The organism is Leptospirales bacterium, assembly GCA_019694655.1.
Lineage (GTDB): Bacteria > Spirochaetota > Leptospiria > Leptospirales > Leptonemataceae > SSF53.
Window position 1 is genome coordinate 1 of sequence record JAIBBN010000002.1, and the last position, 57,671, is coordinate 57,671.

At 59.7% G+C, this 57,671-nt stretch carries 43 protein-coding genes and 1 riboswitch (1 of these 44 running past the window's edge); of the genes, 30 read left to right on the forward strand and 13 right to left on the reverse strand.

Going from position 1 to position 57,671, the window contains the following annotated elements; genetic code table 11:
- Nucleotides 1–6 precede the first annotated feature (6 nt).
- From K1X75_03270 to K1X75_03280, 3 genes are read right to left on the reverse strand one after another with little or no spacing between them, the layout of a single operon-like run.
- A complete protein-coding gene (locus tag K1X75_03270) occupies nt 7–912 on the reverse strand; it encodes a transglutaminase family protein (protein MBX7057060.1) in 906 nt (301 codons plus the stop codon).
- Between the two features lie 8 nt (nt 913–920).
- A complete protein-coding gene (locus tag K1X75_03275) occupies nt 921–3,407 on the reverse strand; it encodes a circularly permuted type 2 ATP-grasp protein (protein ID MBX7057061.1) in 2,487 nt (828 codons plus the stop codon).
- A gap of 4 nt (nt 3,408–3,411) precedes the next feature.
- Nucleotides 3,412–6,648, reverse strand: coding sequence for a transglutaminase family protein (locus tag K1X75_03280; GenBank protein MBX7057062.1), 3,237 nt, complete (start codon nt 6,646–6,648; stop codon nt 3,412–3,414).
- Between the two features lie 323 nt (nt 6,649–6,971).
- Between K1X75_03280 and K1X75_03285 the strand changes: the two genes are divergently transcribed.
- The 6 genes from K1X75_03285 to K1X75_03310 all read left to right on the forward strand — a co-directional run bounded on the left by K1X75_03285 (nt 6,972) and on the right by K1X75_03310 (nt 12,916).
- Nucleotides 6,972–8,357 carry a circularly permuted type 2 ATP-grasp protein gene (locus K1X75_03285; GenBank protein ID MBX7057063.1) on the forward strand — a complete coding sequence of 462 codons (1,386 nt, stop codon included), beginning with the start codon at nt 6,972–6,974 and terminating at the stop codon, nt 8,355–8,357.
- 12 nt (nt 8,358–8,369) lie between these two features.
- Nucleotides 8,370–9,335: an alpha-E domain-containing protein gene (locus tag K1X75_03290; protein MBX7057064.1), complete on the forward strand. Its 966-nt coding sequence runs from the start codon at nt 8,370–8,372 to the stop codon at nt 9,333–9,335.
- 75 nt (nt 9,336–9,410) lie between these two features.
- On the forward strand, nt 9,411–10,778 hold the full coding sequence (locus tag K1X75_03295; GenBank protein ID MBX7057065.1) for a PAS domain S-box protein: 1,368 nt from the start codon (nt 9,411–9,413) through the stop codon (nt 10,776–10,778).
- Nucleotides 10,723–11,187 carry a response regulator gene (locus tag K1X75_03300; GenBank protein ID MBX7057066.1) on the forward strand — a complete coding sequence of 155 codons (465 nt, stop codon included), beginning with the start codon at nt 10,723–10,725 and terminating at the stop codon, nt 11,185–11,187. Before K1X75_03295 ends, K1X75_03300 begins: the two co-directional genes overlap by 56 nt.
- 7 nt (nt 11,188–11,194) lie before the next feature.
- The gene (locus K1X75_03305; GenBank protein MBX7057067.1) at nt 11,195–12,235 is read left to right on the forward strand and encodes a response regulator; all 1,041 of its coding nucleotides are present in this window, start codon (nt 11,195–11,197) and stop codon (nt 12,233–12,235) included.
- Between the two features lie 33 nt (nt 12,236–12,268).
- Nucleotides 12,269–12,916: a response regulator transcription factor gene (locus tag K1X75_03310; GenBank protein MBX7057068.1), complete on the forward strand. Its 648-nt coding sequence runs from the start codon at nt 12,269–12,271 to the stop codon at nt 12,914–12,916.
- 18 nt (nt 12,917–12,934) lie between these two features.
- Here the strand turns inward: K1X75_03310 and K1X75_03315 are convergent, their stop codons facing one another.
- The 5 genes from K1X75_03315 to K1X75_03335 form a co-directional block, all read right to left on the reverse strand.
- Nucleotides 12,935–14,032 (reverse strand): hypothetical protein, encoded by a 1,098-nt coding sequence (locus tag K1X75_03315; protein ID MBX7057069.1) that lies wholly within the window; start codon nt 14,030–14,032, stop codon nt 12,935–12,937.
- Nucleotides 14,033–14,133: 101 nt separating this feature from the next.
- Nucleotides 14,134–14,919, reverse strand: coding sequence for a hypothetical protein (locus K1X75_03320; GenBank protein MBX7057070.1), 786 nt, complete (start codon nt 14,917–14,919; stop codon nt 14,134–14,136).
- A 59-nt stretch (nt 14,920–14,978) separates the two neighbouring features.
- Complete coding sequence (locus tag K1X75_03325) at nt 14,979–16,181, reverse strand: sigma 54-interacting transcriptional regulator (GenBank protein ID MBX7057071.1); 1,203 nt, start codon at nt 16,179–16,181, stop codon at nt 14,979–14,981.
- A 49-nt stretch (nt 16,182–16,230) separates the two neighbouring features.
- On the reverse strand, nt 16,231–18,759 hold the full coding sequence (locus tag K1X75_03330; protein ID MBX7057072.1) for a sigma 54-interacting transcriptional regulator: 2,529 nt from the start codon (nt 18,757–18,759) through the stop codon (nt 16,231–16,233).
- A 36-nt stretch (nt 18,760–18,795) separates the two neighbouring features.
- The gene (locus K1X75_03335; protein MBX7057073.1) at nt 18,796–19,062 is read right to left on the reverse strand and encodes an acylphosphatase; all 267 of its coding nucleotides are present in this window, start codon (nt 19,060–19,062) and stop codon (nt 18,796–18,798) included.
- Between the two features lie 106 nt (nt 19,063–19,168).
- Here K1X75_03335 and K1X75_03340 point away from each other — a divergent pair, with 106 nt between their 5' ends.
- The 8 genes from K1X75_03340 (at nt 19,169) to K1X75_03375 (ending at nt 26,745) form a co-directional block, all read left to right on the forward strand.
- Complete coding sequence (locus tag K1X75_03340; protein MBX7057074.1) at nt 19,169–21,001, forward strand: CHAT domain-containing protein; 1,833 nt, start codon at nt 19,169–19,171, stop codon at nt 20,999–21,001.
- Nucleotides 21,002–21,063: 62 nt separating this feature from the next.
- Entirely contained in the window at nt 21,064–21,702 is a 639-nt protein-coding gene (locus tag K1X75_03345; protein MBX7057075.1) for a hypothetical protein, read from the forward strand.
- Between the two features lie 13 nt (nt 21,703–21,715).
- On the forward strand, nt 21,716–22,357 hold the full coding sequence (locus K1X75_03350) for a threonylcarbamoyl-AMP synthase (GenBank protein MBX7057076.1): 642 nt from the start codon (nt 21,716–21,718) through the stop codon (nt 22,355–22,357).
- A gap of 56 nt (nt 22,358–22,413) precedes the next feature.
- A complete protein-coding gene (locus K1X75_03355) occupies nt 22,414–23,175 on the forward strand; it encodes a YebC/PmpR family DNA-binding transcriptional regulator (protein MBX7057077.1) in 762 nt (253 codons plus the stop codon).
- A 70-nt stretch (nt 23,176–23,245) separates the two neighbouring features.
- Nucleotides 23,246–23,761, forward strand: a complete 516-nt coding sequence (locus tag K1X75_03360) for a crossover junction endodeoxyribonuclease RuvC (GenBank protein ID MBX7057078.1) — start codon at nt 23,246–23,248, stop codon at nt 23,759–23,761.
- On the forward strand, nt 23,758–24,372 hold the full coding sequence (locus K1X75_03365) for a hypothetical protein (protein MBX7057079.1): 615 nt from the start codon (nt 23,758–23,760) through the stop codon (nt 24,370–24,372). The genes K1X75_03360 and K1X75_03365 overlap by 4 nt, the downstream gene beginning before the upstream one ends.
- A gap of 40 nt (nt 24,373–24,412) precedes the next feature.
- Nucleotides 24,413–25,861, forward strand: coding sequence for an APC family permease (locus tag K1X75_03370; GenBank protein MBX7057080.1), 1,449 nt, complete (start codon nt 24,413–24,415; stop codon nt 25,859–25,861).
- Nucleotides 25,858–26,745, forward strand: a complete 888-nt coding sequence (locus K1X75_03375; GenBank protein ID MBX7057081.1) for a prolyl oligopeptidase family serine peptidase — start codon at nt 25,858–25,860, stop codon at nt 26,743–26,745. The genes K1X75_03370 and K1X75_03375 overlap by 4 nt, the downstream gene beginning before the upstream one ends.
- On the opposite strand, the gene K1X75_03380 is transcribed toward K1X75_03375, so the two are convergent.
- Both K1X75_03380 and K1X75_03385 read right to left on the reverse strand, forming a co-directional pair.
- Complete coding sequence (locus K1X75_03380; GenBank protein MBX7057082.1) at nt 26,746–28,194, reverse strand: beta-lactamase family protein; 1,449 nt, start codon at nt 28,192–28,194, stop codon at nt 26,746–26,748.
- Between the two features lie 38 nt (nt 28,195–28,232).
- Nucleotides 28,233–29,405 (reverse strand): beta-lactamase family protein, encoded by a 1,173-nt coding sequence (locus tag K1X75_03385; GenBank protein ID MBX7057083.1) that lies wholly within the window; start codon nt 29,403–29,405, stop codon nt 28,233–28,235.
- A gap of 331 nt (nt 29,406–29,736) precedes the next feature.
- On the opposite strand from K1X75_03385, the gene K1X75_03390 reads away from it, so the two are divergent.
- From K1X75_03390 to thiC, 3 genes are all read left to right on the forward strand, one after another.
- Nucleotides 29,737–29,946, forward strand: coding sequence for a hypothetical protein (locus K1X75_03390; protein ID MBX7057084.1), 210 nt, complete (start codon nt 29,737–29,739; stop codon nt 29,944–29,946).
- A 2-nt stretch (nt 29,947–29,948) separates the two neighbouring features.
- A complete protein-coding gene (locus K1X75_03395) occupies nt 29,949–31,706 on the forward strand; it encodes an acyl-CoA dehydrogenase family protein (GenBank protein ID MBX7057085.1) in 1,758 nt (585 codons plus the stop codon).
- A 45-nt stretch (nt 31,707–31,751) separates the two neighbouring features.
- A riboswitch (TPP riboswitch) is annotated at nt 31,752–31,872 on the forward strand.
- Nucleotides 31,873–31,916: 44 nt separating this feature from the next.
- Complete coding sequence (gene thiC, locus K1X75_03400; GenBank protein ID MBX7057086.1) at nt 31,917–33,572, forward strand: phosphomethylpyrimidine synthase ThiC; 1,656 nt, start codon at nt 31,917–31,919, stop codon at nt 33,570–33,572.
- On the opposite strand, the gene K1X75_03405 is transcribed toward thiC, so the two are convergent.
- Nucleotides 33,527–35,362: a DUF115 domain-containing protein gene (locus tag K1X75_03405; GenBank protein ID MBX7057087.1), complete on the reverse strand. Its 1,836-nt coding sequence runs from the start codon at nt 35,360–35,362 to the stop codon at nt 33,527–33,529. The two genes, thiC and K1X75_03405, sit on opposite strands and share 46 nt — an antisense overlap.
- A 146-nt stretch (nt 35,363–35,508) precedes the next feature.
- On the opposite strand from K1X75_03405, the gene K1X75_03410 reads away from it, so the two are divergent.
- Complete coding sequence (locus K1X75_03410) at nt 35,509–38,265, forward strand: AAA family ATPase (GenBank protein MBX7057088.1); 2,757 nt, start codon at nt 35,509–35,511, stop codon at nt 38,263–38,265.
- A 127-nt stretch (nt 38,266–38,392) separates the two neighbouring features.
- Complete coding sequence (locus tag K1X75_03415; GenBank protein MBX7057089.1) at nt 38,393–39,790, forward strand: PEGA domain-containing protein; 1,398 nt, start codon at nt 38,393–38,395, stop codon at nt 39,788–39,790.
- A gap of 64 nt (nt 39,791–39,854) precedes the next feature.
- Here K1X75_03415 and K1X75_03420 read toward each other — a convergent pair whose 3' ends face one another.
- Nucleotides 39,855–40,712 (reverse strand): 1-acyl-sn-glycerol-3-phosphate acyltransferase, encoded by an 858-nt coding sequence (locus tag K1X75_03420; GenBank protein MBX7057090.1) that lies wholly within the window; start codon nt 40,710–40,712, stop codon nt 39,855–39,857.
- Between the two features lie 155 nt (nt 40,713–40,867).
- On the opposite strand from K1X75_03420, the gene K1X75_03425 reads away from it, so the two are divergent.
- The 9 genes from K1X75_03425 (at nt 40,868) to K1X75_03465 (ending at nt 54,181) form a co-directional block, all read left to right on the forward strand.
- A complete protein-coding gene (locus tag K1X75_03425) occupies nt 40,868–41,455 on the forward strand; it encodes a hypothetical protein (GenBank protein ID MBX7057091.1) in 588 nt (195 codons plus the stop codon).
- Nucleotides 41,434–42,438 carry a fructose-bisphosphatase class II gene (locus tag K1X75_03430; GenBank protein MBX7057092.1) on the forward strand — a complete coding sequence of 335 codons (1,005 nt, stop codon included), beginning with the start codon at nt 41,434–41,436 and terminating at the stop codon, nt 42,436–42,438. The genes K1X75_03425 and K1X75_03430 overlap by 22 nt, the downstream gene beginning before the upstream one ends.
- 41 nt (nt 42,439–42,479) lie before the next feature.
- A complete protein-coding gene (locus K1X75_03435; GenBank protein MBX7057093.1) occupies nt 42,480–43,799 on the forward strand; it encodes a polysaccharide biosynthesis C-terminal domain-containing protein in 1,320 nt (439 codons plus the stop codon).
- Between the two features lie 20 nt (nt 43,800–43,819).
- On the forward strand, nt 43,820–46,330 hold the full coding sequence (locus K1X75_03440) for a PBP1A family penicillin-binding protein (protein ID MBX7057094.1): 2,511 nt from the start codon (nt 43,820–43,822) through the stop codon (nt 46,328–46,330).
- Nucleotides 46,331–46,551: 221 nt separating this feature from the next.
- Nucleotides 46,552–48,588, forward strand: a complete 2,037-nt coding sequence (locus tag K1X75_03445) for a cytochrome C oxidase subunit II (GenBank protein MBX7057095.1) — start codon at nt 46,552–46,554, stop codon at nt 48,586–48,588.
- Nucleotides 48,589–48,715: 127 nt separating this feature from the next.
- Nucleotides 48,716–49,741 (forward strand): hypothetical protein, encoded by a 1,026-nt coding sequence (locus K1X75_03450; protein MBX7057096.1) that lies wholly within the window; start codon nt 48,716–48,718, stop codon nt 49,739–49,741.
- Nucleotides 49,742–49,776: 35 nt separating this feature from the next.
- Nucleotides 49,777–50,490, forward strand: a complete 714-nt coding sequence (locus K1X75_03455) for a hypothetical protein (GenBank protein MBX7057097.1) — start codon at nt 49,777–49,779, stop codon at nt 50,488–50,490.
- A gap of 54 nt (nt 50,491–50,544) precedes the next feature.
- Complete coding sequence (locus tag K1X75_03460; GenBank protein MBX7057098.1) at nt 50,545–51,639, forward strand: VWA domain-containing protein; 1,095 nt, start codon at nt 50,545–50,547, stop codon at nt 51,637–51,639.
- Nucleotides 51,620–54,181: a hypothetical protein gene (locus K1X75_03465; protein MBX7057099.1), complete on the forward strand. Its 2,562-nt coding sequence runs from the start codon at nt 51,620–51,622 to the stop codon at nt 54,179–54,181. Before K1X75_03460 ends, K1X75_03465 begins: the two co-directional genes overlap by 20 nt.
- Before the next feature lie 36 nt (nt 54,182–54,217).
- Here the strand turns inward: K1X75_03465 and K1X75_03470 are convergent, their stop codons facing one another.
- Nucleotides 54,218–54,553, reverse strand: coding sequence for a hypothetical protein (locus tag K1X75_03470; protein ID MBX7057100.1), 336 nt, complete (start codon nt 54,551–54,553; stop codon nt 54,218–54,220).
- A gap of 138 nt (nt 54,554–54,691) precedes the next feature.
- Between K1X75_03470 and K1X75_03475 the strand changes: the two genes are divergently transcribed.
- Both K1X75_03475 and K1X75_03480 read left to right on the forward strand, forming a co-directional pair.
- Nucleotides 54,692–55,747, forward strand: coding sequence for a sensor domain-containing diguanylate cyclase (locus K1X75_03475; GenBank protein MBX7057101.1), 1,056 nt, complete (start codon nt 54,692–54,694; stop codon nt 55,745–55,747).
- An 85-nt stretch (nt 55,748–55,832) separates the two neighbouring features.
- Nucleotides 55,833–57,671 carry the 5' portion of a hypothetical protein gene (locus tag K1X75_03480; protein MBX7057102.1) on the forward strand. The gene runs 759 nt beyond the window's last position, so the window shows 1,839 of its 2,598 coding nt (coding positions 1–1,839); it begins with the start codon at nt 55,833–55,835; its stop codon lies off the right edge, out of view.

The window sequence follows — 57,671 nt, forward strand, 5'->3', positions numbered from 1 at the left end:
CCGCGGCTACTGTCGCGTCACGTCAACAGCGACCTTGACGCTGTGCTCGCCGCCGCCAAAGATTACGCCCTTCAGCGGCGTAATGTCGGCGTAGTCGCGTCCCCAGGCCAGGGTGATGTGTTGTGTGGACGGCATCAGGTTGTTGGTCGGATCAAAATCGAGCCACTGTCCGCCGGGAAAGAGCGCCGCCGCCCAGGCGTGCGATGCATCGGCGCCCTGCAGTTTTGTCTTTCCCGGCGGCGGAGAGGTTTCCAGGTAGCCGCTGACGTAGCGTCCGGCAAAGCCCAGCGAGCGCAGACAGGCCAGAAAGAGGTGCGCAAAATCCTGACAGACGCCGCGACGGTGCTCAAAGACCACGTCCAGCGGCGTTGAAACATTGGAAAAGCCGCTCTCGTATTTGAAATCGGCGTGGATGCGCGCATTCAAATCCTGGCAAGAATCGAGCAGGGCGCGACCGGAAAGAAAGCTCCGTAGCGCATACTCACGGTACTCCAGCCCCGCGGCGGCCATTGGCGAATCCAGGCGAAACTCGCTGAAGACAAAGCTGTCGGCGTGCGGCCCTTGCAACGCACGCAAGGCCTCCTCCCACGGCGGGTTGTGCGCGGGGGGCGAGGGCGGCCGCAGTTCGACAATGCTCTCGGCCACGGCTTCCAGGCGGCGGTGCGGTCGCTGCAGCGCAAAGTAGCTAACGCGATTTCCAAAATAATCGCTGCGCTCCATGCTGAAATCGGCGCCAGGTTGGATGCGCAAGCTGGCCTGCAGCGTGCGCTGGCGGTCCAGGTCTCTGGGCAGCAGCCGACCTTCGCTATGGCAGAGGTTCACATCCTCTTTATACTCGTATATAGTTTGATGACGCACACGATAGCGCGTCGTCCCAGCGTTCTCCGGCGTCGAGTCTTCCGTGTATTCCATGGTTCGACCTACAATTGCTGCAACGGCGCGGAGTGTACGAAATAGCGCGCGGCGAGGGCCTCGGAAAAGCTGCGCATCGAATCGGAGAGGCCAAGCAGGAGTTCGCCCAGGCTCTGTTGGTCGCTGAGCGCAGCATCGGACTCCTGCATCTGCAGGGCATTCCAGGCCTGCAGCGCCAGGCGTCTTTCCAGGGAGCGCCGGCGCTGGCCGTCGCTTTCATTCAGCGCCGCCACGTGCTCATCGATGCGCTGCAGCTGGAAGGCCGCCGATTGTGGATTGCTTTCATCGAAGAGCAGCAGATCAAGAGCGCCGCGGATCTGGAAACGGGCGTGGTAGCGGCGGCGGTAGGTGCGCAGGCTGTCGCGGGCCAGCAGCAAGGACTCGATGCTGGCCTCGTCATCCGTGGCGTCGCTCCAGACGAAGTAGGCTTGCAATACCGCAAAGCTTCCCAGCGCTCGCTCCACGCGCCGACCGATGTCCAGAAAGCGCCAGGCTGGACCGCGGCTCATGCTTTCGTTGGCGACGCCGGCAAATGCTGAAAGCGCCACCAGTACGCTGTCCAGCGCAGGCAGGGCGTCGCCCAGCTGCAGCGGGCGCAGGCTCAATCGGTCGCGCAAAGTATTCAGGAAACGCCAACCATCGTCGGACAATCGATCCTGTACGGAGCGTCCGGCCTGCAGCGCGTTCTCGATATTGAAACGCAAGCTGCCGCCGGCGCCGGCCTCATAGATCAGCTGCATCAAGGCCAGATCGAGCTGAGCGGCCTCCTCGAGGTCCAGCTGCGCCAGATGCAGGCCGCCGCTCAGCGCGTCCACGGCGCGGGCCAGCGGCCGCTGCGCTTCGCTCAAGCCGCGCGTTTCGCCGGCATCCACTTCGCGAATGCACTGGCGCAAGGCGCGGGCCTGCATCTCCGCCCTTTCGGCGTAGCGGCCAAGCCAGTAGAGATTCTCGGCGACACGGCTGGCCACCGAACCGCTGGCGCGATTGATTTCAACGGGCGTCGCCGAGGAACGCAAGAGCGTGGTCTCACGCAGTCGCTCCGAGGCCAGCACCCAGGTGTCTTTGGAGATGCCGCCCTTCTGGTTGGAAACCAGGGTGCTGTCCGGACTGCTGGAAACGCGCGTCAGCCCGCCTGGCATCGCCATGTAGTCCTCGCCGCGCGACAGGGCGTAGCTGCGAAGGATCATTGGCCGCGATTCCAGTCCGCGCTCGGAAAGGTGCGGTACGCGTGACAGTGGTACAATCTCCTGCGCCACATAGCCCCAGGGATTGGCGCGAATGCGATCGCAGAGTTGACGGCGCGCATTCTCCGATATCTGGGCCGGAAAGATCGCCCGTTTGCCCGGTCGCGGAAAAGTTGGCTTTACTATAATAGTTTCCAGATTGGCCAGAACATGCTGGCGCGAGTCCTCATCGCCGCACCACCAGGTCTGCACCGAAGGCAGGTAAAGGTCCTGACCCAGAAGCGCGCGACAGATGCGCGGCAAATAAGGAAAAAGCGCCGGATTGTCGAGTACGCCGGCCCCGGCCGGATTGGCCAGGGTGACATTGCCCAGACGCGCCGCCTGTAGCAAGCCTGGCGCGCCCAGCAGCGAATCCGGTCGCAGTTCCAGAGGATCGCAGAATACATCGTCCAGTCGACGCAGGATGACATCCACCTGCTCCAGCCCGTCAAGGGTGCGCAGGAACACGCGCCCATCACGCACCGTCAAATCATCGCCTTGCACCAGGGTGATGCCCAGATAGTTGGTTAGAAAGGCGTGTTCGAAGTAGGTCTCGCTGTCTGGACCTGGCGTCAACAATGCGACGCGCGGATCGTCTCGACCGGGTGCCAGTTCAGCCAGGCTGTTGCGCAGCGTGCGAAAATAGCCGGCGAGGCGATGCACCTGCGCGTCGCGGTAAATGCTGGGCAGAAAGCGCGACAGCGCGATACGATTTTCCAGCGCATAGCCGGCGCCGGAGGGCGCCTGAGCGCGGTCGGCCACGGCAACCATGGCGCCGCCTGGCAGCCGCGCAAGGTCTACGGCCAGCAAGAAAAGGCGATGAGCGCCGGCCTGAGTCATGCCGCTGCAGGCGCGCAGAAATCCGGGATGGGAAAGCACCGTTTCGGCCGGCAAGAGTCCGCGACGAATCAGGTCGCGCGGTCCGTAAAGGTCGCGCAGCACAAGGTCAAGAAGCTCTGCGCGTTGCAACAGGCCGCGCTCAATGCGATTCCATTCCCGCGAATCGTAGACGACCGGCACCAGATCCAGCGACCAGGCGCGCTCGCGACGTTGCGATTCGTCGTTGACGTTGTAGGTGACGCCGCTTTCACGCAGGCTGCGCTGCAACTCGTCCTTACGCTGTAACAGGTCGCCAAGCGGCAGCGCATCCAGCGAACGCAGCACAAAGTCCCAGTGCTGGCGCACGCCCTCCGGACCGATCATCTCATCCCAGGCCCCGCGCTTTGGCTGGTAGGCGGCGAAGGATCCAACAGCGGCGCTCAGGGCAGGCATGATCTCAGCTTGGACCGTGATCGCGCTGGCGTCGCAGATCAAGGGTCATGGGCGATTCTGGATTACGCTCCGCAGCTGGAATCTCAATTTTTCCCGGCGTATGACCGAGTCGCGTAAATCGGGACTGGCGCCGCGACTCCGCCTCGGCGGCGTTGACCGGCAATGCCTCGTAGGCGCGGCCCCCGGGATGGCTCACATAGTAGCTGCAACCGCCTGCAGAGCGGCCGCGCCGTAGATCGACCAGATCGAAGATCAGCGGGCTTTGCGCCGGAACGCAGGGATGCATCGTGTTTGGCGGATTCCAGGCCTTGTAGCGTACGCCGGCCACATATTCCCCGGAGGCGCCGCCGGGAGAGAGCGGCAGGCGGCGCATGTTGCAGAGTACGGCATAGCGATCAGGATCCAGCAGGCGGGCGCGCAGCTCCAGGCGTTCTACCGCCGAATCGACGGGACGCGATACGGCGCCCTGCCAGCTGATTTCGCCCAGCACCGGCCAGGGTTCGAGGGCCATGCGCAACTGTAGCTGGACGCCCTCAATCTCGGTTTCACCGTAGAGCGGAAAGCGAAACTCAAAGAAGGGTTCGAAATGCTCTTCCTGCAACGCAAAGCCGGCCTCGCGCAAGTCGCCCAGGACAATGTGAAAATCCTCGCGCAGGAAATGGGGCAGCATGAAGCGATCGAAGAGCTCCACACCCCAGCGTCGCAGCCGACGCGGCGGTCGCGCCGAACTCAGCATCGCTGTCAGCGCTCGCACCAGCAGCTGCTGGGCCAGATACATCTGTGGATGCGGCGGCATTTCAAAGGCGCGCAGTTCCACCAGGCCCAGGCGTTGCTGCCAGCGGTCGGGCGGGAAAAGCTTGTCGATGCAGAACTCGGCGCGGTGGGTGTTGCCGGTGATGTCCGTCAGGAGGTTGCGCAGCAGACGGTCCAGCAGCCAGGGCGCAGCCGCTTGATCAGATTTCTGGGATAGTTGTTCCAGTGCAATTTCCAGTTCGTACAAACTTTCATGACGAGCTTCATCAATGCGCGGCGCCTGGCTGGTCGGACCGACAAAAAGTCCGCTGAACAGGTAGGAGAGCGAGGGATGTCGTTGCCAGTAGCAGAGCATTGCCGGCAGCAGCGCCGGCCGCGCCAGAAAGGGGCTTTCCGCCGGCGTGGCCCCGCCCAGCGTGATGTGTGCGCCGCCGCCGGTTCCTGTCGGACGTCCATCCAGCAAAAACTTTTCAGAATGCAACTTCTCAATGGCCGCCGCCGCATAGAGCGTTTCCACGCTGCCTTGCAGCTCGTTCCAGTTTTTGGCCGGAGGAACGTTGACCTCCAGTACGCCAGGATCGGGAGTTACGGCCATGCGCTGCAGCCGGCGGTCAGGCGGCGCTTCGTAACCCTCCAGAAAGGCGCGTAGCTTGAGAACGCTCAAGGCGCGCTCGACTACTGCCATCAAGTCGACGTAGGCCTCAGCCTCCAGCGTTGGCGGCAGGAAGATGTGCAAGGCGCCGTCGCGCAATTCGATGGCCGCCGCCGTATGAAACATCCACGCCGGATCAAGCGGCGGCGCGGCGCCAAGAGCGCGCTGCTGAACGCGCAGGACTGCATCTGGCAAGGCCGGCGCCTCGGCCCCTGGATCGTGCAAATGTGGCGCAAGATCCTCCGGCCCCGTTTCGGGAGGCAGACGATTCAGGGGCAGCCGGTAACCGATAGGCGAGTCGCCTGGCGTGAGATAGAGTCCCTCCTCAGGCGCAGGCCAGATGCAGCTCAGCCAGCATTGCCGCGTCGAATGCCAGCGCAGGGGGAGTATCAATCCGCGCGGCGTCTGTTGCGCGGGCGTGGCGGCCAGGGCTGGAAGCATGGCCTGGAAGCTGCGGCGATAGAATTCGCCGCTTTGCCAGCGCTGGTAGTAGATGTCTTCCAGCGCCGGACGGAGTGCTGCGCGCGATACGCCGGCGCCATCGGCCAGGGCCTCGGCCAGCTTCTGGAGCTGGCTCCATTCCGCATTCGCGCTTTCTCCGGCGCGCATCAATAGATCCGGATTTTGCCACAGGGCGCGGCCGTCGGCGCGCCAGCAGGCCTGAATGGCCCAGCGCGGCAAGGGCTCTCCGGGATACCACTTGCCCTGTCCGTGGATGGCAACCGCCCCCGGCGCCAGATTCTCGCGCAGTCGAAATAACAGACGCGATGCGATGGCGCGTTTCTCGCCGCCATCGGCCGCCAGATTCCACTCTGGAGCATCGCGATCCTCCATCGAAACAAAGGTGGGCTCTCCGCCCATGGTCAATCCCAGCTCCGCCTTCGCCAGACGCAGTTCTACCTGTGCAGCGACGTTCTCGATCTGGCGCCATTGCGCCTCGCTGTAGGGACGCGAGGATCGCGGACCTTCATCGATGCGCTCCACCGTCATTTCAAATTGAAACTGTGAGTCGCAGGGTTCGGAAAATCCGCTGATCGGCGCTGCCAGCAAGGGCGCGGCGCTGCAGGCCAGGGGAATGTGTCCCTCGGCCGCCAGCATGCCCGAGGTTGAGTCCAGCCCAATCCAGCCGGCGCCTGGCAGATATACCTCCGTCCAGGCGTGCAAATCGCAAAAATCCTGGAGCGGGCCTTCGCCTGCCGTATCAGGGCGAAGCTGAATCAGATAGCCGGAAACAAAGCGCGCCGCCAGACCCAGCTGGCGCAGGGCCTGCACCATGGTCCACGCTGAATCGCGACAGGAGCCGCTGCCGAGCGCAAAAGTTTCAGCTACGGACTGCACGCCCGACTCCATACGTACTACGTAGTGAATTTGCTTTGCCAGCGCCTGGTTTACCTGGACCAAAAAATCGACGCTGCGCTGTTCGTTCATCGAGCGAAAAGGCTTCAAGAAATCGAGCAGCGCCGGCGGCGGCGTTTCCAGCTCCAGGTAGGGGCCAAGTTCATTGCGCTCCGCTTCCGAATAGGAAAAGGGAAAGAATTCCGCCTCCGGCTCTACGAAGAAGTCAAAGGGGTTGATGGCGGCCAGATCGGCCAGCAGGCTCACCTTAACCTGAAACTCGCGCGTCCGCTCCGGAACAGTAACGCGCGCCAGAAAGTTGCCGGAGGGGTCCTGCTGCCAGTGTAGAAAATGTTGGCCGGGCTTCACTTCCAGATGGTAGGCCAGAATGCGCGTGCGGCAATGCGCCGCCGGGCGCAGGCGAATGATCTGCGGCCCAAGATTGACGGCGCGATCGTAGCGATAGGAGCTCAAATGGTGGAGAGCTACGCGTATCGCCATGAGTTTTGAAGAAGCAAGAGCTGTGCCTGGCTTTGAGCCGGTCGGCCGCAGTGGGAGCGCATGATCTGCCCGGGAGGGCGTTTGCCGCCGCAAGCTTTGCAGGCGTTCTGCCTGATTCTCGGGCGCCGGTAGATGCATATTGTTGGAAAGAAGTTAGATTGTGAGTGAATCAAAGGCGCTTCGGCCCTGAATTCGCCCTGCCACAGGCGGCACGCGAATTGCAATGGAAGCTGCGCATTGCTGCCAGAGGCTGCGCAGCGGCGCCAGGAGTTGCCATGCCGGTGGAACTGGAAAAGTACGAAGTCGGACATTATTACGATGAAATGTTCACGGCCGAGCACGGTATCCGGCCCGGCTGGGCCAAGCTGGGCGAGAACATCGGCCGCATGTCAGCCGAGGACCTGGTGCGTCGCAAGCACTCCATCGAGCGGGCGCTTTACCGCATGGGCATCACCTTCAATCTCAATGGCGAGGGCGGCGAGCTGGAGCGCATTTTGCCCTTCGATATTATTCCGCGCATCATCCAGGCGCGCGAGTGGGAGAGCCTGGAGCAAGGCCTGCGTCAGCGCGCCCTTGCCCTGAACCTCTTTCTGGAGGATATCTACAACGATCAGAAGATCTTGCGCGACGGCGTCATTCCGCGCGCCATCATCGAATCCAGCAAGGGCTACCTCAAGCAATGCGCCAACCTTCGCCCGCCGCGCGGCGTCTGGTCGCACATCTCCGGCACCGATCTGATTCGAAATACTGACGGTCATTTTTATGTGCTGGAAGACAACATGCGCTGTCCCTCCGGCGTGTCCTACGTCCTGGAAAATCGCGAAAGCATGAAGCGCACATTTGCCGATATGTTCAATCGCATTGGCGTGCGTCCGGTTTACGACTATCCGATGCGTCTGCTGGAAACGCTGCGTTACATGTCCGACCTGGAATCGCCCTCCGTGGCCGTGCTCACGCCAGGCGTGTACAACTCCGCTTACTTCGAGCACAGCTTTCTGGCGCGGCAAATGGGCGTGCCGCTGGTGGAGGGCAAAGATCTGGCCATCATCGACGGTTATGTTCAGATGCGCACCACGCGCGGCTTTCAGCGCGTCGATGTCATCTACCGGCGAATCGACGATACTTTCCTTGATCCGGCGGCCTTCAACCCGGATTCGATGCTTGGCGTGCGCGGCCTCTTTGAAGCATATCTCAAAGGACGCGTGGCGCTGTGCAACGCGCCGGGAACCGGCGTCGCCGATGACAAGGTTGTCTATGCCTATGTGCCGCGGATCGTTAAGTACTATCTCGGCGAAGAGGCCATCATTCCCAATGTGCCTACTTACATTTGTGAAGATGAAAGCGATCGCAAGTATGTGCTGGACAATATTGACCAGCTGGTTGTGAAAGCGGCCAATGAAGCCGGCGGCTATGGCATGCTGATTGGCCCGCATTCCTCGCGCGCCGAGTGCGAGGACTTTCGCCAGCGCGTCATCCAGAACCCGCGCAACTATATTGCCCAGCCGACGCTCTCGCTATCTAGAGCGCCGACACTTGTTGAGGATCAGATCGAGGGTCGCCATGTGGACCTGCGGCCCTTTCTGCTCTACGGTCAGGAAATCTATGTGATGCCCGGCGGCCTGACGCGCGTAGCGCTGAAGCGCGGATCGCTGGTGGTAAACTCCTCGCAGGGCGGCGGCAGCAAGGACACCTGGGTGCTGCGCGAGTAGAGCTAACGGCCTATGCTCAGTCGCGTTGCGGATTCGATTTACTGGATGAACCGCTACATGGAGCGGGCGGACAGCTACGCCCGTTTCATCGACGTCAATTTGAACCTGACCCTGGATTTGCCGCCAGGCATGGCCGAGCAGTGGAGTCCGCTGGTCTACACCACCGGCGACAACCGGCTCTTTTCGGAGATTTCCAGCGAGGCCAGTCGCGAGCAGGTGCTGCGTTTTCTGATTCAAGAGGAGCGCAATCCGTCCTCGATTCGCAGCTGCCTGCTGCGCGCTCGCGAAAATGCGCGCAGCGTCCGCGAGCATCTTTCGCTGGAACTATGGGAGCACATCAACTCCTGCTACATTGCGGTGCGCGATAGCACGGCGGACATTGAGGCCATATTGCGCGAGCCGGTCGAGTTCTGCCAGCGGATCAAACGCAACCATCAACTCTTCCTGGGGCTCTTTGATCTGACACTGAGCCGCGGCGAGGCCTGGTATTTTGGCGATATCGGTCGTCAGGCGGAGCGCGCTGACAAGACGACGCGTATGCTCGATGTGAAGTACTTTGTGCTCTTGCCGCGGGCCGATGACATTGGCGAGTCCTTCGATTTGTTACAATGGTCGTCGGTGCTCAAGTCCGCCAGCGCCTTTGAAATGTACACGCGAGTCTACGATCAGGTGCTGCCGGCCAAGATCGTTCAATTTCTGCTGCTCAGCGCCGAATTTCCGCGCGCGCTGCGCTTCTGCATGGCCCAGGCCGACTCTTCATTGCGTGCGATCACCGGCAGCCCGCCGCGCGGCTTTGCCAATTCGGCGGAAAAGAAATTGGGACTCTTTCGATCGGAGCTGGATTTCACAGATATCGATGAAATATTTCGCTTTGGTCTGCACGAGTACCTCGATCTGGCGCAGTCGAAGCTGAACGATATTGGCGAGGCGCTGGCGGAGACTTTTTTCGAGAGCGCGGCGCCCACAGTCGCCGGGTAGTACTACGGAGAATTGAGGGTAAGCGTGGGGCTTGACGCAGCCAGCACGCCGTGCAATTCTTTACCGTTGGCTGCCATGTCCGCTCGCACCTTCCCCCGGCGTCAACCTGCGCGTCTTTACTCTGGCCTGCTGTGTCTGGCGGCGCTGGCTGGCTGGATGTTTGTGCTGGAACTTGCGCGCAGGGCGCAGCTGCAGCCAATCTGGCGCGACTTGATTGCCGCTGCGCAAATCGTGGGCGCATCGCTGCTTGCCTTTGGCTGCCTGTGGAGTTTTCTGCGTCGCGACCGGCGCGAATTCGAGGACCTGGCCGCGCAGCTTCGCGACATGGCGGACCTTGCCGCCGACGCCATCATCCTGATCAATGAGCGCGGGATCATTCAGAACTTCAATCGCGCCGCGACGCGACTCTTTGGTTACAGCGCGCAGGAAGCAATTGGCGCCAATGTTTCGATGTTGATGCCAGAACCCGATCGCAGTCGTCACGATTCCTATTTGCAGTCCTACCGGAAAAGCGGCGAAGCGCAGGTGATCGGGCGCGGTCGGGAAGTGATTGGCAGACGCAGCGACGGCGCTACCTTTTCACTTTACCTTTCTGTTAGCGAGATTGGCATCGGCGGTCGACGGGCCTATCTCGGTTTTCTGCATGACCTGACCGCTCTCAAGGAGCGCGAGCGCGAATTGGCCCGTAAGAGCAAGGAACTCGAACGATCCAATGAGGACCTTGAGCAATTTGCTTATGTGGCCTCCCATGATTTGCAGGAGCCGCTGCGCATGGTCGGCAGCTATGTGCAGCTGCTGGCAAGGCGCTACCGCGGCAAACTGGATGCCGATGCCGATGAGTTTATCGAGTTTGCCGTTGAAGGCGCGGAGCGCATGCAATCGATGATCAACGATTTGCTGGCTTACTCGCGGGTCGGCCGCGGCCAGCCCAAACGCTCCCAGCTAAAGCTCAATGTAGTTCTGGAGCAGGCGCTGAAAAATCTTTCAATGAGCATCAAAGAACGCAGTGCGCAAATTGAAATTCCAACTTTGCCAGAGCTGCCTGGCGATGAAACTTTGTTGATATTGCTTTTTCAAAATCTGATTGGCAATGCGCTGAAGTTTACGTTGCCGGAGCAGCAACCGACATTGAAGATTGTCGCTCAGGAGCGCGGCGATTTCTGGCGGCTGGCAATCTCGGACAACGGTATAGGCATCGATCCGCGACACCAGTCGCGAATTTTTGTGCTCTTCCAGCGGCTGAACGATCGGCAGAGCTACGCTGGCACTGGAATTGGTCTGGCTATCTGCAAAAAAATTGTGGAGCTGCACGGCGGGGCGATCGGCGTGGAGTCCGCGCCGGGCCAGGGTTCGACCTTCTATTTTACCCTGCCCAGGAGCGTTATCGATGGAGAGCACGTCAGGAGCGCAAAAGGTGAGGCCAATCGAGATATTGCTGGTTGAGGACAATCCCGCGGACATTCGCCTGACGCAGGAAATTCTGCGCGAAGCGCGGGTAGACAACAAGCTGCATGTCGCTATTGACGGCGATCAGGCGCTGCAATTTCTGAATCGCGAGGCGCCATTTCAGGACGCGCCGCGTCCTGATCTGGTGCTGCTCGACTTGAATTTGCCCCGCCGGGATGGGCGCGAGGTGCTGGCCGCCGTCAAAGATAGCGCCGACCTGCGCACCATTCCGGTTGTGGTGCTGACAACTTCGCAGGCCGAGCAGGACATTCTGCGCAGCTACAGCTTGCATGCCAATTGTTACATCAATAAGCCGGTCAACCTGGAGCAGTTTATCCGCGTAATGAATGTCATAGAAGAATTCTGGTTGAGCATTGTTCGACTGCCGGTTGCAGAGCGGCGCTAGGTCGGTTATGCGTATTCTAATCGTAGAGGATAATCAGGCCGATGCCCGGTTGCTGGAGATACTGCTGCGCGAGGAGCGCGATTTCGATGCCGACTTGAGCTTTGCCAGCAACCTGGAAGAGGGGCTTGCCGCTCTGGCGCGCGACGGCGCCGATGCCGTACTGCTGGATATGCAGCTGCCCGATTCGCAGGGCATGGGCACCCTCACTGCCATGCACGAGGCGAACCCCGAAACTCCAATCTTGCTGCTTACCGGCATGGATGATATCCGCGCTGCGGCGCGCGCTCTGCGCCTGGGGGCTCAGGACTATCTGGTCAAGGGCGCCGTCTCCGGTCCGCTCCTGACGCGAGCCATACGTTATGCCATCGATCGCGGCGCTGCCGAGCTGCAGATCAAGCAGCTATCGCGCCGCGTCCTGGAGATTCAGGAGGACGAGCGTTCGCGTATTTCCCGTGAGATACACGACGGCCTGGGTCAGGATCTATTCGCCATGAAGCTGCAGGTGCAGACCGCCTTCCAGCGCTTTGCGCCTAACCAGCCGGATGCCAACAAGGCCCGCGATCAGATTCTGGAGGCCTTGAGTCTGATGATTGAGAACGCCCGTCGGCTGGCGCGAAGCCTCAGCCCTGCCTTTATGGAAAGCGCTGGTTTGCCGGCCGCCATCCAGCGCCTTGGCGAGACCTTTGAGATGGGCGGATCGATGCGGGTCAGCGTGGAGGTAGACGCCCTTGACGGCTTTTTCCCGGGAAACTGGGACATCAATCTGTATCGAATCGTGCATGAAGCTCTGCTCAACGCCGCGCGCCATTCCGGCGCACATGTGATCGGCGTGGGCGCCGCGTCGGATGGCGACCGATTGCGCGTTCGCGTCCACGACAATGGCAAAGGCTTTGATCCAGAGGCTGTGCGCGGAGGCATGCATGGTCTTGGCCTTGCAATCATGGAAGCGCGCGCTCATTTGATGTCAGCAAAACTTACCATTCGCTCCGTTCCAGGCGACGGTTCCGAAGTCATTCTTGACATCCCGCGACGCGAACTGGAGAGGTAAATGCCAATGGCGCCGTACGCGGGAGGAACTACCATGATCCGCACTCAACCCTACCGCATTGTAATTTGCGATGATCACAAGATTTTGCGCGCCGGTCTCAAAAACCTGATTGGCGAAGTCGATGACTTGCAGGTCGTCGGCGAAGCAAACAACGGTCGCGAACTGCTTGATCTACTGGACAAGCATCCGCCGGATTTGCTGATACTCGATCTCAGCATGCCCGAAATGACCGGGCTTTCCGCGCTGGAAGAGATTCGTCGCAAATTGCCGGGGCTCAAGGTGCTTGTGCTGACCATGCACAAAGAGCGCGAATATCTGCGCAAGGCGATGAAACTTGGAATTGATGGCTACATCCTCAAGGATGATGTCTTTGAGAAACTGATACTGGCCATCCGCGACATTCAGCAGGGACGCAAAGCGATTTCCAATGATCTGATCTCCAGCTTTATGGAGGAGTACCATGTGATTCGCGAGGGCGAAGCCTCCCTGGAACTCCTGACGCGACGCGAGCGAGAAGTGCTGCGTTTCATTGCCGAGGGGCTGACCAATCGCGAAGCCGCGGAAAAGATGGACATCAGCGTGCGGACCGTCGAAGCGCATCGGGCGCGAATCATGGAGAAGTTGCAGATCAACTCTGTGGCTGGCCTGGTCAAGTACGCTATGGAGCGCGGTCTGGTCTAGGCCGCCGGTCGCTTTCGGTCAAAGGAATCGGCGAAAGAAATAGAGCAGAGCCGCTTGCCATGCGCCGGCCGTGCTCGCGCCCTCAAAGCGCTGCGACTCGCCTCGCATCTGTTCAAACAAGCGTTCGGCCTGCGGCAAGAGCGGCGATCGCCAGCGCAAAGTGAGCGTCTCCAGATTGAGCGCCAGGCTCCTTCGATCCAGATTGGCGGAGCCGATGCCCAGCCAGTCATCCATCAGGCAGACCTTGCCGTGATTGAAACGGATTGGGTCCTTGCTGCGGCGGCGACCATGGTAGAGCCAGACTGTAACGCCGCGGGCATGCAGGCGGCCGGCGATATAGAGCGAAACCTTCTGAATCCAGGGAACATCGGAGCGCAGCGGTAGAAAGATCTGTACGTCGAGTCCGCGCGAGGCCTGCCGTCCCAGTATGCGCAGCAAGCCGCCGTAAGGCACGAAATAAGGGAACATCAAGTAGATACGACGCCGACTGTCGCCAATCAATTGCTTCAGCGCGCGCGCCACGTGCAGACGACGTGCGCGGCGCCGGCCGCTTCGGCGACGAAACTGTCGGAAGCGAAAGCGCGGATAGACTGCGGCCTCCGGGACGCGCTTGCCTTCGTTGCCCGCCTCCTGCAGCGGTTGACGTATGCGACGCAGACTGTCCAGAAACAGGGCGCGCAGTTCGCCGACCATTGCTGGCAGCTCGGTGCGGTACATTACATCCATCCAGCGCCCCGGACCGCTGGCGCGCCTCGAGCACTCATCCATGATATTGAATCCGCCCGTATATGCAATGCGCGCATCAATCAAGATCAGTTTTCGATGATCGCGCCGCAGGAATCCAATGCGCAGCGCTGCAGCGATTCCGCCCAGGCGGGCCCAGAAACCAGTAAACCGTTGACGCCATTTCCTGGACTTCCAGGGCCAGGGACGGAAAGGCAGGCAGCGCGCGCCGCTGCTCTGCAGCGCCTGCCAGAAGCTTTCTGGCGTCTGGCGGCTTCCCAGACGATCATAGATGACCGTTACCCGCAGTCCGCGATGCGCCGCTTGTTGCAGCGCGCGCTGAAAGCGCTGGCCCACGCGTCCCGCCTGGAAGATATACATATCAATCTCCACGCTGCGCGAGGCTGCGCGGATATCTTGCAGGGCGCGATCATAGAGCCGATCGCCTTCAGTGAAAAGTTCCTCGCGCCTCGGGCGCTTTTGTTTGTGGATCTTCAGGCCGCTGAGGTTTGCAGCTCTTCAAAAATTTGCAAGGCCTCTTTGTAACGTTCGGCAAAGAGCAGGCTGAGGCCCAGTTGCATGCTGGCCTGTCGCGGTCGGCCCGACTGGCTCAGGATTTGTTCCGCTTCATTGATGGCGGCGGCATAGCTTCGGCGCACCTCGTCATAGCGATCCTGGTAGGGTTGACCGTGAACGCGTTCGTAAAGCGGATAGAGCAATTGTTGAGCGTCCTGATAACGGCTCAGCTGCAGATAGGCCAGGGCGGCGCGCTGAGCGGACTCGGCATCCGCTAGATGTGCTCTCATTCTTTCAAAAAAGCGGGCCGCTTCGGCAAATCTGCCGCGTATCATCAGGCTTTGAAGCAAGGCTCGCGCCAGCAGCGGGCCAAGCGCACCGTGCTTCAGCCACTTACGAGCGGCCTGATCCAGAAGACCGTGCTCTTCGCCAAGCAGCGCCATTTCACAGAAACGCTCGACGACGCGGGTGCAGGCGTAGTCGCGATCCGCCAGCCAGCGCCCCAGGGCTCGCGCTGACGATTGCCGATCGCCGCGGTGGTAGGCCTGCATTCCCAGAAGCAAGCCTGCAAACAGGCTATCTCGCGCTTCGATGTCCAGCGGCGTCGCGGCTAACTCCAGGCGCGCCAGGCTTTGCAGATCGTTCAACTCGGCGCTCGGACCGGCGTTCAGCTGCAGTAGTTGTTCGTAGCTGTCTGCCGCATAGAGATCCCAGGCTCGCTCTACGGCCACAGGATCGGCAGCGCGTGCACGGATTGCTGTCATAAGCAATGATTCGGAGAGGCCAGGGTCCTCTTTGAGCAGTTTTTCAAGCCGTTCCGGTCTCAGCGGGGCGCCTTGAAGCGCCTGGCTTCAAATCCGTACTCGTCCAATTTGCGCGCCAGGGTATTGCGGTGAACGCCAAGCAGGCGCGCGGCCTCCTGGATATTGCCGCGAGCCCGTTGCAGGGCGCTCTGAATCAAAGCCATCTCCTGATCGCGCAATGTAGGAAAAGACGCCTCGCCTTCGGCCACCGGCGGCGACCCCGGCGGCATAGCCGGTCCGCCGTGCTGGGCGGCGGACAGCTCAGCAATCCCTGTCTCCTGGAAAATCCGCGGCGGCAAATGGTCGGCCGAAAGCTGATTGTATTCAGCCAGCGCCGCCAGTCTCTCGATGCAGTTTTCCAGCTCGCGGATATTTCCCGGCCAGGAGTAGGTCGAAAGCGCCCGATCCAGTCGGCGATCCTGCCATTGCAGCGACTGACCTCGCTCTAGATTCAGTCGACCCAGAAAGTACTGGGCAAGCGGCAAGACGTCCTCCGGTCGCTGGCGCAGCGGCGGCAAAGTAAGCGGGACGACATTGAGTCGAAAGTAGAGGTCTTCGCGAAAGCGGCCGCTGCGCACTTCCTCTTCCAGATTGCGATGGGTCGCGGCAATCAAGCGCACGTCGACTTCGATCTCCTGTTCGGCGCCAAGCGCTTCAATTCGCCGCTCCTGGAGAACACGCAGCAGTTTGACCTGTAGCGCCGCGCTGAGTTCGCCAATCTCGTCCAGGAAAATAGTTCCGCTCTGCGCCCGCAAAAAACGGCCGGCTCGACTGCGCGTGGCGCCAGTATAGGCGCCGCGTTCTACGCCAAAGAGCTCCGACTCCAGCAGCGTTTCAGGGATGGATCCACAGGCCACAGTCACAAAGGGCCCGTTGCGTCGAGCGCTGCCACGGTGGATCAGCTGAGCGAGGCGCGACTTGCCGACTCCTGATTCGCCCAGCAGCAATGCCGTCGCATCGCTGCCGGCAATGCGCAGCGCGATTTCCTGGACGCGCTGCATGGCGGCGTTTGCCGAATCCGGGGCCTGATCTTCATCTTTGCTTTCCACTGGCGCCAGCAGTAGCGCCTGCGCTTCCTTCCAGTCGGGCGGATCCATCCAGCCGCGCTGCAGTAGCGCGGCGCGCAATTGGGGCAGGCTGCCCGGCAGGTCAGCCTGCAGTTCTCGCACTTGCTTGCGGCTCAGATAGGAGTGGCGCAGCAGAATTTCTAGATTTGGCTGCATGGGGCGTTATCAAGGCGGCGATTGCGGGGGCTGCCTTTTGAGCAGTCCGCTAGGCCAGTCCATATTGTTTCATTCGGTATTGCAACGAGCCTCGCGAAATTTTCAAAATGCGCGCCGCTTCGCGCTGGTTGCCTCCGCTGCGTTGCAGCGCTTCCAGCAGCAGCTCGCGTTCCAAACGCTCGCGATCAAATTGCATGCGCTCCAGTTGATTTCGCTTCCGTTCAAAGTCCAGTTCATCGCGAAAGACCACCGGCAGTTGATCAACGTCAATTCGATCTCCATCGGACAGCGCCATGCTGCGCAAAATCAAGTTTTCCAGCTCGCGCACATTGCCCGGCCAGCGGTAGCGCTGCAACAGGGCCAGGGCTTCCGGACTGATTTTCATGCCCTCGCGACCGGTCTTGCGAGCGGCATTCCAGAGAAAGTGATCGGCCAGAAGGACAATATCTTCCGGTCGTTCGCGCAAGGGAGGTACATGCAATTCAAAGGCGCTGATGCGATAGAATAGGTCCAGGCGGAAGCGACCGGCCTTCACTTCCTCCTCCAGATTGCGATTGGTGGCAAAGAGAAAGCGGCAACTGCAGCGCAAGGTTTCATTGGATCCAATGCGCTCGTATTCGCCGTTCTGGACCAGACGCAGCAACTTGGTCTGTCCGTTGGCCGGCAGCTCGCCAATTTCATCGAAGAACAGGGCGCCGTCTGCAGCGCGTGCTGCCAGACCCTCGCTGGCTTCGACGGCGCCCGTATAGGCGCCGCGTTCGTGACCGAAGAGTTCATTCTCAATCAAATCAGCGGGCAGCGCGGAGCAATTCACGGTGACAAAACGACCGTTACGTTGCGAGACAGCGTGGATCATACGGGCGATGGCCCCTTTGCCGGTGCCGGTTTCTCCGGTGATCAGTATCGGAGCATCCTCGGCAGCGAAGCGTTCGGCCTGTGCGATCAGCCTGGCCAGTTGACCGTCGCGCTGGTAGATGATGGCGGCAGCGGAGTCCACGCTGCTGATGGGGATAAGATTGCGATTCAATCGACTGGTTATCTTGCGGTTTTCTTCCTCCAGTCGCTCCTTCAATTCAGCGGTCGTAGTCAGCAGCTCCTGGTTGCGCAGCGCCAGCAAAGTAGGAGTTCGCAGCAGCGCCAGCCAGGCCAGGTCGCCGTGATTGAGCGGACGTCCGCTTTCGCACATTCCCAGCATCGCCAGCAAGCGCGGCGGAGCGCCGGAAAGATATTCAGCCTCATCCTGATAAAAAGGGATCACTGCTTCCGCGCCGCATAGCGCCAGGGAGGTAATGGCATCGATGGCGCGCGGATCGTCGATCCTTTCCGCCGCGGCCAACAGGTCGGCGGCCAGCGCGCCAGGACTGAAGGCGCTGGCCGATATTCCCGAAAGCAGTCGCAGCGCTGCAGGGGGAAACTTTTCCGGCGGCAAACTGTGAACGTCGATAGCGCGAGCGCGGGATCGATCGAGAAGCAACTGCGGTCGGTCCGACTCTTCCGATTCTAGCGAGTAGAGCGCCAGAAAGCGCGGCCGATAGAGGTCTTGAAAGAAGTCCGCAAGCTGAGCCCGGATCTGATTGCGTGAGCTGCGCTCCAAACGCAGGATGCGGCTGTTGAATTCGGCAACGCGCATTTCCGTCTGCGCCTCGCGACGAAACAGGAGGCGTGCGAGGAGCGGCCCGGCAGCGCGCACCGCAAAATGGTAGGCGCCAAAAAGCGTCGCCAGCGCCGCCGCTTTCCAGAGCGTCGGACTATCCTCCAGGCGCGATAGCAGGGCGCGAATCGCATAGAGCAGAGGCGCGAGGCCAAGCAGGTAGGCAAGCGCCGCCGCCAGAAGACGCGATAGCCTGGCGCTAATATTGAGATGAAGGTTCTCAAGAAGGTTGTGCAAAAAGATACTGAAGCCGGCGAGGGCCAGAGCCAGCAGCGCCATTGCTTCATTTTCCAGGCCGCGCAGGGCAAGCGCCCAGGCCGCCGCGCCGACAAAGGCGACGGTCGCCGCCGAGATTGCAAAGTATCGCGAGTGCACGCGACGCACATCGCGATCATGGTGCGCGAGGAAGCGCCGTTGTTCGCGGATCGCCGCCAGGCAACATAGCACGAGCCAGGCGCGATCCAACCAGTAGGCGAGCCCGTAGCTGCCATAGTAGGTGCCTGGGCCCGGATCATAGGAGCGTTGGTTTACATAAAAGGGACTCCAGCTGCCGAGGCTGATGGCCAGGGCCCCGCCAGCAAACAGCAGCCCAAGGCGAAACAGACGGGTTTTTCGCAGCAGGCGATCTGTCTTTCTGGGCGCTGCCCGGCGGGGAAAGACAGCGCTCAGGTAGACGAAAGCAGCGGCGCCAATCGCCAGCAGGGGCTCGGCAAGTCGAAAGTAGAGATCGGTGAGAGCTGAGGCTTCATAGAGAACGATACGGCCAGCAGCGTCGACCAGCAATCCCAGGCTGCAGAGCAGGGCGTAGACAAAGAGGGCCCGCCGAATACGGTTTGCCGGCTGTCGCTGCAGAGCAAGCGCGCCCGAGGCCAGCAGCGCCACGGCGGCCACGCTTTGCAGGGCTATGGTAAGGGGCGCTGGGACCATCGAGCAAGCCGTGCCTGAACCGAATGCTGCACGGAGTCAGCCGCGCAACTCAAAGGGCGAAGGAGTTTCGCCTTTCCAGTCGACGCGTTCCACTTCGCTGACGCGGGCCAGAGGCGGACCCTTCTTCAGGGCGGCTTCCACTTGTTCAAGCCGTCCATTGTCCGCACAGACCAGCTCGACACTGCCGTCCGCCAGGTTGCGAACAAATCCGGATAGCGCCAATCGACTGGCGAGGTTCATACAGTATTGGCGATAGCCTACGCCCTGAACTCGACCGCGGACCAGGTATCGGTACGCATTCATTCTGTCGCCTCCCGTCGCTGGCGAATGGAGAAAGGAGTAGACGGCGCCCGCTCTCGGCAAACACTTTCAGCTGTCGGCGCGCCGCCAGGCCGCTGTCTTTTCGGTCATGGAATTTGTCAGCCTGATCATCGACCGCGTCAACGTGACGAATGTCTTCAATGTGATCCAGGGGCGACTGCCGGCGCGCGAAGCTCACTTGCAAACGCGCGTCGACGATGATTTGATCCAGGAGTTTCTTTCCGAAGTAAACCGCATGGCCCAGAATTCTCTGGCCGCAAGCGCTCTGGCCCCCGGCGAGGACCTGCTGCGCGAATTGCGGCGTGTTGGCGAGACCTTCTACCTGCAGTTTTTTCCAGAAGCTATCCAGGAGCGACTGCGCGCCGCGCAGGATGCCTTTGTCTTCCTGCACGTCGACCACAGTTTGCGTAACATTCCCTGGGAGCTGCTCCATGACGGACGCTCCTTTCTTGCCGATCGTTTCTTTCTGGGCAAGAATGTAGCTGGCTACTGGCGAGACCAGACGCGCGCGGAGCGAGATCGTCTGCGTATGTTGATCATTGCCGATCCTACCGAGGACCTGGAATGGGCGCGTCTGGAGGGCGAAGGGCTCTTTGAATCGTTGAACGCCGAGGTCAGCCCGGATCGGCTGGATGTGCAGTTTATGGCCGGCCGCCGTATTACGAAGCTGGGAATCCTCAACGCTGTTAAGGATCGCGATATCATTCATTTTGCCGGCCATATGCACTACAGCAAGGAACAGCAGGAAAGCGGCTGGCTGCTGTCCGATGGCAAGGTGCTTCGGGCGCGGGAGATTGAAAAAGCCGGTCTGGCCCCGGCGCTGGTATTCTCGAACAGTTGCTTGAGCGCCGCAACCGAGACCGAGGAGGAGACGGCAGGGGAAGGTATGCCGGCGCGCTTCAACGATCTGGCCGGGGCGTTCTTGAAAACTGGCATTGGCAACTACGTTGGCACAAACTGGGAAATTCGCGACAGCCGCCTGACCTATGATTTCGCATTGCAATTCTACCGTGCGCTTTTCGATGAAAAGAGCGTAGGCGAGGCGCTATTTGAAGCGCGTCGTCACGCCCGGCGCGCCTTTCCGCCGGCTGACTTTACCTGGGCCAACTATGTGCTGCACGGCAATCCGATGACGCGCATCTATCGCGAATCCAATCGTCGCTCCTTCGAGGCTTCGCGCAGCGTGCTCTTTGTTCGGCGCGTTCTGGAGCGCTATCCACTGCCCATTGCCCGCGCCTACAGCGAAGTCCAGAAATCGCAGGACAGTTCCGACTCGCAGCGGCAGTTGCTGAATCTCTGGCTGTTGCTGGAGTCGCTGCTATCGATGGTCGGCGCAATTGTTTTCGGCAACTGCCGTCGACTGAGCCTTACCGCGCCCTCCGATGACGCCAGCTTTACGACGCTCCGCGAGTTGGGCGAGGCGATTTACGAATCGCTGGGCGCCGTACGCTCCTTGCATATGGAACTGGCGGCCGGCCGGCTGATGGAGTCGATGTATCTGCACCGTGATCAAATCGAAAAGATGATTGGCGCTCGCGAAAGCTGGCTGGGCGGCGAACTGGCCAGCGACGAGTTTGATTCTCTGGCGGTGACCTACCAGTATTTTCTGGACAATCTGCTCAATGACCTGGCCGCCCTCGGTCGCTGCCAGATCTTCTACTTCCCGTCCAGCGGCGAGGATGCCATATCGTTGAGCGGTCAGCATGCAGCCACGATGCGCGTGCTGCCGGCCGAGTTTTACGAACCGGAGACACAGAAGCTGCTGGAAGCGGGCCGCGGCCGCGTCTTCTATTTCAGCAGCGCCAGGCGAGCGCTCTTCGCCTTGTGGTCGGGCGTGGCTTGCAACACAGCCGGCCAGCTGCAGCTGCCGGAATTCTCAGCTGAGGCCTCGGCGTTTCAAGGCGCGGCCCGGCTACAGTGAGCGGCGCCTGCCAGGCGAAGCGCCGCGCCTGCGGGGCCTGCTGTGGATGCTTCAATCTTGAATTGAGCGAGGCGCAACTGAACGCACTGCTGGCGGCGCGGCGCTCAGCGCTTGATCAGGCGAAGCAAGAAGGGCGAGGGGGATTCCTGCGCTACCGGCGTGAACAGGAAGCTACGGAAAGCGGCATTGAACGCCGTAATCGGGAAGTCTATGTCTGCCCTTTCTATGGTCCCTTGCTGAGACGGCCTGGTCGACTGGGCTGCATGATCCACCCTCTTGAGACCGGCGACCCGCAAGCGCAAGATGTCGGCTTCTACGGGGCCTCGATTTGCCTCAGTTATGACTGCCGCAACAAAGAGCGGGACGAGACCGGCGTTTACGCCAGACTTGCGGCTGCGGCGGCCGAAGATGATTTGCAGTATTCGCGTTTGATGGGCGATGTGCGCTGGTTCGAATTCTGGCGGCGCCACGCTGATTTGGACGCTGTAGAAAGAAACGTCGCGGCGCAGGCCGCCTATCTGCGACTCTGCCGCCGGCGTCTGGACGTCCTCCAGCCGCAGATCAGCTCTTCCTTTGAATCGCCGTGGAGCGATAGCGAGGACTGCGTGGCGGCCCTCTGCGCCCTGCTGGACGCCGACCGCCCCCTGGCAGCGGTCTGGGACGAGGACCTGCGAAAGTGTTTGGAAGTAAAGGCGGCGTAAATTTTCTGACCGCGTGCTGATTCGAGTGCATCCGCAGAATCCGGAGAAGCGCGTCGTGCAACAGCTGCTGGCCGGGCTGCATCGCGGCGAGGTCTACATCCTGCCTACCGATACCGTATACGCTTTTTGCGCTCTGCTATCGGCGCCCCGGGCTATCAACGAAATCTATCGTCTGAAGCGCATGAAGGAGGGCGCTCCGCTTTCTTTGCTCTGCCGCGACCTGGCCATGGCCAGCCAGTACGCACAGAGCATTCCGCAGCCTCTCTTTCGTTTCATCAAGGCCCACGCCCCGGGTCCTTACACCTTCATTCTGCACGCCAATCGGCAGGTCGATCGCCGCGGAGTTGGCAAGCGCAAGGAGGTTGGCATTCGTTTTGTGAATCATCCGTTGCATGCCGCCCTGATGGAGCAGCTCGACAGACCCCTGGTTTCCTCATCGATTATTCAGGCGGATGAATACATGACCGATCCGGAGGAGCTGGACCGAATGTACGGACAGCAGCTGGCTGGCGTCGTGGACGGCGGCCTGCGCACGCACGAATTCTCGACAGTGCTCGATTGCAGCGACGGCGAAATTCGCTTGATGCGATCCGGCGCCGGCGATATCAGCGATCTGGCTGAAATGATCGTAACTTCCGGGGATGCGCCAGAGTAGCGCCGTTGCAGGCTGCACTCTGGATCTCCGGGAACTCCTGGCAGAGAGAGGAAAGTATGTCCGGCCATTCTAAATGGGCGAATATCAAACACCGCAAGGATAGCGTCGACCGCGCGCGCGGGCGCATCTTCCATCGTATTGTTCGCGAGTTGATGGTTGCGGCGCGTCTGGGCGGAGCGGACCCCGATGCCAACAGCCGTCTGCGCATTGCTATTTCCAAGGCGCGTGCCAGCAATATGCCGCGCGATACTATGGAGCGCGCCATCAAGAAAGGCGCTGGCGAACTGGAAGGGCAGACCTTCGAAGAAGTCGTCTATGAAGCGTACGCCCCTGGCGGCGTCGGCCTGATCATCGAGGCGCTGACGGACAAGAAATCGCGGACCACTCCCGAAATCAAAAGCATCCTGGCCAAGTATGGCGCCAGTCTTGCGGAAAGCAATGCAGTGTCGCGGCTCTTCCAACGCCAGGCCTTCATTATGATTCCGCGCCGTGCAATCGATGAGTCTACGCTCTTTGAACTTGCCATCGAGGCTGGCGCCCAGGATGTAGGCGCCGAAGAAGAGTACTACGTCGTACTTGGCGCTCCAGAAGACTATGCGCAACTCCAGGAAAGCCTGGCCGCCAGGGATGTGCCCAGCGCCGAAAGCTCCATCCGCATGAGCGCCATGGAAGGCGCCGAAAAGCTGATCGATGACGCCGACGCGGCGCGCAAGATTCTGACCCTGGTCGAGAAGCTGGAGGACCATGACGACGTCCAGGCGGTCTACCACAACATGGATGTCAGCGATTCCTTGTTGAGCGACTTGCAGCAGGACTGAGCGGCGAGGAACCCGAGGACGCTGCAAAAGTCGTCGACGCCCGGCTGGTGCGCGCCGGCAATGCGACATAATGAAGGTGCTGGCCTTTGACCCTGGGTACGGCCGGACTGGCTGGGCCGTCATTGAGAGCTGCCGGATGCAGCCGGGCTTTCGCCATTGTGCCTACGGCGTCATTGAGACCAGCAGCGCACTGACGATAGGCGCACGATTGGCGGAGCTGCACGAAGCGGCGTACGCATTGTTGAGCGAATATCTCCCGGATCACCTGGTGATGGAAAAGCTGTTCTTCGGCCGCAATTTGACCACCGCCGCTGGCGTCTATCAGGCGCAAGGCGTACTGCTGGCTCTGGCCGGCTCGCGCCAGCTTGGCGTTCTGGAGCTCTCTCCAAGTTCGATCAAGAGCGCCATCGCTGGCGGCGGCCGAGCGGACAAGGCGCAAATCCAGTTGATGGTGCGACGACTGCTGGGAATTGATGAGGCGATTCGTCCGGACGATGCGGCCGACGCCCTGGCCGGCGCCATTGCCGGCTTCTTGCAGCTGCGAGGCGCAAAGGCCCTGACTCGGGTCGTCGGCGGTTGGCAATGATTGCGGGCCTGCGCGGCGAGGTCCTTGGCTTTGGCCCGGCGCGCGTATTCGTCCTCGCCGGCGGAGTCGTCTATGAAGTCCACACTCCGTTGCCGGCGCTTTCCACGCTGCAATCCGCTGGCATCGGCTCTGCCGCCGAGCTAGAAGTCTACCATCACTTTGCAGAGTACGAACAACGATTGTTTGGATTCCTCAATCGATCCGATCGCGAGCTCTTTATCCAGCTGCAAAATTTGAAGGGCGTAGGCGTTTCGCTGGCGTTGTCGCTGCTCAGCCACCTGGATGGCGCCAGCCTGTTGCGGCTCTGCGGCGCTGGCGATTTGAAGGCGCTGCAGCGAATCCCGCGAGTGGGTAAGGCGACCGCCGAGACGCTGGTCTTCGAGGTCAATCGCCGCGCCGATCGCTGGCGGAAGTTGATCAGCGAGCCGACGGCGCCGGCCAGCGCACTCAGCGGGGAGCAGGACCTTGCCTTTCAAGCCTTGCTGCAGCTTGGCTACAAGGATAAGGAAGCTCTGCGTGCACTGCAGGCCGCCGCCGATTCAATTGGCAGCGAAGCGGCTCAGAGGCTTGCCGCCGCTGATTGGATTGGCGAGGCCTTGCGTCGTATCTGAGACAGCATTGACTTCGAAACTTAACAAAGCAGGAAAATAGATGTCAGCAGACCAATCGAGTCAGCCAGAGCTGGAAAGACGCATCGGATTGCGCGACGCCATTGTTGTTATTGCCGGCAATATGATTGGCGTCGGCATTTTTATCATGCCGCCCCTGGTGGCCGGCGCCGCGGGCAATCCATGGGCATTTCTCTTCTTATGGCTGGCCGGCGGGCTGATTGCCTTTGCCGGCGCCATGAGTTCCGCCGAACTTGGCATTCTGATGCCGCAGGCGGGCGGCGATTACATTTTTCTTAAACGCACCTACGGTCTGTTCTTTGGGTTTCTATACGGATACTTGAGTTTGCTGTTTTCCTATACTGGTTCGATTGCCGCCATGGCCACCGCTGTAGCCAGCTACCAGGGTGGCACGCTCTTTGGTTCGGCGATGGAGCAGACGCTCCTGACTCTGCCAGGGCTGGAGGCGCAAACGTGGTCTTTTCAACTCAGGCATGCCGTCGCCTGTGCGCTGGTTCTCTCGATTACACTGATCAATCACTTTGGCATTATGCGGGGTATGATCCTGCAGCGTCTGGCGACTCTGGCGCCGGCGGCGGCTCTGGGCATCATTGCTGTTGCCGCACTTGGCGCAGCGCTATCAGGCGACGCCAGCATGGAGAATTTACGTCACAATCTAAACGGGCCCCTGGCCTTGCCTGGCTTTTCGGCCCTTGGCGCCGGGCTGCTTCCGGTCTTTTTTGCCTTCACGGGCTGGAATGTTACGCTCTATCTGGCGGAAGACATCAAACAGCCGGAGCGCAATATTCCACTTTCGATGATCATTGGCGTTGCCGCCGTAACGGCGCTTTACTTATTGTTTTGTCTGTCGTTGCTGGCTTCGACGCCTTTTGAAAGCCTTCAAACCAACCACCCGGCGGATGTTTCCGCTCTGGCTGCGGGGCATTTTCTAGGGCAAAACGCCGGCGCGTTGATGGCTATCGTCATAGCCCTGTTCATCATGAGCAGTCTGAATACCACCATTCTTGGGGGCAGTCGACTTTATCTGGCCATGGCTCGCGATCGCGTCTTCCTGGAGAGCGTAGGGAAACTCCATCGCCGATTTCAGACGCCGCATATTGCGCTGTGGCTGCAGGCCGGTCTCGCCTGTCTCTTGATTCTGGTCATGCGCAACCTGGATGCGATTTTGAATCTTTCGGTCATGGTGATGCTCTTTCTTTCGATGCTAACCATCTCCTGCGTTTTCGTTTTGCGACGCCGACTTGGCGCGGCGCATGCGGTCCATACCATGCAGAACAAGGCCTTGGCCCGCGCTCTTGGTTATCCGTTGCTGCCGGTCTTCTACATTGGTGCGCTGGCGGCGATTATCGCCTCCGCTCTGGTCTTTGATCCGGGCAGCCGGGTCTCAGCGCTCGCGGCGGGTGTTATGACTGTCATTGGCCTGGTCATCTTCAGTATCTGGCGCCGGAATCGACCGGAGCTGGCGCCGTGAAAGTCCGTAGCATAGCGATCAGCTGCGCAGCGTTCTGGTTGCTGCCCTTGCTGGTGGTCTGCAGCGGTCCAGGTCAGGCTGCGCCGGGAATGGACGCTGAGCTGACAGCGCTGCGCGGCGAAAACGAGTTGCTATTGCCGGCTGCACCGGGTTCTAACGGAACTGTAGCGCTCACGCTATTCTGTCCGCGAGCAGGCGCATTGCGCGGCGCCGTACTGCTATTGCCCGGCTGGAAATTTTCCCGTCACCGCTGGTTGGAAGAAACGGCTCTCTACAATGAGGCCTCGCAGCGCGGTCTATGTCTGGCGGCGCCAGAGATGAATACGACTTTATATGAATCGGCCTATTATCCCGAAACCCGTCTGCGTTGGTCGACGATGCCAGGCCAACAGTGGGTCCTGCAAATTTTGATTCCGGAATTGCAGAAACGCGGTCTCTTTCGGGAAGGGCAGTCTAACTTTCTGCTTGGGCTTTCAACCGGAGCGCGCGGCGTAGCGCTGCTGGCCCTGGCCCGGTCGACGCTCTGGAGCGCCGCGGCCGCACTATCTGGCGACTTTGACCAGCGCCGCATGCCGCGCGATCGTTTGATGAACGGCGTCTACGGACCGCTGCACCAATTTCCCGAGCGCTGGGCAGGCCCGGACAATCCGCAGATTCGGGCGGCGGAATGGAAGACGCCGCTCTACATTGCCCACGGCCGCAATGACGCCGTAGTGCCCTTTGAGCAAAGCGAGCGTTTTTTCTCCGAGCTGCGTCGATTGCACCCGCAACTCCCAATCGAGTTTTCATCGCCGGCCGCGGGCCATGATTTTGGGTTCTGGAGCTCGCAGCTGCAGCCGGCATTCAAGTTCTTTGATCTTGTCGCGCCGTCGACCGCTGACTGATCAGTTTTGCTGTGCGTCTCTTTCGCTCTGGCCGCCGGCCACGGCCCCGGAGGCGGCCGGCGTATCGGCCCGTTCGCGCAAAAAGTATTCCTGCACTGTGGCAATGCCTGCCGGCGCTTCGTCTGGCGAGTAAAAGCTAAAATCGTAGAGCTGTGACCGCGTACTGAATTCGCGGGCCGAGCGCGGTCGGAGTTCTTCCCAGCCGCGTCCGCTGCGTCGCAGTCGCAATCCGCCTGCGCCTTGTTCGATCTCGATCGATACGCCGTTCAAGGGATTGCGATAAGAGCCAGGCAGCAGCTGCGCAACCTGGCTGCCGGCAACGCTTTGTTGAAATCGATTCACCGGTGCGGACGCGCCGGCGATGGCTGTAGCCAGAAGCGCCAGCCGATTCTGCAAATCAGGAATGCGCGCCATCAGATCATCGACCATGGCCGGCGGATTTCCCAGGTAGACAATAGCTACGCCATGCTCTGGAAACATCTGGACCCAAGACATGACGCCATCGGCGCCGCCAATATGATAAAAGCTTACGATATGGCCGGCGCGACGTTCGACCCGCCAGGCCAGGCCGCAATAGGCGTGAGCGTCGCCGTCGGGAAAGAAGAGCGGCGCCCGCAGCATGCGATCCACGGTTTCGTCATCCAGCAGGCGTTGACCGCGAATGCCTCGCCCGCGCTGCAACCAGAGTGCGGCATACGCGGCAAGGTCAGGCAGCGTCATGGTCAATCCATAGGCGCCGCTGTGATGATCGGTGAAACGGGCGCGGTCCATGCCGCCCGGTTCAAAGATATGTTTGGCGTAGTATTCAGGGATGCTCAGGCCGGTCTTCCTCTTGATGATTTCGCCCAACAAGATGAAGCCGTGGTTCGAATAGCGGTAGTGGCTGCCAGCAGGATAGACCTGCAACGGCAACGCAAAGGGCATGCCGCTATTCGGCGGCTGCTTCCATTCCGGATTCTGGTAATAGCGCAAATCCGGAAGACCGCCGGTATGGGACAGCAGGTCGGCGATGGTTACGTTTCTGGAACGCAGCTCATAGCGTGAGATATGCACGTCTGGCAGATGGCGGGTTACCGGGTCATCGAGACGCACTTTACCGCTTTCCACCAGCTGCATCATCGCCAGTCCGGTGACGGTCTTGGTAATTGATGCCAATCCGTAGGAGCGCGTTGGATCGGTTCTGTAATAGGTCGACCAAACCAGTCGACCGTTCGCAACCACGCCCGCGGCAACCGAGGGAGTCAGCCCTCGTGCGGCAGAGTCGCCAATCCAGGCCTCAACCAGTCGGATATAGCGTTGTGTGTCCTCCGCCTCAAGACGCAACTCTATGGGATCGGCGGCCTGCCAGAGAGGAGAAGAACCGAAACTGGAACAGTACGGACGCAGCACAAGAATGGTCGGCATTGCCGCCAGTAGCCAGAGAAGTCCGCGCGCTTTGCTATCGCCCATTTTGCTGCTGACGCGGGCGGCGGTAAATGGAACTGACTTCAGTATCCGGCCGCGCCGACCATATTAGACGAAGAATCGACGAATTGGTTTGCGGCGTCAAGATAACGTCCGCCCAGAAGCGGATTTGTGTCACGGAAACCATAGAGCAAGGGCGAACGAAAGTCGGGCGGATTGGCAATGGTTGCCATGGCCCCGCCCTGCGTCAGGAAATAGCGCATCTCCGCAAAGGTATTGTACCAGACCCCGGTGTGGTAGACCTCTGCGGGATGTCCGTGCCGGTACTGCACGCGCACGCCAAGGGCGTAGTACATCTCATCCCGCCCAACACGACCTTTCAGAAATGCCGGCGGAGCAATCATTTCGGCGCGCATCTGAGCAGACAGCAAGGGGCGGGGGCTGCGCTCGTCAAAGACCACCGAAAGAAAGCGGCCCATATCGGCCACGGTGCTGTTCAGTCCCGCGGCGCCATTGGATGCTGGCGAAAGCCTCGAATGGTCCATCCCGGCCGGTCGCAGCACCTGATTCGTAACATATTCGTCGAATCGCTCGCCGGAAACGCGCTCAATCAGGCAGGCCAGTACATTGTAATTAAAATTGGAGTAAAAATGTGATTCCCCGGCTGGCTTATATTGCGAAGGAATGTAGAGCGCCATTCCGCTATGCGGGCAGCGCAGGTTTGTTCCGCCGCCCCGGGCAAAATAGGGCAGGCCAGAACTATGTTGCAATAGATGGCGAATTGTGACCGCTCGCCCGCCTTCCGGACGCTGAGCAAAACTCAGCTCGGGAAGGTAGCGTCCGATCTCATCATCGAGCTGGAGTCGCCCCTGATCAGCCAGCTCCAGGACTGCCACCGCCGTGAAGGTCTTGGCCACCGATGCTACCGGAAAGAGGCTATCGACGTTCAAACCATGTTCGCTGCGGTACAGTGTGGCCCCTTCGCGGGTAATGGCCATGGCGGCCATCGGGATAGAGGCGCCGCCGGTGGCTGCGGCCATGTGCTTGTCCAGTTCTGTCGCTGCGCGCTGTACGGCGTCGCTGCTGCGCAGTTCCGGCTGGGTTTCCCTGGCCCAGCGAGCAAAACCCCGTTGCGGCCCGCCGTCACGAACGTAGGCTGCAAGGGTCAGACCCCAGGGGCTTTCTGCAATTGGCGCGGGCTGGCCGCCTTCTCCGGCAATGCTCTGGACCAATGCGGCCAGCAGGAGCCCTGTCATCAGGCTGCCGGCGCGCCATAGCCAGCGGGTAGCGCGCTTGCGATGAGAATGATTACGGCCTGGCAGCATTCTGTCTAAAAAACGGGCGATCACTTCCATATTTGGATCGGCCCCTGGCCTGCGCCTTTGAGTAAAAAGGCGCAGGTGCAGCACTTTTTTTGTGCACCGCAACAAGTCAAGCTCAAGTCACTGCGGCTGGCGGACCCGATACGGCCTCCAGGCGTCCACAGTTTGCGCTAATTGGCGCTAAATTGGGGCCCGGGAGTGGCAAGTGCCGAGAAAGGCTTGAGTTTGTCTCTGCGCCAGGGCTTACTGTGTTCAGGAGTCCTCTATGTTGCGTGAGATTTCTGCCGCCCATGAGAACAATTCGGCCAGCCACATGGTCTCGAAGAGCCAGCTGACCACGCACAACATGCCCGCTCCCGTGGCGCTGCTCAGCGAGTCGGATGCCGCCCGTCAGCCCGAAAGCGATCTGCGCACGGTCGGCGCCAAAACCGGTCAAAGGCCGCTGGAAAATTTTCGCATTAATCTGCTGGCCTGATTGTGCTCAGCGGCAATTACTTCGAAGACAATCCCGACTTGCGCTTCAATCTGCAGCGCTGCCTGGACTGGGATCGCATTGTAGCGCGACGGGAACGCTCCTTTCGCGATGCAAAGCGCTATCAGCAAGAAGGCGACGAGCGCTTTGCTCTGGCCCCCGCCGATCTGGCGCAGGCGCAGAGTTTCTATTTCGAATCGCTGCAGCTGGCGGGCGAATTTGCCGGCAAGCGCGTCGCTCCTTGTGCGCGCAGCATGGAGCAGCACGGACTTAAGCTGAAAAACGGGTCGGTGCAATTCCCGCCGGACTATGCGCGGCTCTATCAGGAAGCGGCGGACTCTGGATTTCTTTCCTTTCCTCTGCCGCGCGAGTGGGGCGGTCTCAATTTTCCGCTGCCAGTATCCATGGCCTTGAAGGAGATGCTGACTCGCGCTGACAACTCCTTTGAGATTTCCGTGGCGGTCAGTTTTCTGGCAGATGTGCTCCGACGCTTTGGTCCAGAGGACTTGAAGCAGCTTTACATACCGCAGATTGTTTCCGGCCAGCTTTCGGCAGCCATGGCATTGACCGAACCGGACTATGGATCGGACCTGGCGCACGTGCGCACACGCGCCGAACTGCAGGCCGACGGCAGCTATCGTATCAGCGGCGCCAAACGCTTCATTACCCATGGTTGCGGCGTTGGCGACCGACCGGCGATCCTCTTCACGTTGGCGCGCACCTCTGGCGATGGGGCCCGCGGCCTTTCCTTTTTTCTGGTGCACGGCAAGGACGTCGAAGTGTCGCGCATTGAACACAAACTGGGACTGGTTTGTTCGCCGACCTGCGAGATTGTCTACGACAACGCGCCGGCAGTGCTGATCGGCAGGGAAGGCGAGGGATTGATCAAGTATGTGATGTCCATGCTAAATGGCGGACGCATGGGCGTGGCAGTTGAGTCCGTGGGAATTTCTCAGGCGGCGTTGAGCGAGGCGCGCAAGTACGCCAGCGAGCGAAAGCAATTTGGCGCGGCAATCGAAACGCATCCGGCAGTGGCGCGGATGCTGGACGAGATGGACGCCCGGCTGCAGGCCAATCGCGCCCTGGTCTTTCAGGCCGCACAATATGTGGAACTCTACGAGCAGCGCTGTGAGGAATTGATTGAGGCCGGGCATGGCGATCGCGAAATACGTCGCGACGAAGAAGCAAGCCGTCTGGATCGAATCTCGCATCTGTGGACTTCGCTGGCCAAGCTGGAATGTTCAGAGGGCGCCAATCGGATTGCCTACGATGCAATGCAAATTCATGGCGGCGTCGGCTTTACCGAGGAGTTTGATATTGCGCGTATCTTTCGTGATGCGCGCATTTCCACAATTTACGAGGGAACTTCGCAAATTCATATCAACGCAGCGCTGGCGGCATTCACCAGCGGCCTTGGCGAGCGCGATGTCGTTCATCTGGATTTTCACGAGCGCATTGAGAATCTAGGCGACGACTCTCGCAAAGAGCAATGTCGCGCCCTTTACCAGCGGGCGCGGGCCGTGGCACAATGCGTTTTGCAGCTGGCGCGTAGCGAGCGCGACTATCTGGCGCGCGATGCAGTGGAATCCGTAGCCGCGGCGCTGGCGACGGCGCTGCTGGCAGCACAGTGTGATTTGCTGGAAGGCGAATGGTCGGGCGAATTTGCGGAACGTAAGCGCAAGGCCTTCGAGGTCTATTTGCGTCTGGCCCGTCAGCGGGTGGCGGCCGCCCAGGCGGCCCTGCCGGAGCCGGCCGCCGGTTGAGTGCGTTTTTTGTTTGCGGCGTTGCCTGTCCTGTCCGCTGCCTGTCCTTGACGCTGGGTGCGGCCGCGGCTACGGCCTGAGACTCTCCTTGTCCTCGCGGGCGCGCGGAGAGAAGCCCTCGAACCTGACGGTTAAGACCGGCGAAGGGAAGCGCGGCAGGTCGGTATTCATTCCGTCCCGATTGCAGCCCGAGCGCCGGCGGAGTACTGCATGGGATCTGCTGCCAATCCATTTCAAACTGCTTCCGTCCAGGAAAGCTTGAGTCTCGGGCCCATTCCCGGTTCCAGCAAGGAGTATCTTGTTCCCGATCAGTTGCGCGTTCCGGTGCGCAAAGTGGAGCTGGAGGACGGGCAGCGTCTGCGCCTTTACGACACTTCCGGTCCCTATACAGAACACAACTTTCAGGTGGATTTGCAGCGCGGCCTGCCGCCGCTACGCGCTCCGTGGATACAGGCTCGCGCCGCATCGCCCGGCGCACGGGTGACGCAAATGCACTACGCCCGGCGCGGCGAAATCACTCCGGAGATGGAGTTTGTGGCGCTGCGCGAGAATCTGACGCCGGAATTTGTGCGCGATGAACTGGCCCGCGGTCGCGCCATTCTGCCGGCCAACATCCGACACCCCGAGCTGGAGCCGATGTGCATTGGCCGCAACTTTCTGGTGAAGGTGAATGCCAATATCGGCAATTCGGCGGTGAAGAGTTCTATTGCCGAAGAAGTGGAGAAGCTGGTCTGGGCCATTCGCTGGGGCGCGGACACAGTCATGGATCTGTCCACTGGCGCGCAAATTCACGAAACCCGCGAATGGATCCTGCGCAACAGTCCGGTTCCGATCGGCACCGTGCCGATCTACCAGGCCCTGGAAAAAGCTGGCGGCCGCGCCGAAGACCTCAGCTGGGAAATCTACCGCGACGTTTTGATCGAGCAGGCCGAGCAGGGCGTCGATTACTTCACCATTCATGCCGGCGTATTGCTGCGCTACGTGCCGCTGACCGCCGGCCGAATCACCGGCATCGTCAGTCGCGGCGGGGCGATTATGGCCAAATGGTGCCTGGCTCACCATCAGGAGAACTTCCTCTACACGCGCTGGGATGAGATTTGCGAGATACTATCAGCTTACGATATTTCGGTATCGATTGGCGATGGACTCCGTCCTGGATCGGTTGCCGACGCCAATGACGAGGCGCAATTTGCCGAACTGAAAACGCAGGGCGAACTCACCTTGCGCGCCTGGGATTTTGATGTGCAGGTGATGAACGAAGGTCCGGGTCATGTGCCGATGCACATGATCGCCGAAAACATGCAAAAACAACTGGAGTGGTGCCACGAGGCGCCCTTCTATACGCTTGGTCCGCTGGTTACTGATATTGCGCCGGGCTACGATCACCTTGCGTCGGCCATCGGCGCCGCCATGATTGGCGCCAGTGGCTGCGCCATGCTATGCTATGTAACTCCCAAGGAACACCTGGGACTGCCCGATCGCGACGATGTGAAACAGGGCGTCATCGCCTACAAGATTGCAGCGCATTCCGCCGATCTGGCCAAGAATCATCCGGGCGCCCGTGATCGCGACGACGCGCTCAGTCGCGCCCGCTTTTCGTTTCGCTGGCGCGACCAGTACCGACTGGCCATAGACCCGGAAACAGCGCAGGCCTTTCACGATGAGACATTGCCCGCCGAGGGCGCACAGAAGGCGCACTTCTGTTCCATGTGCGGACCAAAGTTTTGTTCGATGGAACTCAGCCAGCAGCTCCGTGATCAGGAGGCGGCGCACGGAATGGCCCAGAAAAGCGCCGAATTTCGCAGCGGAGGCGGCGAACTCTACCGTGCTGCCTCAGATCCGGTCTCGGCGTCGTCGCCAAAGTAGGGACGAAGCCGCCGTTCAAAGCGCCGCAAGGCCTCGCCGGCATAGCGTTCGTAGACTTGCGTAGCCCGCTCGGCCCCAAGCTTCTCCTGGTTGCGTTTGATATAGATCTCGGCGCGGCGAATCAGGCGGCGGGTCATCGGAAATTCGGAAAACAGGGTTTCGCGATCTGCCTCGGCGGCTGCCGCGCGCCGCGCCAGGCGGTAAAGACGCCGATTCTCTGGATGTTCATAGTGTTCCATTGGCGGCGCGCTCAGGAAAACCCGCGCAGGATTATGCAGCAGCGGCAGGCTATCGACAAAGGCCTCGCGATTTGTCGGCTCTTCGAATCCTTCAATGTGCGCCCCCGCAGCGCTTAGATTGACCAGGCGAATAGAAAGGCGAGCCGCTGATTCCTCAAACCACTGTCGGTACAGCGACAGCACAAAGTCGCCAAGGGTTTGTTCGCCGTCCATGGCGGTCACTGGCATCGTTTCCCGGCGTCGCACGATGCGCTCATTGATCGTTTCGAAACTCAGCGTTCGGCCAAGTTGCGCCAGCCAGCGTTCCGTATGGTGCGTTCCCGAGCAGTGGATCTTGCGGCCGGTGTAGGCAAGGTCCTGGCCAATCAAAATGATTGGATCGCAGCCAAGATTGCGCAAGAGATCGAAAGCGGTGGTTGCGACAGAACCGCCGCTCTGCAGCCCGCCAATGGGACCATGCAAGCGCTCGGCGTGTTCCGCGCCAGGCGTGTCCTCGCGCCGGAGCCGCCCGTCGACCGCGGCGGTGATTCGCGTTGTAGTAGAAAAGATCAGTCGCTGTGCATGCAGAGCGCGCAAGGTGAAGGGCGAGGCCACCAGGTCGGCAAAGAGCAGGCACTCAGAGAGCCGCTCCTCGCCCGCCAGATGCCGCAAGGTGTGCTTCTGTGCATCCAGTGTGATAACGCCATGGGGCGCCAGGCCGTAGCGTAACATTGGTTTCAGCGATGCGTCACAGGCCAGGATGAAAGCGCGCTCTTTCAAGCGAGCCAGCAAAGGCAGACTGGAACGCAGCGAAGGACCGGTGGAGACGACCACTCCCGGCATGCCGGCCAGCGCGCCGGCAAAGGCGCCAACTGTGGCCGCCGGGCGATCCGCGCTTTGCGGCGGGAGCAGACGTGAATTGATCACAATATTGGCAATCCATGATTGTTCAAACTCAAAGCGAGTGAGGAGGTCGGACATGCGCGAGCGCAACAGGCTGCGAATGCGCCGCTCGGCGCGCTCGTAGTAGTCTGCGTCCGCTCGCTGCGTCGCTGGATGACGCACGAAACGGATGCCGCTCAAGCTATCGGCGGGCAGCGCCTCCAGGTACTGATCCAGCAGTTGCAATCCGTCCTCGCCCGCAAAGAGATGAGCGTTGGGCCGCAGCAGGAGGGCCTCAAATCCCGGATATTGAGTGGCAACCAGTTGCGCCAATCGCAAGTTCTGCTCCAGCACCAGCAGAATTTGTTGCTCCTTCATGCGCTCTAGCATCAGCAAGGGCGCCAGTGGATTGGCCAAACCCAGCAGTACGACAATTTGAGCGCGATGCATCCGCGCCTCTTGCGGGGGCAACATACGCTCTGCCTCGCGTCGCAGATCATAGCGTGAAGCCAGAAACTGCTCTCCTTCGCGGCGCACCAGCACCGGGACCGCTTCGCCGGCGCGCGTTGGTCGCAGCTGATAGGACTCGGCCGGCGCTTCGGCGCTGCGCGGCGCAGAGTCCGCCTGCAAGTAGCGCAAAAGGTACGGCTTACGGCGCAAGATCTCGGCAATCAGTTGCGGCTCATGCATGGGGGCTGTGAATCAAGCGTGGATAACTCAGGGGCCAGGACTGGCAAAAAGAGGCTGACCACCGGCGGCCTGCCGGCATCCTGGAGGGGTCGCAATTCCAATACGACATAATCCTGAGGCGGCCCTTGAGGGCCGGGGGACGCGCTGTGAAGGTTCTGAAAATACGCATGATCGGTTTCAAGTCCTTCGCCGACGAAACGCAGATCGATTTGCAGCCCGGCATCACCTGCATTGTCGGACCCAATGGCTGCGGCAAATCAAACATTCTCGATGCCGTGCGCTGGGTGCTGGGTGAAAAGAGCGCAAAAGGTCTGCGCGGAAAAAGCATGGAAGACGTGGTCTTTCTGGGCTCAGAGCAGCGCAAGCAGGCCGGCATGGCCGAGGTCGAAATCCATTTCGAGAACCGCGATCGCGCCCTGAAGATAGACGCGGATGAGGTCGTGGTTGGCCGCCGCCTGTATCTTTCCAGCGCCAGCGAATACTATCTCAACGGAAAGCGCTGCACGCGTCGTGAGGTGGAGCGCGCCTTTCTGGATACAGGCATTGGCAAGTCGGCCTACTCCATCATGGAGCAGGGACGGATGTCAGAGATCCTGAAAAGCACCCCCGAAGCGCGCCGCGTCCTGCTGGACGAGGCGGCCGGCGTCGCTCGCTTCAAGGCCGAACGCCGTGAAACTCTGGATCGCCTGGACGCTACGGAGCAGAACTTGCTGCGGCTTGGAGATATTCTCAGAGCCCGCCGCGAGGAGATGGATCATCTGGAGCGTCAGGCCAAAAAGACGCGGCGCTATCTGGAACTGAAAGAAAAGCTCGATCTACACGATCTGCATCTGCGCTACCTCAATCTGCGCTCCTTGCAGGAGCGAAGCCGTCGCGCCGAAGAGAAGCTCGGCGAATTGAAGCGCCGACGCGATCAGTCCCTGGAAAAGAAGCGTCAGGCTGAAGAGCGCATCGAGGCTATCGAACGCGAAAATCAGCGCGAAATCGAGGAGATGCATCGACTCGACCGCGAAATGCATCAGGATATTTCAGCGCTGGAGAATATGCGCAGCGGTCTGGAACGACTGGATTCGGAGAAGCGCGAACGTCTGCGCAAGCGAGACCTGCTCGACCAGCGTTTGCATGAAGAAGAACGCAAGCATGGCGACCTCGAGAAAAGGCACCAGTCCTCTTTGCAGCTGGAGTTGAACCTCAATGCAGACATCGAAGACTTGCTGCGGCGCAACACCGAACTGGACGATCGGCTGGAGGCGCTGCGCAAGCGCCTGGATGAAAACCTTGCGGCAGTGCAATCCGGCCGGCTAGAAATAGAAGCCGGCGAACATCGACAGGCTGAATTGCTTGGCGAGCTTCAAAGCGTCACCCACGATCTAATCCTGGAGCTGGAACGCAAGAAACGAGAACTGGAGCAGCGCGAGCCGCAACGCGTGGAATTGCGCGAGGAATTGACTGGCCGGCTGCAGCGCGGCGCCGATTTGCTGCGCCTTGCGGAGCAAAGACTGGCAGCCGGAGAGGGCGACTTTGATCTGGCGGAGCGCATCCGCGCCCTGGACTTCAGGCGCGCGCTTGATGAGTTTGAGCGCTATGAAGCCATGGAGCAAGAACTGCGCACGGTGCTCTTTGATCGCAGCGGTCTTCTGGCGAGGAAAGAAGGACTCGATGCTGAGTTGCAGGAGATTGCGCGTCGTCGAGAAGAACTCCAGCAGCAGGAACGCAAGCTGGAACAGGAGCGGCGTCAGCTTGCGGAAAGTCTGGAGAGCGATCGCGGACACAAGCGCGAACTGGAACTATCTATCAAAGACGCCGAGGTACGGCGTGAATCACAGGTGCGCGAACGCGAGGGGCTGGCGGCCCAGCTTCAAGAGTCCGGAGAGCGCCTGCGCTACTTGCGAGAGGAACGGCAATCTCTGGAGTCTGAATTCCAGAATCTGAGCGCCGAAGAGCAGCGCATGATCGAAGAGATTCGCGCTGTCGAAGAACGGACGCGGGCTCACAGTCAGCAGATCCACGAGCTCAAGAAAAAGATCGAAGCCAGCCGCCTGGAAGCAGGGCGGCTGCGCGAGGCGGCGCGCGCCGAGGCCGAAACCTCAGAACGCGCGCTGCCGGAAATCGGTCTTCAGGAGCGGGCCGCCGAACAGGTGCGTATTTCGATGAGTTCGTTAGAAGAGGATCTCTACAATGATTACCAGATGAGCCCCGGCGAGTTGATCGAGCGGATTGGCGAGCGAAAGCTGGAGCGCGCGCGAGAAGAAACTGAATTTCGCAAGATCCAGTCTGAAATCAAGGAACTGGGCGCATTCAACGCACTGGCCATCGAGGAACTGGAGCGGGCGCGCGAGGGATATGGCGAGCTGGACGGGCAACGCAAGGATATCGAAGAGGCGCGCAAGAATATCTTGAGCATTCTCAAAGACATTGATGCCCGCTCTCGTTCGCAGTTTACCGATGCAATGGAACGCATCCAGTTGAATTTTGCCGAGATTTTTGGCGTCCTCTTTGGCGGCGGGCGGGCCAATCTCTCTTTGACTGAGCCCGAGGATCCAATGAACAGCGGCGTGGACATCATGGTGCAACCGCCCGGCAAGAAGAACTCGACCATTTCGTTGCTTTCCGGCGGAGAACAGAGCATGACGGCCATTGCCCTGATGTTCGCCATATATCTGGTTCGACCCTCGCCCTTCTGTTTCCTTGACGAGATTGACGCCCCTCTGGACGACACCAATGTGGCCCGCTTTCTGCGGATGCTGGCGCGGTTCGCGCCGCGAACGCAGTTTTTGGTCATTACTCACAACAAGCTCACCATGTCGCGCGCTGAAGGAATCTTTGGCGTCACGCAAGAAGAGCCAGGCATTTCGCGGATTGTTTCAGTCAGACTCAAAGAGGCGCAGGAAAGCGCAGTTTAGGGACGAAGGTCGGCGCCTGGTGCGGCCAGCCTGTATTGCGACGACCCTGCTGGCGACGGTCCTTTGCGGATTGCATTCGCTGGGGGCTGACCCCCCCTCGGCTGCGTTTTATTCTGAGAATCGCACTGTGCTGCTGATGCCGTTGCGCAATGAAAGCGGGCAGAGCGAGCTTGATTATCTGGGCGCGGGCATCGTCCGACTGCTGGCTGGCCGGCTCGAGCGCTCTGTCTTTGTGCCAGCAGAGGAACGGGAAGCCACATTTCTGGTTCGCAGCGATCGTGGCGCAGCTGGCGGCCCTCGATTTCTTCGTCTGCGCTTGCAGATCAGTGTTGCCGAAGCCAGTGACGAACTTTACCGGACGCAGCAGTTAGAAAGTCCGGCGCAGCAAGCGCGCCAGCTGCGCGCCGATTATTTGCTGCGCGGCAGCTTTGACTTTCTGGACGGCGATGCCGAGGCCCCTGCCGACGCTCCGCGCAGCGTCTGGCTGCGCGGACGACCGCTCCGCGTGCGGCTGCAGTTGTTTAACGCACACAATGGTGCGATACAAACCATTGAAATACAAAGCACGGTTGAGGATATCTATCGCAGCCTGGGATCAGCTGGCGACAGGCTGGAGTTGATGCTTGCCCAGGGCAGCGCAGCGTTGCGCGTGGCAACAGCGCAGAGCGGGGCGCTGGTCTATCTGGACGATTTGTTTCTCGGCCGCACGCCGCTGGAAAGTCGCGCCCCTCCCGGCGACTATGTATTACGCGTCGAGCAGAGCGGAATGAGTCCGGTTGTCCGCCCGATCCGTATTGTCGCCGGCGCTCGTAACGAGCACTTTGTAGAGTTGGTCCGGACGAGGACGCAGGCAGCCTTGCGCGTAGAAACCGATCCGCCCGGCGCTACCGTCTTTCTCAATCAGGAAAGGATCGGCCAAACGCCGCTGATGCGTCAGGACTTGCCGGCCGGGACGCATCGATTGCGCATTGAGAAGGACGGGATGCAAACGCTGCTGGTCGGAGTGGAGATGCGCGACGGTAGTTTGGTTGAGGTTCGCCGCAGTCTTCGCGCTTTGCCGCCGCCGGACGCCAATCCGCACCCGATATTGGACTACAGCTATCTGGACCTTTCGTTCTACTCCGCCCTTGGCGCTCTGGGCGGCTACGGCGTCTATGTATACTTCGATATACGTAAGGAACGAATTCTGGATCGCAGTCTGGCAGTTTTTCCTTTGCTTGGCATCTGGCAATTGAATCAGCAATTTCCAGATGCGCTTTCGGCGGCTTACGGTTATCAGCGGCTGCAAAACGATCAGCGGCGAGCGGATCGGGCAGAGGGCAACGCTCGAATTGGCGGCGCTCTGGGAATCGTTAGCCTGATAGCCGCAGGCTGGTTTCTGTACGTCGAGTTGAGCTCACTGGATCCGGATGCCAGTGGCGAGCTGCCAGAGTCGACGGTCGAGAGCGGCAACTGGCCGGCGCCAGGAGCTGCAAGGGAACTGGACCACGACCTTGTCCAGCTGGGCTGGCAGCTCAGTTTTTAGGCGCCAGGCCTGGCCCAGCGTAATGCAAGCCGGGATGTGCGCGAGCAAACGTAGCCGTTCGAACTTAAAGGACCCGTGCTTTGGTTCGCGGATGGTCCCTGCGCTCCGGATGCTGCGTGAGGGCGTAGACCTGCTTTTCCAGGTATGCAGTCAATTCCTTGGCGGCGCGCTTTTCGTCACCCTGCGGAAATTCGGAGGGTAGAATAGGCTGACCGATATGATACCTTATGGTTTGTTTGAACAGCCGGCCGCTCAGTACCGACTCGAGAGAGGTAAACTTCCACGAGCCGCTGATGCCGGAGGGAATGATGGGGACGCCGGCTCGTATGGCAAGCTTGGCGGTCATTGCTTTGAATGGTCCCATGACCCCCGTTTCAGTGCGCGTGCCTTCTGGAAAGATGGACAACATCATGCCTTCTTTGAGCAGATTGACCATGAACTCTTCCAGCTCCTGGTAGTATTCGACTGCGGCGCGCGCGCCGTCGCCGCGAAAATTGCGGATAATCGGATGGCCGCCCCACTCCTTTAGCTGTGCGCGGTGCGCCTGACCGTAGACATTCAGCGCCGCTTCGACAATAGGCTTCACTACGTTGAGGCCCGGTAGATTGAGCGGGGAGCCCTCCCGAAACAGGAAGGATGCAATGTCGCGCTCCGGTTCGAAGAGCTCGGCCTTGCCCAGATAGACAATTTTACGCGGGCTGTGCACGGCCTGTACCGGTACGTCCACGTAGTCGGTATGATTGCAGACCAGAATCGCGCCGCCTTCCAACGGGATATTTTCCGCGCCGGATACTTCTATATGAAGAAAGAGATCCAGCAAGGTCCGCATCAAAACGCGAGCCGGTTCCAGGGGCACGGTAAACAAGCGCGCCAGGTCTTCCGGATTGAATGTTTCCTGACTTTCCCGTTCTTCTTCAGGCATCACAAGGTCCAGACTGGAATCTCCGCCCGGCGCCGCGCCAGGCAAGTTTATTTTCGGAAGCGGCGGAGACATCGGCCACTCCGATCCTTGCTCGATCGGACAGAAACCTGCTGAAAGGGGTTGCCCGACGCAGGCATTCTGAGGGACTGAACGCCATGATCCAGCGCGCCCCGGCTCGCACCCAAATCCGGCATCGGCCAGGCTTGCTTCTGGCGGCGCTCTGCCTGGCGCCGCTCCTGAGTCTGCCAGGTTGCAAGCGCGCCGATTCTGGCGACCGGCAGCGAGGGCCCGTGCTGGACTTGCGCCAGGCCCTGCACGGGGTCTGGATTGGAAAAGCCCAGCTTTTTGACCGTAGCGGCGACTTGCGCGAGGTCATACTTCGCACCCGCCGCTGTGGAAGCGGGCCGGCGGCGCTGAGCGGCGTCTGCCAGGAAGAGCGTAGTTACCTCTACGCCGATCGCAAGGAAAGCGGCGCCTTGCAATGGTCGGCTCGCTATCAGGCTGATTTCCTGGCCCAGATTCAGTGGACCCAGGACGGGATGAATCAGGCCGGCGATTTGATTGGTTCGACCCTGCTGGTCTCCGGGGATACGCGCACTCCTCTGATGGCGGATCGTATCGTTCACAGCCAGCGGCGGCTCATTCAGCTTCCGGACGGTTCCTTGCTGGAGATTGAAGATTTCAGCTCTTTTGGCATCGCGCGCGGTCGGATGGTAACCCAATGGCAGCAGCCGGCGCCCTGAACGACTTACAAAAGCTGGGCCTCGAGCTGGCCGGCGTTACGGAGGCCGCCGCCCGTGCGGTAATGCCGCTTTCCGGGAAGGGGGACAAGCACTCCGCGGACCGCATTGCCGTGGAATGCATGCGCCATCGTCTGAATGAGTTGGATCGCAATTTTCATATTGTACTGGGCGAAGGAGAAAAGGACGAGGCGCCCATGCTATTTGCCGGGGAACGCCTTGGACGCAGAGCGCAGGCCGGGGCCAGCGACCAGATCGATTTAATCGTAGATCCTTTAGAATGCACAACTAATTTCGCGCGGGGCCTGCCCGATTCCATGAGCGTTGTGCTGGCTTCAAGCGCTGGCAGTATTCAGGCGACGCCAGGCACTTACATGCAACAGCTGCTGGTTCCGCCGGCCGCGGCTGCTCTGCTCGATGGGGCTCTGGACCTGGACGCTCCGCCGCAGCTCGTTCTGCAACAGGTAGCCGACGCTCTGGGCCTGAAGCCGACCGACCTCTGTGTGGCGGTCCAGGATCGACCTCGTCATGAGCCTTTGATTGCAGCGCTGCGGGCTGCCGGCGGCGGCGTATCCTTAATCGAATCGGGAAGTATCAGCGCCGCTGTGGAAATTCTTCGCGGCAGCGGTCGCTTGCACATGCTTTATGGCGTCTTCGGGGCGCCGGAGGGCGTGGTGATCGCCTTTCTGGCGCGCGAAACAGGCGCTGGCTTTCTGGGCCGCATGGCGCCACACAATGAAAGCGCTGCAGCGGAATGTCGTGCGCTTGGACTGGAAGGCCGCCAATTGCATGAAAGAGATTTGGTGCGCGCGGACGGAGTGATTGCGATGTCGGGCATCCATGGCTCTGCAGTTTTGCCCGGCGTTGCGATTCATCGTCGAGAAGGGGGGCTGAGTCACGACGTGCATACCCTGGTCTGGACGCCTGGCCAGGTCCTGAGGCTTCTCCATCGCGACGGGCGCTCCGTCGATCAGGCCAGCATTTGATGGCGGACAGGGAGACCGTACCGGCCCTGGCGATTGCCAATTTGAGCCGAGCGGCATTTGTGTTCGCCGGGCGAACGATCAATCCGCTGGTTGCCATTATCTTTTCGCTGGCTTCGACGCGACTCCTTACTATTGAAGAAGCTGGCATCTACTCCTGGGCCCTGGCTCGCATCTTCGTGGTACAGGCCTTCGCTGAAGCTGGATTGCAGCTTTCGCTGGTACGTTTTCTGGCGCCGGCAGTGCAGCGCGGCGACCAGCGCGTCGTACGCGCTATCCTGCGCGCCTCGGCAGCGCTCAAGATTGCCGCATTTGTTTTTGCGGCCGCGCTTGCCTTGCTGTATACCGGCGGCGTCGCGCTGAGCTCCTACGTTTCCGTTCCCGGAATGGCTTTTGAACTGATGGCCGCGTCGCACCCGGACCGCATTGCCCTGGCCTGGTTGATTCTTCTGGGCGGCGCCGGCCTGGGCCTCCTGACTTACCTCGATTCCATTCTCGTAGCGCACGAATTCTATTCGCGGCTGTCGCTGTGGCTGCCGGTTGTTGGCTTGTTGCGCATCTTCCTGCTGGCTGCGCTGGTTGTTGGCGATGGAGGCAATTTGCGCGCCGAGCATCTGCTCTATGCCTTTGCCCTGGGGCCTTACCTCGCCTCCTTTGCTTTCTTTTTCTTTTTTCCGGCGGATCATTTCCTTGGCGCTCCGCCAGCTGCCGAATGGCGTCCGTGGATCTTGCAGTTGCTGCGCTTCAACGTGTGGACGCTTGCCGCTGCCTTTCTGGCCATCCTTGCCGAATGGATGGAGCCCCTGATCATTACGCGCGCCAGCGACAACGGCCTGTTTGGCGCGGCGCGCATGCCGCTGCAGGGGTTCTTGATCTTGCTTGCCACTCTCTCCACAATGCTGCTGCCAAGACTGGCGCGACTGCAAAGCGCCGATGAGTACCGTACCTTTTTTCTACGATTTTATCCGTGGCTGGCCGCAGCCGCCGTGTTGTTCTTGCCCGGCTTCTGGATCGTTCCATGGTTCATCCTCTGGTGGAACGGACCGGACTATTTACAGTCGGTAACGGTATTCTATATCCTTTTTCCTAATTTCATATTGCGCATTTATTTTGCGCCGCTGGGGGTCGCGCTCTTTGCGCTGAATCAGCCGCGACTCATCGCAATCGAGGCAGGACTGCGAATGTTCGGCGGTCTGGTCTTCAACCTGATTCTCTATCGTGAGTTTGGAATTCAAGGGGCCGCCTGGGCCAGTCTCCTGGGCCAGGCCTGCGGATGGCTGTTCTTACTCTTTTGCTACCGCCAGTTTTTCTTGAGCGGCCGCTTTCCGTTTGCACCCACAGGGGAGGCGCGTAACATCGTGTAGGCGGGGGCCCGAGGCAAGTGATGCAGCAGAAGATTTCGGCAGAGGCGCGCTACCGCGCCGGGCTCTTCGGTCCTCCAGGGCGAAGCGGACTGCTCTCGCGCGTGATCTTTCATGGGTTTTCCAGATACTGGCGGCGGCTGCTGGGAGAGCGCGACGATGCCGCTCTGCTGCGAGCAGCAGCAGCGCTGGCTGGCTGCTTCGCTGCCGCCGGCGTATTAATCGCAGCCACGCCTGCTGATTTCTTTTTGGTCTGGCGCTATGACCGCTACGACGAGCCTTCCATAGTCTATGCCTTGAACTCGGAGGGGAAATACGAACCAATTGCCGAGTACTACCAGCACGCGCGTCGAGTCATTGAGCTTCCGGCCGCCGGTCCCAGCGGCCTTGATTCTAAGGTAGTACGTTGCTTTCTGGCAACGGAGGACAATGATTTCTTCTACCATCCGGGCGTCGATATGCAGGGAATTCTGCGCGCCATGGCGGTGAACTTGCTGGCGGGCGAGGTCAAGGAGGGCGCCAGTACCATTACTCAGCAGGTTGCACGCCTGCGTTTTCTTAACGCTGATCGCAGTTTGGTGCGCAAGGTGCGCGAGGCATTTATCGCAACCCTGTTCGAGCTGCGTTACGACAAGCGTCGCATCATGGAAATCTACTTGAATACGGTACCGCTGGGAATGGGCGCATATGGCGTGGAAGCGGCCAGTCAGTTCTATTTTGGGAAGAGCTACGATCAATTGAGCTGGGGAGAGGCGGCGGTACTGGCCTCAATGACCACCAGGCCGGAGGAATTCAGTCCTTTCAAGAATCCGCAGGCCTCCATTCGCAAGGTCCGGATCGTTTTTGCCAAGCTTGTGGAAAGCGGCTATCTCAGCGCTGCTGAGGCGGAATCGGAGTTTCGCCAGCTGGACCAGAATTTTTATGCAACGCTGGATCGCTCGCCCAATGATAGCGCCTTCAACCAGAGGTTGAATCGGTTTCCATATGTAACAGAATATGTACGCCAGATGCTTCTGCCGAGACTTGGCAGCCGGCTTTACACCGGCGGCTATCGGATCTATACTACCATCCAGATCGATCATCAGGAGGCCGCCGACCAGACCTTCTCGCCCTTCCTGCGTCAGCAGACTGAGAGCCGCCGCCGGCCGCCTTTTCGCAATTTTGACGCCTTCGATCGCGAATTCAGCGAGCTGGCCAGCTGGAACAGCGCACTGTTTGGCGCCGCGCCCTTTCGCAGCCGAATCAGCCGCGATGAACGCCAGCTTATGCGCGGCTTTGTGGAGGAAATGCAGTCGCAACTGGAAATGCTCAGCGGGCTTAGCGGCGACGCCAATATCTTGCGGGCGCTGGAATTTTATGGCAGCGAGGGGGTTGAAGCCGTGGAAGAGGTGCAGCCCGTCGAGGGCGCCCTGATCAGTATTCGACCCTACAGCGGCGAGATCACAGCCATGGTTGGCGGATCTGGATTTGCGCCGCGTAACCAGCAGCTGCGGTTCGTTCGCGCCCGCCGGCAGCCTGGATCCGCTTTCAAGCCGCTGATCTACGCTTCGGCCATTGAGTATGGCGGAACCCATGCCGATGCACGGTTGCGTTTGACAGCGTCCACATTGATTGATGATTCGCCGGTGACTTTCGTCGGTCAGGATCTCTCCGAGTACTCGCCGGAAAACTACAGCGGCGACTATGCAGGCTTGATTCGCTTGCGTCAGGCGCTTACACTCTCCAAGAACGCCGTCGCCGTGCGTGTCTACGAACAGGTTGGACCGGGCGCAATCAATCCGACGGCTGAAAAGCTGCTGCAGATGGATGAAGCAACGCCGCGACGTCGGCTGCCGCGCGAGGCGGCTGTTGCTCTTGGGAGCTACGCAGTGACGCCGCTGGAAATGGCCAGGGCCTATGCAGTTTTTGCCTCCAATGGACGGCAGGTGCGTCCCTATTCGATCAGCTATGTAAGCGGGCCGGAAGGCGACATCATCCTCGACAATCGCGATGAGCGTCAGGAGCAGGGCGGTCGCCAGGTAGTTTCCCCAGGCGTCGCGCAAATCATGACGTCTATGTTGCAGGACGTAGTCGCCAGTGGAACAGGTCGCGGCGCAAGCCTGCCAGGCAGAGCTGCTGCGGGTAAGACCGGTACTACGAACCGCGGTACCAATGCCTGGTTTGTTGGCTATACGCCGGAGCTGGTCACCGCCATGTATGTTGGTTTCGACAATCCGATGAGCCTTGGTTCGGCGGCGACTGGCGGCGGACTGGCGGCGCCGGTCTGGGGTCGGTATATGAGTCGTGCGTTGCGGCATGAAGCCGTCCGTGCCTTCTCGTTTCCCGGTTCAAACGTAGTGCAGGTGAATGTCTGTGAAGCAACCGGGATGTTGCCTGGACCATCCTGTCCGGAAACCCTGAGCGAAATTTTTCTCCCCGGTACGCAACCTACCTCTGTGGGCGAAGAGGAAACTGCAGAAAGCGGCGCCGTGCGACGTCCGCCGGCCCTGCACAACGATGAAGGCAGCATTTTTCGTGAGGACGAACTCCGCTAATCTGTCGCCGGCCAAAGCTTCACTGGTCGCGCCCAGGTTCGAGGGCGCCTGATAAACGAGCACTGCAATCTTCTGGGAATTATGTTCCCTGTTTTCGCTTTTTTTCGCTGCAAAGGGCGTCGGACGCTTGCCAAGGGTTTTTTTTGTTGTAAAACCAGGGCCGGCCGATAACCCTTTGCAGTCACCCCTCTTCATCGACGGAGCTATTCGGAGGCTATACAATGGCAGGTGCGGGACTGTTCCCCAAAAGCCCTAACAAAATCGACCCGGTTATCCCGAGTGCGGTCGGTTCCCGGACCTCGCTGGTCTGGGAGGGACGCGATAAACCAGCGGAAGCAAAAAAGATCATAGATGAGACTGCGCGCTACATCTCTGAATACACGCAAACCAAGTTGCCGCCTGAAGTTCTCAAAGATGTCGACATCATGGCGTCGATTGAGGACAAGATCTATAACTATATCAATCAGGCCTATGTGAACATGTTCAACCGTTACACGGTGACGGTTGAAGATGAAATGATTAAGAAAGTCCGCGACTTTGTGGACAAAGAAGAAATCAAGAGCCTTGCGCGTTACACGCCCAAGGAAATTGTTGAGCTGCTGGATAAGGTTGGCGGCTCGGATAAGTTCAATACCGGCGAACTGGAAAAGTCCGTGGTCAACATGTATGGCCACTTGCAAGGCCACATCCAGCGCGGGATGAACGATCTTGAGAACGAAACCAACGCCATCCTGCGCCAGAAGACGGATATCGGCGCCTTTGTTCGCGGCGAAAATGCCTACAGCATCGTTAAGTGCGCGTTCAAAGACAGCGCCTGGAAGCCAAAGACTGTAACAGATATCAAGCTCTCCATCAATATCCTTGATGCAGAATTGATCAGCCCGATCTTCCACTATCAGGTAACGGTTGAGCATCTGCTCAAAGAGCAGCTTTCCAAGCATATCACCGAACTGATCGATCGCGAAATCGACAAGCTCAAGGAAGAGCTGGTCGATACCGGCCGCGCCGAAATGGGCGACAGCGAAGTCATGTTTGAGAAAATCAAACTGACTGAGAAGTTTACCGACGATAATACCTCCGATCCGAACTCCAAGCGCTATACGATTATGGCCAAGAAGTTCATGGATAAGATCGAGGGTCTGCGCGCCGAGATTGATCAGGACGACTACGACCCGCTCAATCTGCGCGAGCAAATTAAGAAGATCATCGACTCCGAGAACATTCGTAACCGCGGCTTTAACACCGCAGTAAACACGCTGACCTCGATTCTGGACACGTCTCGCCTGGGATATCAGTTCTGCGATAACAAGAAGAATGCCCGCGAGTGTACAATCCGCGAATACGAGGACCAAAACGACGTGGCCCTGCCGGATGAACGCTATGCGATGCGCTTGGTTTACTATGATCAAAACCAAATTCGCGAACTGAAGCGCATCTACGACACGCGCATTTCGGCATTTGTGCGCGAAGTGGACGCGGTCTGGGAAGTGGTGCACGCCCTCTACGAAAAGAAGAAAAAGCGCTTCTTTGGCCTGTCCCGTACAATGACGGACTTCGAGGATCTGACCGAAGAATTGATGCCGAAGAAATGGGTCCGGGAACGCAAGCAGCTGCTTGGCGATCCAGACGAGTTGCAGTGGAACAACCTGCAATTCCGCGATCCGGCCAATACCTTTGTAGAGAAGAACAACCGCACCTACACGGTGGAGATTTCCAACGTCGGGAAGCGCCTGGAGTATCTGCGCACTAAGCTGAACGACATGTTTGGCTATCAGAACCCGGTGGAGCGCGTGGTTGTAGATGAGCGACTGAATCAGCTGTTCAAAGACTTCAACAAGTTCATCTACGAGATCAACCCGCACCATCTGCAGCCGGGACTGCTGCTGGACGTGGATATGACCACGACCAAGCGCAAGCAGTACATCATGAAGGCGATGGCCAACGTATTGAACGAGTTTCTGCATGGCGTTTCGGCAGGATTTGCCGATGCGGCTTTTGCCTCCTTCAAGCGCCGTCGCTCCACGGTTCGCTCGGACATCAACCAGGCCTTTGGCGAGGAAAGCAGTGGTGAAAGTGCAGCCTCTCTGGCCTACAAGGCTCATGAGGGCGGCGACGCCGGCGGCGCTCCGCCAGCCGCGCCTTCTTCGCCGACTCCTCCGCCCAGCTCTGGAGGCGGGGGATCCGTTCGAGGCGCTGCGGACGTAACTCCGCGCTCCTACGAGGACAAACTGAAAGAGATGGGTCTGAAGGAGCTCTGAGACGCTCCGGCGCCCCGCGAAAAGCCCGCAGGCCCTCAGGCCCGCGGGCTTTTTTTGTTGTAGGATGCCCTGGCGACGCAATCCTGTGGCGCCGGCAATCTGCCGGCGACGCAAACGAGGTTCAACTATGCCCGCATTGACCAAAGAATATTTCGCTCTCGGGGCTCGAGATACATTCAATCAGGCCCTGCGCCATCTGGTCAATGTCAGTCAACTGGTCGAGCAGGTCGAAAAAGGGCAGAACATTGCGACGATACTCAATCAATTGCTGGAACACGGAGCAATTGTTCGGGAACAAGCGCCGCCGATTATTTCTGTAGTTCTTCTGCAGCGATTGAAGGCCGCCTATCGCTCTATCAATTTGCGCGAATCAGTCTCAGACTTCTCGGCTATCGTAGAGCGGCTTAAGAACTGGAATGCCATCGATATGACCGTGGTCTACTATGTGCCCAACGTCGGCCCGACTCCAATCAATCCAGCCAATGCAGAGCACTGGGAGCAAGTTCACGATTTGAAAAAGGATGAGCTGGTGGTGATCTACGCTCGCCATCTCAACGGTAAGGCTGAGATTGCAGAGAAGGCAGTACGATCCATGTCTGCACTGCTCAGCGGGCAGAGCGCCGAGGACGATCCCGAATTTGTCGACCGCCGCAAACTGGAGATGGAAAAGGCGCGAGAAGAGGCAATGGCCAAAGCTCGCGCCGACGCTGAGGCCAAAGCGGCGCGCGACGCCGCAGCCCGAGCAGCGGCCCCGGCGGCTGCGCCTGCGGCAGCGCCCGCAGCGCCAGCGGCAGCGCCTGCTGCTGCGGCGCCAGGCAAGAAGATGCAGCTGACGCCGAAGTATTCGGTACAGGTTACCAATGAACTGTTCCACAACGGAAATGTGGAGGCGTGGAAGAATATTATCGAATCGTACCACGAGTCGCATGCTGGCAGCAAGGTGATCGTCTACCACGAGTCAGAGTTGATTCAGGATTTGAATTCGCTGTTCAAGTGGGGCAAGGTGAAGCATGGCGGCCTGATTTTTTTCCAGATTGCCGGACAGCAGATCAAAAATGTCAGCCGGCTTCAAAAGTATCTGTTCGAGGGCGCCTCGCCGCGTTTTGAGGCCTTTCTCAAGCACGATGTAAACAGAACTTTGAATCTGTTCTAAGTTGGACGGGTCCGGGATTTTGATCCTGTACCGCTATGTTTTCAGAGTATTTCAGCCGACAGTCGGAGGATTTGCGCCGTGCCATAGCGGCGCAGCTCGCTCAGAGCGGGCCGCGCCCTCAAGGTCGCGACAGAGACCTCAGACTTTTCCAGGAGTTCTTTGCCTTTCTGGGCGAACATTTGCCGGCGGAGTTCGCCGTAGCTACCGGGAAGGTGCGCAGCAAGAAGCATCTCTTAAGTCGCGGTTGTGATGCGCTCATTTTTCGTCGCTGGTTCCCGCGGTTGATCGAGGCCGCCGGAGGTTATGTCCCCAGCGAGGCTCTGCACGCCTTTCTTTCGCTGGAGGCGGAACTCACGCCCGCTACTCTGGCGACCCATTTGAATCTGACGCGCGCCATGAAAACGCTCTATGCCGGAGATCGCGAGTACCAAGGGGTCATCCCGGTCTTTTCGGTTCTGTTTGGCTACAGTTCGCAGCGCACGCTGCTACTCCTCCGCCAGGACATGAAAGATCTGGGCGATGAGAAGCAGATCCCGGCAAATTTCGAGCCGGACATGATCGTCTGCCTGGATCGCGGAATGTTGATTAAGGATTGGGAGCAGGGCGGCGAGTACCGCGTCATTGAGACGCTGGAGGATACGCTGCTCTGGTTCTACATCCTGCTTGTGGAATATCTTGACCGCGATGGGCGTCTGAATTTGAATCTACGCGACACGGTTAAGGTCGCCAGGGAATACAACCAGTACTAGTCGGCGCCGCCCGCTTGCGGGGGCGGAGGCCGGCGGGCGACGTAGCGAGGTCTTATGTTCAGGAAAGCGGCGCTGGCCACCGTACTACTTTTGGCGCTCGCCGCCTGCTCGCGTTCGCCCCGGGACTATATTCTGGTCATCGACGCCTCAGGATCGATGCAAGGCAGCGGCCTGATCGATGAGGTTAAGCAGGCGATGCCTGAATTTCTGGAATCAGTTGCTCCGGGCGATACGGTTACGGTCGTCAAATTCGATCGCAGCGCGGCGGTGGGCGAAACCATATCGATCGGCAGCGCCGAAGATCGCAGCAAGGTGGAGACCGCCGTAACTTCTATTCAGGCGCGCGGAGCCTATACGGATATGACCGCCATGCTGCGCGCTGTGGCCGAGCGGGCGCAGTCCGCCCCCGGTCGCGAGTCCTTCGTCGTTGTAATGTCCGATGGCAAGGACGATCCTCCTCCCGGTCGCAATCGCGAGCATGTTGATCTGGCGTCGATGCGCGATCCCGGCGCCGACGAGAAGATGAATGCCGCCTATATCTACTATATCAGTCTGGGACGACTGAAAGATCCGGCGCTGGAGGAAAATTTGCGACGAATCTCGCCGCACACCGAAACCGTTCAGGCCGGGGCCGGGGTAGAGGGCAGCGAGGGCGCCACAGCCGGAGAGCGTACCGGTCTGGCCGACGTGGCACACGACATCGATCGCTTCGCCTGGCTGCGCTGGCTGAAAAGCAACTGGCAGTGGGCGGCGATTGGGGCCGGCATTTTGCTGGCCTTGCTCTTTGTAATCTGGCTAATCTACAAGATTGCTACTGGCGGGCGCGTGCGCGGCGCCATCGTTTACTATGAAGCGGGAGTCGGGCAGCCGGTGAAGTCTGTATACAATCTGGATAAACTGGACCGAAATCGATTTTCCATCGGCGCAAAACTGGGCGCCGACTTGCGTGTGCGCAACAGCGCTATTGCCCGAAATGTTACGCTGAAAGCGGCGGCAAAGAATGGTCAGAATTTTCTACGTCCGGCCGCCAGTGATCGCGGACAATTCGAATTTCTAGCGCAACAAACAGAAGGACTGATATCTCCGGGCGACAGGTTCCGCCTGGGCAATTTCATTTTTGAGTATGGCGATGGCTCAAGCGACAGATAGCAAAGCGGCGGCTCGAGAATTTCTGCGTGAACTGCGCGGATCGGATCGCGTATTTCAAATCGATCGCGATACGGCGTTGGTTTTCAGCGGCATGCATCCCGATGATGTGCGGCCGTTTGTTCGGATCGGAGCGGGCCGTCAAATCCCGGACGCTATCCTGCGCCAGATTGAATATGTAATCCTGCCAGAGGACGATCCTTGCAACCTTGGCCTGGAACTGGCCTGGCTGGGCGCCACGGTTCAGAGCGGAGAAAAGACGATTCGTTACGTTGGCAGTCGCGAGCGAGTCAATCAGGTCTACTCCTTTGCTGGGATGCCGGAGATTGACGAGCCCTCAGAACGGCCGGTGCAGCCGGTAATCTACCATGCCTTCCGCGCCCAGGACCTGAAACGCGACCATTTCACTACGGTCTTCATGACCAACGGCGATGCCGTGCTGCAGATGGGTTCCACGCGAATCTATGATCATCATGCCAATCGACGCATTCGACTGACAATCGACAAGGAGTACGAGTTGCTCTCACGCGCGCTGGCGCGGCGCAAGCGAACGCTGGAAGCGGAACAGGGCGAGGCCCCGCGCGGCTTCTACTGGCCGGGTCCAGAGTATGCTCCGTCGGCCAATGCCAACCAGATTTTCTGGAGTTTTGGCGCGTCAGGAGTCCTGCTCAATCCGAGCGCCGATCACCATCAGGTCTTGTTCGAACACGCCATCGATCCAGCGCGCGTCGACACTGTTCTGTCTTACTCGGCCAGCGCGCCAGGTTTTGCCGAGGCGCTGCGCCGCAAGAATTCAGAGCAGCGCCCCGGCGCGGCATTTACAGCCGATCAAGAAGCCTTTGGTCAGCTGCGACGGGCCTACCGCAATAGCAAGCTGCAGTTTGTCTCCGACGGCGCCAGTTTGCCGACGGCCCGCGACGTGCAGCTCTATATTTCGCGCACTGCTTCGCACGTCGCCTTCAGCTGGCGAACCGGCGGAGACCTGGACCGCGCCGTGCAGATTGTGGCCCCTCTTGGCGGGAAACGGCAATCGCGTTCCTTTGATTACATTCGCGGGCCTCACGATCTGGAACTCAGACTGCTGAATGATCGCGAAGAGCTGAAAGAAAGCGGCGCCTCATTGACTTTGCTTCTGCCTGGCGAGGGTCGACAGGCCTTACTGGATCGAATGCGTCTGAGCGCTGCGATGCTCCCGCTGCTTCCCGCAACGGAATACCTGCTGTATTCCAGTGAATCCCTGCGCGGCCTGTCCGAACACATCCTATCTCCTTTTCACGGGACGGAACAAGAGGAGGCGATGCGTACGCTTCTCTTCCTTCATCTTGGGCTGGAGTTTTCGCCAGAAGCCCTGGGCGATGGTTTGCAGCAACTGGCGCTGCAGGCGCCGGCCGCGGATGTGGTTACGGCAATCAATGTCTCCCAGTACCTGCGCTACCTGCGCCTGCTGCCGGGCTTTGGCCAGTACAGCGAACGGCATAAGAAGCTGCTGCAGCGCGCGGAATCGCGCTTTGATCCAGCGCGCTTTCGGTCAGCGGAGCTGCTTGCTCAGCGCTCACGACTGCGAGGACGAATCGCCATAGCGCCGGGACAGGGCGCTTTCCTGATTCTGGAAGCAATTGCGCCGCCAGCCGCGGAGCTGCGCTGCCCGCCGCCGGTGTCGGCGATAGAAAGCGACCGCAAGGCCTATCCCAGGCTGGTCCGTCAGTGGAGTAAGCAGGTCAACAAAGCTGGCGATCCTGCAGGCTACGCCCAGTGCATTGAGGCGCTGGAGAAGTTGTACGAGTACCGTCTATTCCTGGTCGAGGAGCGGGATCGACTGCGCCGCACTCTGAACGGCCTTGGAATCGGTCAGGAACTCCAGAGCAGCAGTTTGCCAGATCCAGTGCAAGAGCAGGGGCCCGGTTTGCTGGAGCGGTTGCGTTCGTGGTTCAGCGGGGCCGGACGCGCGGCCGTAGCAATTCTGATTGCGGCTATTGCACTGGCGGTCTTTACGGCCGGATTCTTTACGGTCAAGGCGCTGGCGGCATCCCTGGATTCTGGCGCGCCAGGCACGACTCTGCGGGGTGACAGCGCTGACGAGCAGCGCGCAGTTCAGCTGGCGCCTCCGGGCGCCGTCGAGTCCGGAGAACCGGCGCCCGGCGAGGACCAAATCCAGGCGCCAGCGCAGGAAGTGCTGCTCTATGCTAACGCGCTTGCATCGCGCAATGGATTTCGTCCAATCAATCGCGCCGGCGATCAGCGGCGCGATCCGGACCTGGTTTTTCCGGGCGATCGCTTGCGTCTGCCTGATGGACGCATTGCACTTGTCCAGCGCGGGCAGCATCTCTGGGAAATCGCTCAGAAGTTCTACAGGCGCGATATGGCGCGGTTATTGATCCTTGATCGGCAAATGTCGGCGCTGCTGCAGGATGGATTGTCAGCTGAGGTAGCTGCTTCGATAAAACAACACCGCAAGTTGATGCAAAGACTGGCGGTAACGCCGCAAATGAAAAAAGTCCTTGGCGATCGCGAGCAGGAAGTCCTCAGGCGTAATGCGCGCCCCTGAGCAACAAAGCGGGCAGATGACCGTTGTGGAGGCGTCCTATTGTGGAAGCCTTTCGCTCAGCAGGCGCTGGATATCGGCAATAAAGCGGGCATGATTTTCCAGCATCGACTCCAATTCTGCAAAGTGCTGCTGCTCCATCATGCTGCGTACAAGCTCGGCCAGATTCTGGCGGACAAGAGCATCCAGGGACTGCCCTGATTGTCGTTGCGGCGACATGGCGCCAGCATTGCGCAAGATCTCGCCGATTCGTTGCGCTCTGGCTGTGCGCGCCTGTGCCGGATTTTCCGGCGCCGGTCGATTCTTTTCTTCGAAGTCAGGGCTCCGTGGGCGGCGCAGGTATTCACGCAGCGATTCGGGAGTAAATTCTTCCATGGACGAGCCCTCCGCCGGTCAGCACTAGATCCGCCTGATCTCCTGGCAAGAGAAGCGTGCAGGCGGCCGACTTGAAAAAGGTGTTGCATCCAGCCCAGGGCGGCGGCAAATACCAACGAACTCGGCAAGCGAGGCGTCGTGGAACCAATCAGCGAGCTGGAAAAACTGCGGCGGGAAAACCAGCGATTGCATCGCGCCCTCGAACTCAATGCGCTGCTATCGTCCAGCCTGGATCTTGGCGTAGTTCTTGATTCCTTGATGGGTCTGGCCCGCGATCTGCTGGAGGCCGAGGCATCCAGCCTGATGTTGCTGGATGAGGCCAGCCAGGAGCTGTACTTTCACACGGTCAAAGGCGAGAAGAGCGAGGCAATCAAGACGATTCGACTCAAGCTTGGCGAGGGTATAGCCGGCTGGGTAGCCCGCGAAGGCAAACCGGTGCTGGTAGCCGATGCGGCCTCGGATCCCCGCTTTTATCGTCGCGCCGACCAAAGCTCCGGCTTTGTTACGCGTAGTATGATGTGTGCGCCGCTTAAGGCGCGACGTCGAATTGTCGGGACAGTTCAAGTTTTGAACAAACGCGACGGGAACCTTTTTACGGAGCAGGATCTGGCCCTCTTCGAGATTCTGGCCAACCAGGCCGCCATCGCAATCGAAAATGCGCGCCTCCATACCATGGCCACGGTCGATGGAATGACCGGGCTCTACATTAAGAGCTATTTTCAGGCCCGGATGGAGGAGGAATTTCGTCGCAGTAAGAATACCGGGCAGCCCTTGAGTTTGCTGATGTCGGACATTGATTTTTTTAAGAAGGTCAATGACAACTACGGCCATCAGGGCGGGGACGCCGCCTTGATTGAACTGGCGCGCGTAATCAAAGATACGGTGCACAGGCTGGGCAGCGACGACATGGCGGGTCGCTACGGCGGAGAGGAGTTCTGCGTTTTATTGCCTCAATCCGGTCCGGAGCGGGCGCTGGAAGTGGGGGAGATGATTCGCAAGAACATCGAGACCAATGCAATCCCCATAGGCGACCGCGAGGCGCATATCACCATATCCATCGGGGTTTCGAGTTTTCCGCTTCACGATGGACAGATTCAGGGGACGGAAGATTTCATACGTCTTGCCGATGAAGCGCTCTACCTGTGCAAGAATCGCGGGCGCAATTGCGTCGCCCTGTACGAAACCGCGCAATAATCGTTTGCCATTTCGGTCTTGCCGGTCGTGCATGTCCCCCACGCGCCGCCCGGCGCAAATCAATGTGTTGCTCGGAGTCTAAGGGATGAGCCAGATCTACGCTTTTAGCCAGCAGGGATGTACCGCCGACCGTGAAGTCTGGGGGCGCTCCGGAAAACGAGGGCAGCGGGCGCTGGAACTGGCCGAATTAAAAATGCCGGTAGTGCCTGGCTTCATCCTGGATTCGCGCGCCGCAGCCCGCCTGGGTCAGATGGACCCTAAAGGCCTGCTGCAGCAGGGCATTCCCGCGATCGAGCAACTCATTGGACGCAAATATGGCGATGCCGAAAACCCGCTGCTGTTGAAGGTCGTCTGCAGCTCCAATCTGGCGCTGCCCATCTATCCAACCGTTTTTAACGTGGGCCTCTCCCCGGTGACGATCCCGGGATTTGCTCGCTTTATGGGCGAAGAGGCGGCGTGGTTCGAGTACTGTTATCTGTTGCGCACTGCCGGAACCAAACTCTTCGATATCGCCGGCGCAAAGTTTGACGAAATAGAAAAGCGTTTCGATCGCAGCGTCGATGGTCGCAAGGCCTGCGCCCAGGAGATGCGCAACTTGATTGGACCGGAGCGCATTCCGGATGATCCACTGGCGCAGCTGGAAGCGATCTGCAAAGAGGCGGCGCGTAAGTACCACGATGCCGACCTTGATGAAGATGACAACGTCGCCCTGATGGTTCAGGGAATGGTCTTTGGCAATCTGACGCCCAATGACATCGTGGGCATGTTCTTTACGCGCAATACTGTATCTGGCGAAAATCGACTGCAGGGCAGCTTTCTGCAGCACGCCTATACCCTGGATCGCGACGGCCTGGATATCAATCAGCTTGACTCTGTCTATCTGGAGGAATTGAAAAAAATCGGCCGCACTCTGGAGCACCGCTTTCGCGAACTGCGCGAGGTGAAGTTCATAGTTGAAAACGGCAAGATCTGGCTGATCAACCAGACCCAGGAAGATAACAAGTCCACGCAGGCGCACATCAAGACGCTGCTCGACCTGATGAAGGAAGGAGTGGTGGAAGAGTCCTGGGTGGTGCAGCAGATTCCGCCGGGCCAGCTGGCGACCTTACTGCACCCTGTGGTAGACGCCGCTTCGATTCAGGGCATTCCCAAGGTCGAGGGCGGTCTGGCCGGTTCGCCCGGCGCCGCTGTCGGGCGCGTATTCTTTTCCGCTGACTCGCTGATGGAGGCCCATCGCGAAGCCACCCTGAAAGGCCTGGACAGTCGGCTGATCTTGATGGTTGAAGCGAGCTTTGCTGAAGATGTGAAAGCCATTGAAGTTGGGCAGGGCGTGATATCGGTCGAGGGCGGCTACTCCTCGCACGCGCCGGTGGTGGCGCGCTCGCTTGGCAAAGTGAGCATCGTCAACCCCGCGATTCGCATCCACGGGAAGCAGTTCGAACTGAACGGCGTTGTGGTGAAAGAAGGCGACTACGTAACCATGGATGTTCCCTTCTATAAGGCCCCGGCGATTTTTCTTGGCAAGGCGCAATTGATCAACCCGGACATCCAATCGAATGGTCTCGTAGAATTCATCGAGGTCATCCGGCGTCACATAGATCCATCCTTTGTGGTGCGCGCCAATGCAGACCTGGGCCGTGATGCCAAAGTCTCCAAGACCATGGGTGCATACGGCATTGGACTGTGCCGCACGGAGCACATGTTCTTTGCAGAAGACCGCATCATGCGCTTCCGCGAGATGATTCTGGCTAAAGACAGCGAGGAGCGTCTGCGCGCATTGGAAGACCTGCGTCCCGTACAGCGCCAGGATTTCTATGATCTGTTCAGCACCATGGCGCCCTATCCGGTGACCATCCGCTTGCTCGATGCTCCACTGCATGAGTTTTTGCCGCGCAATGAGGGCGTGCTAAAGGATTATCTCGAA

Bases quoted from the DNA above. Each gene is read 5' to 3' on its own strand.
- K1X75_03320 (MBX7057070.1), bottom strand. From the start codon at position 14,919: ATGACAGCAATCCGTGCACGCGCTGCCGATCCTGTGGCCGTAGAGCGA.
- K1X75_03270 (MBX7057060.1), bottom strand. From the start codon at position 912: ATGGAATACACGGAAGACTCGACGCCGGAGAACGCTGGGACGACGCGC.
- K1X75_03430 (MBX7057092.1), top strand. From the start codon at position 41,434: ATGGCAGCAGCCGGCGCCCTGAACGACTTACAAAAGCTGGGCCTCGAG.
- K1X75_03385 (MBX7057083.1), bottom strand. From the start codon at position 29,405: ATGACAGGGCTCCTGCTGGCCGCATTGGTCCAGAGCATTGCCGGAGAA.
- K1X75_03445 (MBX7057095.1), top strand. From the start codon at position 46,552: ATGGCAGGTGCGGGACTGTTCCCCAAAAGCCCTAACAAAATCGACCCG.
- K1X75_03290 (MBX7057064.1), top strand. From the start codon at position 8,370: ATGCTCAGTCGCGTTGCGGATTCGATTTACTGGATGAACCGCTACATG.
- K1X75_03365 (MBX7057079.1), top strand. From the start codon at position 23,758: ATGATTGCGGGCCTGCGCGGCGAGGTCCTTGGCTTTGGCCCGGCGCGC.
- K1X75_03465 (MBX7057099.1), top strand. From the start codon at position 51,620: ATGGCTCAAGCGACAGATAGCAAAGCGGCGGCTCGAGAATTTCTGCGT.
- K1X75_03300 (MBX7057066.1), top strand. From the start codon at position 10,723: ATGGAGAGCACGTCAGGAGCGCAAAAGGTGAGGCCAATCGAGATATTG.
- K1X75_03470 (MBX7057100.1), bottom strand. From the start codon at position 54,553: ATGGAAGAATTTACTCCCGAATCGCTGCGTGAATACCTGCGCCGCCCA.
- K1X75_03285 (MBX7057063.1), top strand. From the start codon at position 6,972: ATGTTCACGGCCGAGCACGGTATCCGGCCCGGCTGGGCCAAGCTGGGC.
- K1X75_03360 (MBX7057078.1), top strand. From the start codon at position 23,246: ATGAAGGTGCTGGCCTTTGACCCTGGGTACGGCCGGACTGGCTGGGCC.
- K1X75_03330 (MBX7057072.1), bottom strand. From the start codon at position 18,759: ATGGTCCCAGCGCCCCTTACCATAGCCCTGCAAAGCGTGGCCGCCGTG.
- K1X75_03325 (MBX7057071.1), bottom strand. From the start codon at position 16,181: ATGCAGCCAAATCTAGAAATTCTGCTGCGCCACTCCTATCTGAGCCGC.
- K1X75_03380 (MBX7057082.1), bottom strand. From the start codon at position 28,194: ATGGGCGATAGCAAAGCGCGCGGACTTCTCTGGCTACTGGCGGCAATG.
- K1X75_03450 (MBX7057096.1), top strand. From the start codon at position 48,716: ATGCCCGCATTGACCAAAGAATATTTCGCTCTCGGGGCTCGAGATACA.
- K1X75_03460 (MBX7057098.1), top strand. From the start codon at position 50,545: ATGTTCAGGAAAGCGGCGCTGGCCACCGTACTACTTTTGGCGCTCGCC.
- K1X75_03340 (MBX7057074.1), top strand. From the start codon at position 19,169: ATGGAATTTGTCAGCCTGATCATCGACCGCGTCAACGTGACGAATGTC.
- K1X75_03405 (MBX7057087.1), bottom strand. From the start codon at position 35,362: ATGCATGAGCCGCAACTGATTGCCGAGATCTTGCGCCGTAAGCCGTAC.
- K1X75_03335 (MBX7057073.1), bottom strand. From the start codon at position 19,062: ATGAATGCGTACCGATACCTGGTCCGCGGTCGAGTTCAGGGCGTAGGC.
- K1X75_03305 (MBX7057067.1), top strand. From the start codon at position 11,195: ATGCGTATTCTAATCGTAGAGGATAATCAGGCCGATGCCCGGTTGCTG.
- K1X75_03370 (MBX7057080.1), top strand. From the start codon at position 24,413: ATGTCAGCAGACCAATCGAGTCAGCCAGAGCTGGAAAGACGCATCGGA.
- K1X75_03425 (MBX7057091.1), top strand. From the start codon at position 40,868: ATGATCCAGCGCGCCCCGGCTCGCACCCAAATCCGGCATCGGCCAGGC.
- K1X75_03355 (MBX7057077.1), top strand. From the start codon at position 22,414: ATGTCCGGCCATTCTAAATGGGCGAATATCAAACACCGCAAGGATAGC.
- K1X75_03390 (MBX7057084.1), top strand. From the start codon at position 29,737: ATGTTGCGTGAGATTTCTGCCGCCCATGAGAACAATTCGGCCAGCCAC.
- K1X75_03440 (MBX7057094.1), top strand. From the start codon at position 43,820: ATGCAGCAGAAGATTTCGGCAGAGGCGCGCTACCGCGCCGGGCTCTTC.
- thiC (MBX7057086.1), top strand. From the start codon at position 31,917: ATGGGATCTGCTGCCAATCCATTTCAAACTGCTTCCGTCCAGGAAAGC.
- K1X75_03280 (MBX7057062.1), bottom strand. From the start codon at position 6,648: ATGGCGATACGCGTAGCTCTCCACCATTTGAGCTCCTATCGCTACGAT.
- K1X75_03275 (MBX7057061.1), bottom strand. From the start codon at position 3,407: ATGCCTGCCCTGAGCGCCGCTGTTGGATCCTTCGCCGCCTACCAGCCA.
- K1X75_03455 (MBX7057097.1), top strand. From the start codon at position 49,777: ATGTTTTCAGAGTATTTCAGCCGACAGTCGGAGGATTTGCGCCGTGCC.
- K1X75_03420 (MBX7057090.1), bottom strand. From the start codon at position 40,712: ATGCCTGAAGAAGAACGGGAAAGTCAGGAAACATTCAATCCGGAAGAC.
- K1X75_03310 (MBX7057068.1), top strand. From the start codon at position 12,269: ATGATCCGCACTCAACCCTACCGCATTGTAATTTGCGATGATCACAAG.
- K1X75_03295 (MBX7057065.1), top strand. From the start codon at position 9,411: ATGTCCGCTCGCACCTTCCCCCGGCGTCAACCTGCGCGTCTTTACTCT.